Here is a 57505-nt window from a genome sequence, read left to right as displayed (position 1 = left end):
GGCGGTGGCCGCGGAAGGTCGGGTCGGTGGTGACCTGGGCGATGTGGGCGCAGCCGTCGAGGATCTTGGCGAGCAGGTAGGCCGCCGCCACGCCATCCCGATCATGCACCCACGCCCGCCCCTGCCGCGTGAAGTGCGCCAGCACCTCCACCGACGGCGGATCGTGGTCGGCGATCTCCGGCAGGCCGACGTCGCGGAACGCCTGGCCCGCGGCCACCTCGATCTCCTGGAGGCGGGGGAAGTCGGCTGGGGTCGCGGGGCGGATCATCGGGCCAGTCTCGTCCATCCGTGGATGATGCCCACGGCGCTCTGCAGGGCCAGGAAGCCCCGCCGGGTCGGTTCCAGGGCGTGGCGCATGGGGACGCTGGTGGTTTCGGCGGGGCGGAGGAGGTCGAGGAAGTCGCCGCACAGCTCGGACATGTCCTGGAGGGGTTGGGCGCCCGAGCTGAGCTTGGACAGGTCCGCGACCAGCCGGGCGCGCTCGTCGCGCGAGCCCTCCGTCATCACCAGGTCGTAGTACGCCCGCAGGCTGCCGTCCAGCTCCACCGCGGCCTTCTCCAGCGCCGTGCCGTGCCGCTCCAGCTCGGCGCCGCCCGGGAGCAGGACCGCGGCGACGCGCGGGGCCCGCTCCCGGCGCAGCGCCGGGTCGGCGACCAGCTCGGCGGCCCGCTCCAGCTCCGGCAGGTACGCATGCAGCGCCGCGACCAGCTCGACCAGGACGTCGACCAGCGCCTTCCCGCCCGCCGCCATCCGCTCGCCCAGCTGTGCGCGGTCGAGGCCGGGGGCGGGAGCGAGCCGCTGCTCGGCCCGGTTGACCGCCGCGACCAGCTCGCCTGCCAGGCGGGTCATCGTGCCGCGCCACTGCGCGGTGCCCGGGCCCTCGATCGCGGCGGCGCGGAAGTCGAACTGCTGGCGGTCGGCGATGATGCGCACCGCAATGTCCTCGCTGTCGCCGCGGATCTGGCTGTGGCCGAGCACCACCACCGGCAGCAGCAGGTCGACCACGCCGCGGGTGTTGGCCGAGCTGTAGAACTGCAGCAGCTCCTCCCGGCACCACGGCCGCTGGAAGTAGGTCAGCGTGACCAGCGGCAGGAACACCAGCGCGCCCTCGATCGCGGTGCTGATGCCGGTGCGCCACTCGTCGCCCCAGCCCAGCGAGGTGCGGTCGTAGAAGACCTCGACCCGCCTGCCGTGGTCGGCCGAGCAGTAGAACTCCAGGTCCTTGCGGAACGCCTTGACGAACCCCAGGCCCTCGTCGTCGATCTGCGCGTAGCTGAGGAACACGGTGATGGGCGTGGCCATGTCGTTCATCACAGCCCCAGCATCAACCACGGATCGGGCGCCGCGGCAAGTCGGAAACGCGGAGGGGTTCGTTGCAGGGTTAGCAGTCGCCTGGGTAGAGTGCCAGTGCACGGCACCGGACACCGCCCCGGCACCCGCGACGGCGGGGTGGCAGGAGCCGTTGACTACCTGCCAACGCTTTCAAGACGACCCGTGGAGGTCACAGCGGTGAGCGTCAACATCAAGCCGCTCGAGGACAAGATCGTCGTCCAGGCGAGCGAGGCCGAGGCCACGACGGCCTCCGGCCTGGTGATCCCGGACACCGCCAAGGAGAAGCCCCAGGAGGGCAAGGTCCTGGCGGTGGGCCCCGGCCGCATCGACGACAAGGGCAACCGGGTTCCGGTGGACGTCCAGGTCGGCGACGTCGTGATCTACTCCAAGTACGGCGGCACCGAGGTCAAGTACAACGGCGAGGAGTACCTGATCCTCTCCGCCCGCGACGTGCTGGCCGTCATCAACTAGGACCCAGCCGATCGAGCGCCCCGGGCTCCCCTGTGTCACACCGGGGACCGGGGCGCTTCGGCTTGTGAAGAGGGAATCCCATGCCCAAGCAGATTTCTTTCGACGAGGACGCTCGTCGGGCCCTGGAGCGCGGTGTCAACAAGCTCGCCGACGCCGTCAAGGTCACGCTGGGCCCACGCGGTCGGCACGTGGTCCTGGCCAAGAAGTTCGGCGGCCCCACCGTCACCAACGACGGCGTGACCATCGCGCGCGAGATCGAGCTGGAAGACCCGTACGAGAACCTGGGCGCCCAGCTGGCCAAGAACGTGGCCACCAAGACCAACGACGTCGCCGGTGACGGCACCACGACTGCGACCGTGCTGGCCCAGGCGCTGGTGCGCGTCGGCCTGCGCAACGTCGCCGCCGGCGCCAACCCGACCGCGCTCGGCCGGGGCATCCAGGCCGCGGCCGACGCCGTGGTCGAGGCGCTCAAGGCCAAGGCCACCCCGGTCAAGGGCCGCGACAACATCGCCCAGGTCGGCACCGTCGCCTCCCGCGACGCCTCGATCGGCGCGCTGCTCGGCGAGGCCATCGAGAAGGTCGGCGAGGACGGCGTGATCACCGTGGAGGAGTCCTCCACGCTGGCCACCGAGCTGGTCGTCACCGAGGGCGTGCAGTTCGACAAGGGCTTCGTCTCGGCGCACTTCGTCACCGACCCGGAGGCCCAGGAGGCCGTGCTGGAGGACGCCTACGTCCTGCTGCACCGGGAGAAGATCTCCGCGCTGGCCGACCTGCTGCCGATCCTGGAGAAGATCGCCCAGGCGGGCAAGCCCGTGCTGATCGTGGCCGAGGACGTCGAGGGCGAGGCGCTGTCCACCCTGGTGGTCAACGCCCTGCGCAAGACGATCAAGGCCGTCGCGGTCAAGGCGCCGTACTTCGGCGACCGCCGCAAGGCGTTCCTGGACGACCTCGCCGTGGTCACCGGCGGCCAGGTGGTCTCCGCCGAGATCGGCGTGAAGCTGTCGGAGTCGGGCCTCGACGTGCTGGGCACCGCCCGCCGCGTCGTCGTCGGCAAGGACGACACGGTCATCGTCGACGGCGGTGGCACCAAGGAGGCCGTCGCCGGTCGGGCCGAGCAGATCCGCAAGGAGATCGAGGCCACCGACTCCGACTGGGACCGGGAGAAGCTGCAGGAGCGCCTCGCCAAGCTCTCCGGCGGCATCGCCGTGGTCAAGGTCGGCGCGGCCACCGAGACCGAGCTGTCCGAGCGCAAGCACCGCATCGAGGACGCGGTCGCGGCCACCAAGGCCGCCGTCGAGGAGGGCATCGTGCCCGGCGGCGGGTCCGCCCTGGTGCACGTGGCCGCCGAGCTCGAGGGCGACCTGGGGCTGACCGGCGACGAGGCCACCGGCGTGGCCATCGTCCGCGAGGCCCTGGCGGCCCCGCTGACCTGGATCGCCATCAACGGCGGCCAGGAGGGTGCGGTCGTGGTGAGCAAGGTGCGCGAGCTGCCCTGGGGCCAGGGCTTCAACGCCGCCAAGCTGGCCTACGGCGACCTGCTCGCCGACGGCGTCATCGACCCGGTCAAGGTGACCCGCTCCGCGGTCGCCAACGCCGCGTCGATCGCCCGCATGGTGCTCACCACGGAGAGCGCCGTGGTGGAGAAGAAGGAAGACGAGCCCGCCGCCGGACACGGCCACGGGCATGGTCACGGCCACGGCCACTGACCGGTGCGACGAGCGAGGGCCTGTCCGGTGTGGACAGGCCCTCGGTCTACTTCGCCACGGCCAGCGAGCGCTTCTCGGCCTTGATGATGGCCTCCCGCTCGGATTCGGAGAGGCCGCCCCAGATGCCGTAGGGCTCGTGGACGGCCAGCGCGTGCTTGCGGCACAGCGACAGCACCGGGCACGACTGGCAGATCGCCTTGGCCTTGGCCTCGCGCCGGGCCCGGGCAGGCCCGCGCTCGCCGTCGGGGTGGAAGAAGAACGCGCTGTCCATGCCTCGGCATGAACCTTCGAGCTGCCAGTCCCACACATCGGCGTTGGGGCCGGGAAGCCTGCGAGTGTCCGCCATGGTGGCCGCCTCCACGTAGGTAGGACGTTCGGCTGGAGAGTCAATACTCCATTTGGTGCAGTGGATTACACGCTAGAAGCGCGCCAATGCTTGTTCAAGGGAGATCGACTCTTTTGTTGCCCGATTCAGCCGATCGGCATCACCCGGACGACGCAGCGTCATCGCCAGGCCCGGGTTGCCGCCCAACCCGTGTCACCCGACGATGTTGTCGTGGTGACCGAATCCGATGCGGGCGGTGGCGATGAACCCCGGCTCACCGTGGCCGCGGTCGCCCGCAGGCTCGGCATCGCGCCCGCAACCCTGCGCACCTGGGACCGCCGCTACGGCGTCGGGCCGACCGACCACACCACCGGCCGCCACCGCCGGTACGCCCCCGCTGACGTGCGCCGCCTTGAGCTGATGCAGCGCGCCCTCCTGCAAGGCGCATCCCCCGCCGAGGCCGCCGAGTACGCCCTGCGCACCGCCGCCGACCGCCCGGCCCCGTCGATCCCGGCCGCGCGCCAGCGCCCGGGCGGGCGCCAGCTGCTCATGCCCGGCGCGGCCCGCCCGGCCCGCGGCCTCGGCCGGGCGGCGATGGCGATGGACGAGGTGTCGGTGCAGCGGATGCTGGTCGACGCGATCGAGGCCGACGGGGTGGCCGCGGTCTGGGACGACGTCATCCGGCCCGTGCTGGCGGCCATCGGCGGCCGCTCGCTGTACGCGGCGGACTGCGTGGAGGTCGAGCACCTGGTCACCGAGTGCGCGATGGCCGCCATGATCAGGGCGACGCCGCTGGTCACCGCCCCGCGCAACCCGCGCCCGGTGCTGCTGGGCTGCACCCCCGACGAACTGCACAGCCTGCCGCTGTACGTGCTGCGGGCCGCCCTGGCCCGCCGCGGCATCGGCACCCGGATGCTCGGCTCCGCGGTCCCGCTGCCCGCGCTGATCGCCGCCGTGCGCCGCACGGCCCCGGCCGCGGTCGCCCTCTACGCCCAGGTCCCCGCGCACGCCGACGCCACGACCCTGGTGCACCTGCCGCGCACCCGGCAGCGGGTGCACCTGTTCGCCTGCGGACCCGGCTGGCACGGCATCGACCTGCCCGCCCGCGTCGACCGCCTCGACGACCTGGCCTGCGCGGTCGACCACATCGAGTCCTTCGTCGTCGGCAGCCGCCAGGACCGCTGCGGCTCCTAGCGCGCCGCCCCGCCGGGGCAGACTCGTCCAGGTGAGCGATGTTCCTTTCACCTTCGATGAACACCTGCGGGCGGCCGCCTTCGGGACCGCGCCCGATTCGCCCGTTCCGGTGGTCGGGGAAGGCAGTCCGGACGCCTGGCTCGCGGGTGTCGTCCTCGGGGCGCGGGGCTTCTACGCGGCCGCTGCCGCCCACCTGGAACCGCTCATCCGCTCACCCCACCCCGTCCTCGCCGCCCTGGCCGCCGCCACCCGCGCCTCCCACCTCCGCCAGCTGGGCGGCCACGCCGCCGCCCGCCCGCTCGACGCCTACGGCCTCAACCGCATCGCAGGCGCCGATGCCCCCGACGCCGCCTCCGACGTCCTCCTCGGCCTGGCCGCCGATGCCGTCGGGCTCGGCCGGGTCGAGGAGGCGCGCAGGCTGGTCGGCCGGGACACCGGGGCCGTCGGCCCGCGGGCGCTGGTCCGGCGGTGCTGGCTGCGGGCCGAGATCGAGCTGGCCGCGGGGAACGCGGCCGGGGCGATCGCACCCGCCAGGGAAGCGCTCGCCATCGGCTTCCCGTCCGTCCGGCACGGGGTCAAGAGCGCCGTCGTGCTCGCCGCCGCGCTCGCGGCGGCCGGGGAGCGGGACGAGGCGGAGGAACTGCTGATCCGCAACTTGCAGATCGCCGTTCGCCACGGGCTCCGGCCGCTCGTCTGGCCCGCCGCCCTGGTCCTCACCCAACTCGGACATACCGACCGTAAGGAACAAGCGTCCGTTACGTTGCGCTGTGTGCTACGACACTCCGACCCGATCGCCCGAGCCTGCGCCGAGGCGTCCCCCTGGGTCCCCACCTGGCTCTTCTCGTCTGCTCCGAACAGGTGACCCGGGCCTGCCCGCCGATCGGCATCTTTGTTGACAGATTTACCACCGGATCGGGTCAAGGTTCGGCGCGCAGCGTCCGATAGGGGAAATGGAACGTCACTCGGCTGCAGGAAGGAGTCCCCGTGACGACGGTCTTGATCTGCGACGACCGACGCAGCGTCCGGGAGGGCTTGACCCGCGTCATGTCCGCGGTACCAGGGGTCAGTCGCATCGACTGCGTAGCGCACGGTGACGAGTTGCTCGCCCGTTTCTCCCGTCAGCCGGTGGACGTCGTTCTGGTTGGGACCCAGCGCGCCGTGCCGACCGGGGTGGAGGCGACGCGCAGGCTCGTCTCGGCCAATCCGCAGGCCAACGTCATCGTCTTCGGCGCGCCGGACGACGCGGGCAGCATCGCCGCGGCGATCGCGGGCGGGGCCCGCGGCTACCTGCGGTGGGACGCGAGCAGGCCCGAGCTCGTCGCCGCGCTGGCGCACACGCTGGCCAGCACGTCGGTCCCCGCGCCCCGCCAGCCCAGCGACCCCGGGGTCCAGCTCACCGACCGCGAGCTGCAGGTCCTGCGCGGGATGAGCCAGGGCAAGAGCAACGGGCAGATCGGCCGCGAGCTGTACCTGTCGGAGGACACGGTCAAGACGCACGCGCGCAGGCTCTTCCGCAAGCTCGGCGTCCGCGACCGCGCCCAAGCGGTCGCCCACGGCTTCCGGCGCGGCCTGGTCTCCTGACCACCGCGTCGGCGGCGAGCCGTGGGTGCCCGGGTGGGAGCGGGCGCCCACGGCTCGTCGTCTTGTCACCGGCAGTTTCCGCAACCCGAAACTTGCGGACGGCAAGCAGGGCGATAGGGTGTGTCGCTAGTCACGCCACACCCGCGTGTCGCTCCGCCCGCCATCACAGCTGTCCTCCCGGCAACCCGCGAAAGACCGGTACGGTGGGCGGCGACAGTCGAGCGACACGCACGTGCGGTGTCTTCGAGTTGGCCACCTTCGTAACGCCAGGGCTGCATTCTGCGATGACCACAACGGGGGACGGACTGGACACCTGGGTAGGTGCCGCCGTCGAGGGCGACCCTCGCGCGGTCGAGCACGTGCTCGCCTCGGTCCGCCCCCTGGTCGTGCGCTATTGCCGGGCCCGGGTGGGCAGGCAGGAACGCTCGTTCGCCTCGGCGGACGACGTGGCCCAGGAGGTGTGTCTCGCGGTGTTGACGGCCTTGCCGGGGTACCGCGACCAGGGACGCCCCTTCCTCGCCTTCGTCTACGGCATCGCCGCGCACAAGGTCGCCGACGCGCACCGCGCCGCCAAGCGCAACCGCTCCGAGCCGGTCGCCGAGGTGCCCGACGAGGCCGAGACCGACGCCGGGCCCGAGCAGATCGCCATGCAGGTGGAGCTCAGCAGGCGCATGGAGGACCTCCTGCAGATCTTGCCGGACAAGCAGCGTGAGATCGTTGTGCTGCGCGTGGTCGTGGGCCTGTCGGCGGAGGAGACCGCCGAGGCGGTGGGCTCGACGCCGGGGGCGGTGCGGGTGGCCCAGCACCGGGCCCTGGCAAGGTTGCGCAAGACGCTGTCCGCGGAGGAGGTGGTCTGACGGTGTCCGACAGGGGCTTCGACGACGGCCGTGATCCCTTTGACGACCTGCACGTCCTCGACGACCTCGAGGCCGACGGCGAGCTCATCGACTTCGCCAGGGTGCACGCGGACGACGCCTTCCTCGACGCCTTGGGCGCCTCCCTGCGCGGCGACGGCCCCCCGGCCGACACCGACGACCTGGCCGATGCCGAGCTGGCCCTGCTGCTGACCTCCTGGCGCGACGACGTCGACTCCGAGCCCATCGGCGAGCTGGTCGACCCGCGGCTGGCCGCGCACACCGTCGTCCACGCCGCGCGGACCCGCAAGCAGCGCAGACCCAGGCTGCTGGTGCCCGTCGCGGCAGCGGCAGCCGTCTTCGCCATCGCCATCACCGGCGCGGGCCTGGCCGCCCGCAACGCCCAGCCCGGCGACACGCTCTGGGGCCTGACCCAGGTCCTCTACTCCGACCACGCCCGCTCCGTCGAGGCCGCCGCCGCCGTGCGGGAGGACCTCGCGGGCGCGCAGACCGCGCTGGCCAAGGGCGACCTGACCGAGGCGCGCACCAAGCTCATGGAGGCGGGCGCGACCCTGTCCTCCGTCGCCGACGAGGAAGGCCGCGAGGAGCTGGCCGCCCAGCACGCCGACCTGGAGTCGCAGCTGCCCGGCGCCCCCGCGGACGGCGTGCTCCCGCCGCCGTCGGCCAACCCGACCACCGCGGCCCCGACCACCACGCCGCAGTCCTCGGACCCCAGCACGCCCAGCAGCACCACCGCGCCGACGACGCAGCCGACCACGACCTCGCCGAGCAGCCCGCCGACCACGACCACCGACCAGCCGACGTCCACCACCTCGGCCACTTCGGGCGAGCCCAAGGGCGACCCGGGCGACGCGGGCAACGGCAGCTCGGGCACGGGCTCGGCCCCCGCGGGCAGCGAGTCGACCGCGCCCTAGCGCCCCTGCCCCAGCTCTAGCGCGCGTTCTCGCTCGCGGTGACCCCGTCGGCGTAGCCGCGGCAGTACTCCCAGCTCACGTAGGACGCCGGGTCCGGGTCGTAGGCGGGCTCGTGCGGGCGCATCCGGCCGTCGTGCAGCAGCTGCTCCAGGCTGGCCGCCAGCAGCGCCCAGTCGTGGTAGTGCGGCTCCTGGCAGTCCCCGCAGTCCACCACGATGCCGCGCACCCCGCGCGGCTCCAGCAGCGCCTGGTACACCGCGAGGTCCGACAGGTCGCCCAGCAGCTCGGCGCGCTCGGCGGCGCTCATCGGCTCGTCGTCGACCGGGTCCGGCTCGTCGAGGGCGCGCGCGGGGTCGTCCGGGTCGCCTGCGAAGGGGTCCGGCGGGAGCGCGCCGCCGTGGCCCCGCCCGGCCGGGCGGTCCCACGGGCCGTCGTCGAACGGGTTCGGGGGAACTGCGTCATGGGCCACGTCCACGCACGCTACCGGCTGCCCCGCCGCGGTCCCAGATACGATGGGGGAACGTGCCACCCGCGTGACCTCGACGTCCCGCCGCCACACCCCGCAGGAAGGTCGCCCACCCCCCATGACCAGCGAGCTCAACGCCGACGGTGTCCCGTTCAAGTTCGCCCAGCTGGGCCTCACCTTCGACGACGTGCTGCTGCAGCCCGCCCAGTCGGATGTGATCCCGAGCACTGTCGACACCTCGACGCGGTTCTCGCGCAACGTGACCCTGCGCATCCCCCTCGCCTCGGCCGCGATGGACACCGTCACCGAGGCGCGCATGGCCATCGCGATGGCCCGCCAGGGCGGCATCGGCATCCTGCAGCGCAACCTGTCCATCGAGGAGCAGGCGCGCCAGGCCGAGACGGTCAAGCGCTCCGAGGCGGGCATGGTGACCGACCCGGTGACCTGCTCGCCGGAGGACACGCTGGCCGACGTGGACCGCATGTGCGCGCGCTACCGCATCTCCGGCCTCCCGGTCACCGACGCCGACGGCAAGCTCGTGGGCATCATCACCAACCGCGACATGCGCTTCGAGGTCGACCACTCGCGCCCGGTCAGCGAGGTGATGACCAAGGGCCCGCTGATCACCGCCCAGGTCGGGGTGTCGGCCGAGGCCGCGCTGGGCCTGCTGCGCAGGCACAAGGTGGAGAAGCTGCCGATCGTCGACGGCGACGGGCGGCTGCGCGGGCTGATCACCGTCAAGGACTTCGTCAAGACCGAGCAGTTCCCCAACGCCACCAAGGACCCCGACGGCAGGCTGATCTGCGGCGCGGGCATCGGCGTCGGCGACCAGGGCTGGCAGCGCGCCATGACGCTGGTCGACGCCGGGGTGGACGTCGTGGTGGTGGACACCGCGCACGGCCACGCCCGCGACGTGCTCGACATCGTGGCCAAGCTCAAGCGCGAGGTCGGCGACGCCGTGGACGTCGTCGGCGGCAACGTCGCCACCCGCGCGGGCGCGCAGGCGATGGTCGACGCGGGCGCCGACGGGGTGAAGGTCGGCGTCGGCCCGGGCTCCATCTGCACCACGCGCGTGGTCGCGGGCGTCGGCGTCCCGCAGATCACCGCGATCTACGAGGCCGCCCAGGCGTGCCTGGCCGCCAACGTGCCGGTGATCGGCGACGGCGGCATCCAGTACTCCGGCGACATCGCCAAGGCCATCGCCGCGGGCGCCAGCACCGTCATGCTCGGCAGCCTGCTCGCGGGCACCGAGGAGGCGCCCGGCGACGTCGTGCTGGTCAACGGCAAGCAGTTCAAGGGCTACCGCGGCATGGGCTCCCTCGGCGCGATGCGCTCGCGCGGGATGGCCAAGTCCTACGCGCGCGACCGCTACGCCCAGGACGACGTGCTCGCCGACGACAAGCTGGTGCCCGAGGGCATCGAGGGCCGGGTGCCCTACCGCGGCCCGCTGTCGCAGGTGGTGTTCCAGCTGGTGGGCGGCCTGCGCGCGGGCATGGGCTTCACCGGGTCGCGGACCATCGCCGAGCTGCAGCAGGCGCAGCTGATGCGGATCACCTCGGCCGGGCTCAAGGAGAGCCACCCGCACGACATCACCATGACCGTCGAAGCGCCGAACTACACGACTCGCTGACGGCCCTTCCCCGAGAGGAACAATCGCAGTGCGGGATCTCGTCGACATCGGCATGGGCCGAACGGCCCGGCGCGCCTTCGGCCTGGACGAAATCGAGATCGTCCCGTCCCGGCGGACGCGCTCGTCGAAGGACGTCTCCACGGCGTGGCAGATCGACGCCTACCGCTTCGACATCCCGCTGATCACCCACCCCAGCGACGCGATCGTCTCGCCGCGGACGGCGGTGGCCGTCGGCGAGCTCGGCGGCCTCGGCGTGCTCAACGCCGAAGGCCTGTGGGCCCGCCACACCGACCCAGAGGAGGTGCTGTTCCGGCTGGCCACGGCCGCCGAGGACGGCGCTGAGCCGATGGAGCTGGTGCGGATGCTGCAGGAGGCGCACGCCGCGCCGCTGCGGGTCGACCTGCTCACCGAGGCGATCAAGCAGGTCCGCGAGTCCGGGGTCACGGTGGCCGTGCGGGTCAGCCCGCAGCACGCCGCCGAGCTCACCCCCGACCTGCTGGCCGCGGGCGTGGAGGTGCTGGTCGTGCAGGGCACGATCATCTCCGCCGAGCACGTGGCCCGCGAGGCCGACGCCGAGCCGCTGAACCTCAAGCAGTTCATCGCCGACCTCGACGTCCCGGTGATCGCGGGCGGCGTGCACGACTACCGCACGGCCATGCACCTGATGCGCACGGGCGCGGCGGGCGTGATCGTCGGCTACGGGCACTGCGCCGGGGTGACCACGACGGACGCCTCGCTGGGCATCGGGGTGCCGATGGCCACCGCGATCGTCGACGCCGCCGCGGCCCGGCGGGACTACCTGGACGAGACCGGCGGGCGCTACGTGCACGTCATCGCCGACGGCGGGGTGCACACCAGCGGCGACATCGCCAAGTCGATCGCCTGCGGGGCGGACGCGGTCATGTTGGGCGCGCCGCTGGCCGTCGCAGGCGAGGCGCCGGGGCAGGGCCTGTACTGGACGACCTCGGCGGCGCACCCGTCGCTGCCGCGCAGCCGGGTGCTGCCGGTGGCCGACGACGTCGAGGTGGACCTGCGCACGCTGCTGTTCGGGCCGTCGACCGACCCGGACGGCCTGGTCAACCTGTTCGGCGCGCTGCGCAGGGCGATGGCGAAGACGGGCTACAGCGACGTCAAGGAGTTCCAGAAGGTCGGCCTGACGGTCCGCGGATAAGAACCTGTTACTCAAAGTTCGGGAAACTCCCCCGTTGGGCCTAGCTCCGGGCGGGGCGGGCGCTTAACCTCAGGCGCATGGCAACCGAACTCGCCGGTAACAAGGCGGACTACGACGTCGTGGTGGTCGGCTCGGGCTTCGGCGGCAGCGTCGCCGCGCTGCGGCTGACCGAGAAGGGCTACCGGGTCGCGGTCGTCGAGGCGGGCAGGCGCTTCGCCGACGACGAGTTCGCCAAGACGTCCTGGGAGCTGCGGAAGTACCTGTGGGCGCCCGCGCTGGGCTGCTTCGGCATCCAGCGCATCCACCTGCTCAAGGACGTCGTCGTGCTCGCGGGCGCGGGTGTCGGCGGTGGGTCGCTGGTGTACGCGAACACGCTCTACCGGCCGCTGAAGGGCTTCTACGCGGACAAGCAGTGGGCGCACATCACCGACTGGGAGGCCGAGCTCGCCCCGCACTACGACCAGGCGTCGCGGATGCTGGGCGTGGTGACCAACCCGTCGACGACCCCGTCCGACGAGGTCATGCTCAAGGTCGCCGCGGACATGGGCATCGCCGACACCTACCACCCGACGCCGGTCGGGGTGCTGTTCGACAAGCCCGGCGCGCCGGTCGCCGACCCGTACTTCGGCGGTGAGGGCCCGGCCCGCACCGGCTGCACCGAGTGCGGCTCGTGCATGACCGGCTGCCGGGTGGGGGCGAAGAACACGCTGGTCAAGAACTACCTGTACCTGGCGGAGAAGAAGGGGGCCGAGGTCATCCCGTTGACCACGGTCACCGACGTGCGGCCGGTGGACGGGGGCTTCGAGATCCTGGCGCACCGGACCGGGCGCAAGCGGCTGCGTCGGCGGATCACCGCGACGCAGGTCGTGATCGCGGCGGGCACCTGGGGCACGCAGAACCTGCTGCACCGCATGAAGGACTCCGGCGCGCTGCCCGCGCTCTCGCCCCGGCTCGGCGAGCTGACCAGGACGAACTCCGAGTCGATCATCGGCGCGGCGCGGACGATGGTCGACCCGGCGCGGGACTACTCGACCGGGGTGGCGATCACCTCGTCCATCCACCCCGACGAGAACACCCACATCGAGCCGGTGCGCTACGGCAAGGGCAGCAACGCGATGAGCCTGCTGCAGACGATCGCCACCGACGGCGGCTCCCGGGTGCCGCGGATTCTCCAGGCGCTGCGGTTCATGGTGCGGCACCCCCTGAAGACGCTGGCGCTGCTTCAGGGATACCGGTGGAGCGAGCGCACGGTGATCCTGCTGGTGATGCAGTGCCTGGACAACTCCATCACGACCTACCTGAAGCGCGGGCTGTTCGGGCGGCGCAAGTACACGTCCCGGCAGGGGCACGGCGTGCCGAACCCGACGTACATCCCCGCTGGTCAGACGGCCAACGAGCTGACGGCCAAGCACATCGGCGGGACCGCGGGCGGGACCTGGGGGGAGATCTTCAACATCCCCATGACGGCGCACTTCCTCGGCGGCTGCCCGATCGGCTCCTCACCCGCGGAGGGCGTGATCGACCCGTACCACCGGGTGTACGGGTACCCGGGCATCTCGGTGGTGGACGGGGCCGCGATCAGCGCGAACCTGGGCGTGAACCCGTCGCTGACGATCACCGCGCAGGCCGAGCGGGCGTTCTCGCTCTGGCCGAACAAGGGCGAGGCCGATCCCCGGCCCCCGCAGGGCGCGGAGTACCGCAGGATCCAGCCGGTCGCCCCGGCCAACCCGGCGGTGCCGCCCTCGGCCCCGGCGGCGCTGCGGCTGCCCGTGGTGGAGGTCAACGGGCGCTGACCAGCGCGTCCGCCGAGTTGTCCACAGGCGGGGGAGCGGCCCTGGCGGGTGCCGGGCCGCAGCCGGCACGGTGGACCTGTGACCCACTTCGCATCCAGCGGCGACCTCAGCCGCAAGGAGGAGACCTTCGTCGACCTCGGCGGCGGCGTGTACGCGCTGACCGCCGAGGGCGACCCGAACGTCGGCGCCATCGAGGGTGAGGACTTCCTGGTCTGCGTCGAGGCCAGGGCCACCCCGGTGGCGGCCCGGCGCTGGCTGGACGTGCTGCGGCAGCGCACGGCCAAGCCGGTCCGCCACCTGGTGCTGACCCACTACCACGCCGTGCGCGTGCTGGGGGCCAGCGCGTTCGACGCCGCCGAGGTGGTCACCCACACCGCGACCCGGGCGCTGATCGAGGAGCGCGGCGAGGCGGACTGGGCCAGCGAGCTGGGCCGGATGCCCCGGCTGTTCGAGGAGCCGTCATCGATCCCCGGCCTGACCAGGCCGACGCTGACCTTCACCGACCGCATGGTCATCCCGCTCGGCGGCGACCGGGGCGATTTGGTGCTGGCCCACTGCGGCCGCGGCCACACCGCGGGCGACATCGTCGCCTGGCTGCCCGACCGCGGCATCCTCTTCGCGGGCGACCTGGTGGAGTCCGCCGCCGCCCTCTACACCGGCGACGCCTTCCACGCGGAATGGGCGACGACCACTTTGGACACCGTGGCGTCCTTCGGCGCGACCACCCTGATCGGCGGCCGCGGCCCGGTCGTCACCGGAGCCCCCGCCGTCGCCGACGCAATCGCCCAAAGCAGGCACTTCCTCAACGAACTGCGCCGCACAGTCGGCGAGGTCCACCGCACCGGCGGCACCCCAGCCGCCGCCTTCCAGGCAGCCCACGCCGCCCTATCCCCCCGCTACGGCCACTGGCCCATCTTCGAGCACTGCCTCCCCTTCAACGTCCAACGCCTCTGGGACGAACTCTCCGGCACCGACTGGCCCCACATCTGGACCGCCACCCGAGACCGAGAAGTCTGGTCAACCCTCCGAGCCGAATCATGACCCCCACCCCGCGCCCTCACCACCCCACCCAACCCCGCAACCACCCCACCCAACCCCGCAACCACCCCGCCCAACCCCGCAACCACCCCGCGCCCCCATCTGCCCACCCCACACCGCAGTCACCCCGCCCCACGTCGCAACCACTCCGCGCCCCACTGCAACCAGCCCGCCCCACGTCGCAACCACTCCGCGCCCCACTGCAACCAGCCCGCCCCACGCCGCAACCACTCCGCGCCCCACTGCAACCAGCCCGCGCCACACCGCAGCCAGCCCGCGCCACACCGCAGCCACCCCGCCCCCCACTGCAACCTCCCCGCCCGACCCCACAACCACCCTGCCCAACACGGCAACCACCCTGCCCGCCCCCTCCACCCACCCACCACCTCGACGACCCCGCCCACCTCTCCACCCGCACCATCCTGTGCGTCGGTCGCTTCGGCTTCCGCTCTGCCCGCCCCGTCCTGCACCTCAACCGCCTCGGCTCCCACTTCTGCCGCTGTGCCTGCGCCCCAGCCGCCTCGAGCCGTCGCACCCCAATCGCCCACCTCACCCCACTGCCCTGCGCACCCGCCCAATCGCCCCGCCCGCTCCCCGAGCGCCCGGTCCTGCAGCCCGGCTGCTCTACCCAACACCCCGGCCGCAGGCTGCACCCGCCAGCCCAGCGGGCGGGCGCTGCTCCAGCTCCTTCCCCCCCACCCCGGGCCGCCAAGCCCGATTGTGCTGTTCTCTGGCGACTGCCAACGCCACTTTGGTCCACAAGAGACTGTCCTCTTTGCTGGCGAGGTCCGAGTCGACTGCTCCCGTGGTGAAGCGGGAGTGGGGTTGGGAGGTGGAGCGTGACTGAGCCGGTTCTTGTTGCGGGTGCGGGTCCGGTTGGGATGGTGGCTGCGCTTTATCTGGCGCGGCACGGGGTGCCGTCGGTGCTGCTGGAGGCGGCGCGCAGTCGGTCTGCGGTGGGGAGTCGGTCGATCTGCGTGCAGGGGGACATCCTCGACGTCCTCGATCGGGTGGGGGCGGGGTGGCCGGTCGTGCGGGCTGGGGTGACGTGGTACTCGGGGCGGATCTACTACCGGGAGCACGAGGTCGTCCACCTCGAACTGCCGCAGACGCCGCCGGACCGGTTTCCGGCGTTCGTCAACACCCCGCAGACCGTCGTCGAGCGGATACTCGCCGAGCTGGTCGACGCGGAGCCGCTGATCGACCTGCGCATGAGTCATCCGGTCACCGGTCTCACCCAGGACGACGAGGGCGTCACCATCACCACCGAACGCGGCGTTTTCCGGGGGACGCACTGCATTGCCGCCGACGGCGTCCACTCCACGGTCCGCGGCCTGCTCGGCCTGCCCTTCGAGGGCACCTCCTACGACGACAAGTTCCTCATCACCGACATCCGCGCCGACCTCGACACCGCCCCCGAGCGCCGCTTCTACTTCGACCCGGAGTGGAACCCCGGCCGCCAGGTCCTCCTGCACCCGCAGCCGGACTCGGTGTGGCGGATCGACTGGCAGGTCCCCACGGACTTCGACCTCGACGCCGACCGCGCCACCGGCGGCCTCGACCGCCGCGTCCGCCACATCGTCGGCGACGTCGACTACGAGATCGTCTGGGCCTCCGTCTACCGCTTCCACCAACGCCGCGTGCCCCACATGGCCGTCGGCCGCGTCCTCATCGCAGGCGACGCCGCCCACGTCATGAGCCCCTTCGGCGCCCGCGGCATGAACTCCGGCATCGCCGACGCCGAGAACGCCGCCTGGAAGATCGCCGCCACCCGCCAATCCTGGGGCGGCCCCCACCTCCTGCCCACCTACGACCTCGAACGCGGCGCGGCCGCCGCCGAGAACCTCCGCGTCACCGCCGAAACCATGCGCTTCCTGGTCCCCGCCACCCCCGAAGAGCACGCCCACCGCCACACCACCCTCACCCGCAGCCTCCACGACCCCACCCTCCGCCCCCACATCAACTCCGGCCGCCTCGCCGAGCCCTACTGGTACCTCGATTCCCCACTCACCACCCCACCCCAACCCCGCCCGACAACACTCGCTGCCCCACCTGCTGGTGGACTCCAGCACGACCAGCGTCCCCGGCCGCAGGTGCCGGGCGACCGCGCGGGCCGCCGACAGCAGCGGCCCGAGGTCGGGCTCGCCGTCGACCAGCCAGCGATGACCTCCCGATCGCCCGCTGCTCCGCCAACCACCTCCACCGCCCCTGCTGGCTCGACCGCCCCTACCGGCTCCGTGGTCGGTACCGGTTCCACCGCTGATGTCGCCTTCACCGGCTCCGCCGCCGATGCCGACTCCGCAGCTCACGCCGACTCCACTGCCCCTACCGGCTCCGCCGCCGATCCCTTCCCCACGGCCCCAGGCGTTCCGCGGCCACCCGTCCCCGGTGTCCTCTGCCCGGACCTTCCCCTCGCCGACGGCCGCCGCCTGCGTCCAGCCCTGTCCCCGCGATTAACCCTCCTGACCGGACCGGATGCCGCGCAGCACGGCATCCCGAGCCTGGAGTTGGCGCCAGCGGCCCTGGAGGCGCTCGGGCTGGGGCCGGAGGGGGTGGCGGTCGTCCGCCCGGACGGCTACCTCGCGGCTGTGCTGCCCGACGGGAAGGGGGTGGCGGAGGCGGTCGCTCGCGCAACGGGGCAGGACTGACGACACCCAACCCCACACCCCGCAGGAAGCGCTGCCAGATTGCGCAGGGGAGCGGGGCACACGCGCCTGACATCGGATACCAGCGGTTCGTCAAGCAGGTGTTCACCGGGCGGGGGCGCGGAGTGCGAGCAATCCTGGTTAACGCGGGCTACCGAGCAGCCGCCGCCGCGCAAGCGCCCAAGGATGCCCTGCCGCGCTATCTGACCGCCGCGCAGTGGGCGCGGCTGTGGCGAGCTACGTCGTAGAACTGGCAACAGTGGTGGGTGGCCGCTGGGGCGTGGCGGTGGTGGAATCGCCGCGTGGGAGTCAACAGGCGGACATTTCTGCACGTGACGGGGGTCGCGGGGCTTGCGGTGGCGGTCTCGGCGTGTTCGGGTGACACGGTGCCGAAGCCCACGTCCACCCCGGCGCCGACCACCACGACCAGGCCCACCACCACCCCGCCCGACTTCGACGGCCTGCGCCGCGCGCTCGGCGGGGCGCTCGCCCAGCCCGGCGACCCCGACTACGACCGGGCCCGCCGGTCCTTCAACCCGCTGATCGACGAGCGCGCCCCGCTGGCGGTGGCCACGGCCTCCTCGGCCGACCACGTGAAGGCCTGCGTCGAGGTGGCCCGCACCTCCGGGCTGACCATCGCCGCCCGCAGCGGTGGGCACAGCTACGCCGGGTACTCCACCCCCGACGGCGGCCTCGTCGTGGACCTCGCCGGGATGAAGCGGGTGCAGGTGCGCGACGACGGCACCGCGGTCGTCGGCGCGGGCGCGCGGCTGATCGACGTCTACGCCGGGCTCGCCGCGGCGGGGCGGGCGCTGCCCGCTGGCACCTGCCCGACGGTCGGCATCGCCGGGCTCACCCTCGGCGGCGGGCTCGGCGTCCTCACCCGCAAGTACGGCCTGACCTGCGACAAGCTCGTCGCGGCCACGGTCGTCACCGCCGACTCGCGCGCCCTGCGGGCCAGCGCCGAAACCGAGCCCGACCTGTTCTGGGGGCTGCGCGGCGGCGGGGGCGGCAACTTCGGCATCGTCACCGAGTTCACCTTCGCCACCGAGCCCGCCCCCGAGCTGACCATCTTCGAGCTGGAGTTCGCCGCGGGCTCGATGGCCGACGTGCTGGGCGCGTGGCAGGAGTGGATGCCGCAGACCCCGCCGGAGCTGTGGACGAACCTGATCGTCGTCGGCGGCTCGCCCCCGCGCGGGCGGCTCAACGGCTGCTACGTCGGCCCCCGCTACCAGCTCAACGCCCTGCTCGACGACTTCGCCGCCCGCCCGGTCGACCGGATGGTCCGCACGACCGACTACCTGGACGCCATGCTGCACTTCGCGGGCTGCCCGAGCGTGGCGCGCTGCGCGCCCGACCGCTTCCCCCGCCAGGGCTTCGCGGCGGGCTCGCGCATCCTCGCCGAGCCGCTGGCCGACCCCGGCGAGCTGGTCGGCATGGTCGACGGCCGCGAGGGGATGAACCTGCTGGTCGACGCCCTCGGCGGGGCCGTGGCCGAGCTCGCCCCCGACGCCACCGCCTTCCCGCACCGGGAGGCGCTGGCCACGGTGCAGATCTACCAGGAGGCCACCGCCGACACCGCGGCCGCCGCCAGCCGCGCCGTCGCCGAGGTGCGCAACGGCATGGTCGGCATCGGCCTGCGCGGCGGGTACGTCAACTACATCGAGGCCGCCATGCCCGACTGGAGCGTCATGTACTACGGCCGCAACGTCAACCGCCTCCGCGACACCGCCCGCCGCTACGACCCGGACGCCGTCTTCGCCTTCCCGCAGGGCGTCGCCAGCGCCTAGAGCACCAGCCCGGTGAGCACCACCGTCTGCTCCTCGGTGAAGTCGGCCATCGCCGACTTCACTCCTTCACGGCCGGTCCCGGAGCCCTTCACCCCGCCGTAGGGCATCTGGTCGGCCCGGTAGCTGGGCACGTCGCCGACCACCAGCCCGCCCACCTCCAGCTCGGCCGCCGCGCGGAAGGCCAGCTGCACGTCGCGGGTGAACACGCCCGCCTGCAGTCCGTAGTCGGTGTCGTTGGCCTGCGCGAACGCCTCGTCGACGCTGTCTACCACCGACAGCACCAGCACCGGCCCGAACACCTCCTCCCGGCACACCGAGGCCGTCGAGGGCACGTCGGCCAGCACGCACGGGCTGATCGAGTTGCCCGAGCGCCGCCCGCCGGTGAGCACCCGCGCCCCCGCCTCCACCGCCTCGGCGATCCACGACTCCACCCGGTCGGCGTTGTCTGCGTCGATCAGCGGCCCCACGTCCACGGCGGGGTCGTGCGGGTCGCCGGTGGTCAGCGCCTCGACCGCCGACACCAGCTCCGGGGTGAACGCCTCGGCGACGTCGCGGTGCACGATCACCCGCTGCACGGCGATGCAGGACTGCCCGGCCTGGTAGTTGCCGAAGGTGGCGATCCGCCGCGCCGCGAAGGCCAGGTCCGTCCAGTCGGGACACACGATCGCCGCGCTGTTGCTGCCCAGCTCCATGACCACGTGCTTGCGCGGCGCGGCGTCCATCAGCCCCCAGCCCACCGAGGTGGACCCGGTGAACGAGATCACCGGCAGCCGCGGGTCCTCGACCAGGGCGGACATGTCGCGCCCGCGCACCGGCAGCACCGAGAACGCGCCCGCGGGCAGGTCGGCCTCGGCCAGGATCTCGCCGAGCAGCAGCGACGACAGCGGGGTGGCCGACGCGGGCTTGACGACCACCGGCGCGCCCACCGCCAGCGCGGGGGCCACCTTGTGCGCGACCAGGTTCAGCGGGAAGTTGAACGGCGCCACCGCCAGCACCGGCCCGCGCGGGCGGCGCAGGATCACCCCGAGCCTGCCGTCGCCGTTGGGGTCGGTGTCCAGGCGCTGGAGCTCGCCGACGAACCGGCGGGCCTCCTCGGCGGCGAAGCGGAACGTCGAGACCGCGCGCTTGACCTCCACCTCGGCCCACTTCAGCGGCTTGCCGTTCTCGGCGGTGATCGTCTCGGCGATCTCCTCGGCCCGCTCGGCCAGCCGCGCGGCGACGTGCGCCAGGGCCGCCGCGCGCACGTGCGCGGGGCTGGAGCGGAACTCCCGGGCGACGGCCGCGGCCGCGGCGACGGCCTCCTCGACGTCCTCGGGACCGGGCACGCAGACGGTGGCCACGTCGGTGCCGTCGTAGGGGTGGTGCACGTCGAGGGTCGACTCGCTGGTGCGCGCGGAGCCCGCGACCCAGAACGGGCGCGGCTTGGTCTCGAACGTCATGCCCCCAACCGTAGGCCGACCGGCGGGGAAGGGCCGCACGGAGCCGACCGGTTAGGATGGATGCGGTCGACCGACGATGGTGGCTAGGGTTCCGCCGCATCTTCGCGGGTCTGGTTCGAGCGCCACGGAAAACCCGCGTGACCGGCACGCGGGCAGGCATCTCCGGGAGAGAAACCCAGGGAGGGACCGGTCGGCACGCAGCAGGCCGCTGCGTGCCGATTCGCGCACGCCCGGCCCGTACCGGAAGGTTGTGACCGTGGACCGTCCAGTCCTGGTTGTCGACTTCGGGGCGCAGTACGCCCAGCTCATCGCGCGCCGCGTCCGCGAGGCGCAGGTGTACTCCGAGGTCGTCCCGCACACCACGCCCGTGACCGAGCTGCTGGCCCGCGACCCCGCCGCGATCGTGCTCTCCGGCGGCCCGGCCAGCGTCTACGCCCCCGACGCCCCCGGGGTCGACCCGGCCCTGTTCGACGCGGGCGTGCCGGTGTTCGGCATCTGCTACGGCTTCCAGGCGATGGCCCAGGCCCTCGGCGGGGTCGTGGAGCGCACCGGCACCCGCGAGTACGGCCGCACCGACCTGGCCCCCGACGGCGGCGTGCTGCACGACGCGCTGCCCGGCCGCCACCCGGTGTGGATGAGCCACGGCGACGCGGTGACCAAGGCCCCGGACGGGTTCACCGTCACCGCGACCAGCCAGGGCGCGCCGGTCGCCGCGTTCGAGGACACCGCCCGCCGGTTCGCGGGCGTGCAGTACCACCCCGAGGTGGGGCACTCCCCGCACGGGCAGGAGGTGCTGCGCCGGTTCCTGCACGACGTGGCCGGGATCCGTCCGCAGTGGACCACCGCATCGATCGTCGACGAGCAGGTCGCCCGGATCAAGGCGCAGGTCGGCGACGGCAAGGCGATCTGCGGGCTCTCCGGCGGGGTGGACTCCGCGGTCGCGGCCGCGCTGGTCCAGCGCGCCATCGGCGACCGGCTGACCTGCGTGTTCGTCGACCACGGCCTGCTGCGCGCGGGCGAGCGCGCCCAGGTCGAGCGCGACTACGTCTCCGCGACCGGGGTCAAGCTGGTTACCGTCGACGCCCGCGAGCGGTTCCTGTCGGCGCTGGCCGGGGTGACCGACCCCGAGCAGAAGCGCAAGATCATCGGCCGGGAGTTCATCCGGGTCTTCGAGCAGGCCGAGCTGGACCTGCAGGCGCAGGCGGGCGGGGAGAAGTTCCGCTTCCTGGTGCAGGGCACCCTCTACCCCGACGTGGTGGAGTCCGGCGGCGGCGCGGGCACGGCCAACATCAAGAGCCACCACAACGTCGGCGGGCTGCCCGAGGACCTGGAGTTCGAGCTGGTCGAGCCGCTGCGCGCGCTGTTCAAGGACGAGGTGCGCCGGGTCGGGCTGGAGCTGGGCCTGCCGGAGACGATCGTGCACCGCCAGCCCTTCCCCGGCCCCGGCCTGGGCATCCGCATCGTCGGCGAGGTGACCGCCGAGCGGCTGGACACCCTGCGCGCCGCCGACGCCATCGTGCGCGAGGAGCTGACCGCCGCGGGCCTGGACCGCGACATCTGGCAGTGCCCGGTGGTGCTGCTGGCCGACGTCCGCAGCGTCGGGGTGCAGGGCGACGGGCGCACCTACGGCCACCCCGTCGTGCTGCGGCCGGTGTCCAGCGAGGACGCCATGACCGCCGACTGGACCCGGCTGCCCTACGACGTGCTGGAGCGCGTCTCCACCCGGATCACCAACGAGGTGGCGGAGGTCAACCGGGTCGTGCTGGACGTGACCAGCAAGCCGCCGGGCACGATCGAGTGGGAGTAGGCGAACGAAGCGGCGGCCGCCCAGCTCGGGCGGCCGCCGCTTCGCGGTGAGGGAGCGCGGGTCGTTCAGTCCCGCTTGCGGCGCGTGGACGCCGCCAGGAAGAGCAGCCCGGCCAGCACGGCGCCACCGGCGACGAGCCAGCGCAGGTCCAGCTCCGGCAGCCACATCTGGCCGTCGGTCAGCACGAAGGCCGAGGCGCCCATGGTGGCCAGGCCGCAGAGCATCGTCAGGAAATCGGGACGGCGGTGCTTGGTGCACTCAGCCACGGGTCACCTCCACGCTGCCCGGGCCGGTCGCCTCGGCGTGCAGCTCGATCTTGAGTCCACCCGGGCCGTCCGGGCCGTAGTCGGTCACGTCCAGCAGCGGGCCGGACCCGCCGCGGCTCTCGTGCAGGCAGCGCACGTCGCCGATGCCCGCCTCGCAGCGCACGGTCACGTCGGCGGTCTCGGGCACGATGACGGTGACGTCGCCCACGTCGACGGCGGCGCGCGTGGTCAGCGAGCCGGTCTGCTCGGCCAGCCCGGACAGGTCCACCTCGACCGAGCCGACGTTGCGCACGTACTCGGGCTGGACCTGGGCCAGCGAGGTCGGCCGCGCGGTCAGGTCGCCCATGCCGCCGCCCGCGAAGCCGTCCGGCCAGACCACGGTCATGGCGACGCCGATCGCCACCAGCGGCGCGGCCAGGCCGATCAGCCCGCGGCCGCCGCGGGTGAACGAGCCGAGGAACATGCCGAAGCCGAGGATGCCCAGCACCACGCCGATGACGTGCGGGGCGTTCACCCAGTCGCCGAGCGCGGGCTCGGCCAGCACCAGCCCGCCGACGGCCAGCAGCGCGACGCCGACGGTGACCAGGCCCGCCTTGGAGCGCTTGCCGGGCGCGGGCGGCTCGGCCGCGGGCTCGGGGTGGCTGGGTTCGGGCAGGTCCCAGGCGAAGGGGGCCGCGCCGAGCGGGTCCCACTCCGGCGGGGTCGTGCGCTGGTGCTGGTCCCCCAGCTCCGGCTGGGCGGCGGGCATGGGCGTCTCCGGGACGTAGGCGGGGTAGGCGGTCGTGGCAGTGGTGGCGGCGGTGTCCACCGGGGTCGGCTCGACGGGCTCGGGCACCTTGCCCAGGTGGGCGCGGCCGCGGTGCAGCGCGTACAGCAGCGCCGCGCAGGCCGCCAGGCCGAAGAAGCCGCCGAAGTCCTTGTCGAGGAACCAGAAGAACAGCCCGAGCAGCGCGATGCCGAGGCCGACGGTGAACGCCGCCGACGTGGCGCTGCGGCCCTTGCCCGCCAGCGCCTCCACCGGGGAGACCTCGTCGTCCTCCTCGGGCAGCAGCAGCCAGCCGAGCACGTAGAACACCAGCCCGGCGCCGCCGTAGAAGGTCAGGATGGCGAACAGCACGCGGGGGATCACCGGGTCGATGCCGTAGCGCTCGCCGATGCCCGCCGCGACGCCCGCGACCTTGCGGCCGCGCCGGGGACGCCGCGGGCGGGTCGCCCACATGTCCTTGACGGTGTCCTCCACCTGGGAGGACTTGGATGCTCCGCTCACGATGACGAGCATCGCCTGCCGGGCGGGCCCGGCGCATCGGGGAACGACCCTGACTTCGGGTTCAGGGTCGTTCCCCGATGTTGTGGCCACGCGCGCGTGTGAGCATGCTGGGGTGCAGACAGCCACGACCGAGCCGGAGGCCGAGATCGACCGCAGTTCGCCCACGTCGGTGGCGCTGCCCGGCGAGCACCGGTTGCAGCGGCGCCGGACCGGGCGCGCCCTGGGCGGGGTGGCGGGCGGGCTGTCCGACCACCTCGGCATGCCCGTGCTGTGGGTGCGCATGGCGTTCACCCTGGGCGCGGCGCTGGGCGGGGCCGGGGTGGTGGCCTACGGCCTGTTCTGGATCTTCGCCCCGCAGCAGCCAGCCGAGACCCCCACGCGCGAGGTCAGCGGCCGCGAGCGCCAGCAGGCGATCGGCCTGCTCGCCCTCGGCCTGGGCCTGACCATCGGCGCCTGGGGGCTCTCCAGCGCGGTCAACGGCTGGGTGGCGGGCGGCATCGGCGTCACCCTGGTCGGCGCGGCCCTGGTCTGGCGCGAGGCCGACCAGTCGCAGCGGCGCCGGGCCAAGGGCGCGGTGCTCGGCGGCGGCGGGCCGGCCGCGGTCATCCGGGTGCTCTCCGGCGCGGCGCTGGTCGCCGCGGGCATCGTGATCTTCCTGCTCACCAGCGTCGCGCTCGACCAGGTGCAGTTCACCCTGCTCGCGGTCGTCGCCGCGCTGGTCGGGGTGGCGCTGCTCACCGTGCCGTGGTGGCTGCGCCTGGTCCGCGACCTCGGCGAGGAGCGGCGGGCCCGCATCCGCACCGAGGAGCGCGCCGAGATCGCCGCGCACCTGCACGACTCGGTGCTGCAGACGCTGGCGCTGATCCAGAAGCAGGCCGAGTCCCCGCGCGAGGTGCTGCGGCTGGCCCGCGGCCAGGAGCGGCAGCTGCGGACCTGGCTCTACAGCCCGTCGGGCTACGGCAAGGTCGCCCAGGCCGAGGCGCTCTCGGAGGTGCTGGCCAGGGCGGCGGGGGAGGTGGAGGACACCTTCGCCATCAGCGTGCAGAGCGTCGTCGTGGGCGACTGCCAGCTCGACGAGGGCCTGCACTCGGTGGTGGCCGCGGCCCGGGAGGCGATGGTCAACGCGGCCAAGCACGCGGGCGTCGGCGAGGTGTCGGTGTACGCGGAGGTCGAGCCCGAGCAGGTCACGGTGTTCGTCCGCGACCGGGGCAAGGGCTTCGACCCGGACGCGGTCCCGGAGGATCGGCATGGCCTGGCGGACTCCATCCACGGCAGGATGGAGCGCAACGGCGGCCGAGTCCGGCTGCGCACCACGCCGGGCGAGGGCACCGAGGTCGAACTCCAGATGCCGCGTGCGAAGGTGACCACATGAGCGTTCGCGTGTTCCTCGTCGACGACCACAGCATGTTCCGCGCAGGCGTGCGCGCCGAACTCGACACCGTCGACGGCGAGATCGAGGTGGTCGGCGAGGCCGGGTCGGTGGGGGAGGCGGTCGCGGGCATCGGCCACCTCAAGCCCGACGTCGTGCTGCTGGACGTGCACATGCCCGACGGCGGCGGGGCCGAGGTCCTGCGCCAGGCGCGCACCAAGTTCCCCGAGGTGGTGTTCCTGGCCCTGTCGGTGTCCGACGCGGCCGAGGACGTCATCGCCGTCATCCGCGCGGGCGCCCGCGGCTACGTCACCAAGACGATCTCGGCGGCCGAGCTCGCCAAGGCCATCCTCCGCGTCGCCGAGGGCGACGCCGTCTTCTCCCCCCGCCTGGCGGGCTTCGTCCTCGACGCCTTCGCCGACCGCCCCGGCGCCGCCCCCATCAGCGACCCCGAGCTGGACCTGCTCACCCCGCGCGAACGCGACGTCCTGCGGCTGCTGGCCCGCGGGTACGCCTACAAGGAGATCGCCTCGGAGCTGTTCATCTCGGTCAAGACCGTGGAGACCCACGTCTCCAGCGTCCTTCGCAAGACCCAGCTCTCTAACCGGTACGAACTGTCCCGCTGGGCATCGGACCGACGGCTGGTGTGACCGGCGCCCGCCGCGGGATGCGGGTCATGGCGACGCCTGCGAGGACGACGAGCATGCCGATGATGATGCGGATGTTGAGGTCCTCGCCGAGGAAGGTCGCGCCCAGCAGGACGGAGACGACCGGGAGCAGGTAGCCCACGACGGAGGCGTTGGTGGGGCCCTCGTCGGCCAGCAGGCGGTAGAAGAGGGCGAAGGCGAAGCCGGTGCCGAAGACCCCGAGCATGGTGATGGCCAGGACCACCTGCCAGGTCAGCGCCACTGGGGTCAGCCCGCCCACGGGCAGGGCCAAGGCGACCAGCCAGGTCGCCGACAGCAGCTGGGTGGCCGACATGGCGATCGGGGCGACGCCGCGGTGCTTCATCGTGCGGTCGATGTAGGCGTAGGCGACCGCGTAGCTGATCGCGGCGGCGAGGATGACCAGGGCGCCCCAGCCCATCAGGGCGGCGTCCCACGGGGCGAAGATCAGCATGGTGCCGCCGAAGCCGAGCAGCAGGCCGACCACGCGCAGCCCGCCGAGTCCGCGGTCGGTTCCCAGCGCGAGCCCGATCACCAGCTGCCACAGCGGCGTGGTGGCGTTGATGACGCCCGCGACGCCGGAGTCGACCGTCTGCTGCCCGATGGCGAACAGCGTGAACGGCAGGGCGTTGGCGAACACCGCGGCCACCGTCATGTGCCCCCACGCCCGCCAGTCCTTCGGCAGCCGCTTGCGGGCGGCGTAGCACAGCCCGACGAGCACCGTCGCGCCCAGCGCGCAGCGCGCCACCGAGATCTGCACCGGGCTCAGCCCGGTCAGCGCGATCTCGATCCACAGAAAGCTCGATCCCCACATCAGGGCCAGCAGGCCCATCCGGATGAGGGTTCCCCGTCCGCCAACCATCGTTCCTCCCGGCGCACACGCTGCCCCCGCAGTCCGCTCAGGACAAGTGAAAAGTGCTGGAGCGACGCTTAAGCTGGGCTACATGCTCGACGTCCGCCGCCTGCAGGTCCTGCGCGCCGTGGTGACCAGCGGGTCGGTGACCGCGGCCGCGACCAACCTCGGGTACACGCCGTCGGCGATCAGCCAGCAGATCGCCGCGCTGGAGAAGGAGGCGGGCATCGCCCTGCTGGAGCGGGTGGGCCGCGGGGTCCGGCCGACCCCGGCGGGGCTGCTGCTGACCGAGCACGCCGCGGTGATCGGCACCCGGCTGGCCGAGGCCGAGACCGCCTTGGCCGACCTGCGCGCTGGCGTCACCGGGCGCGTGGTCGTGCGGTACTTCACCACGGCCGGGGCGTCGCTGGTGCCGCCCGCGCTGGCCCGGCTGCGCCGCGAGCACCCGGGCGTGCGGGTGGACCTGAAGCTGATCGACCCGGAGGACCCGCTGATCGAGGTCGAGCGGGGCAACGCCGACGTGGCGATCTTCATCCACCGCTCCAGCAGGCTGGTCTCCCCGGGCGTGCACACCGAGCACCTGCTCGACGACCCGTACCAGGCCGTGCTGCCGCGCGGGCACCGGCTGGCGGGCAAGCGGGTGCTGGACCTGGCCGACCTCGCCGAGGAGCCGTGGGTGGGCAGCGAGTGGCCGCCCGGCCCGTGCCTGCGCATCCTGCTCGACGCCTGCGCCGCCGCGGGCTTCAGCCCCGACGTCGTGGTGGAGAGCGAGGACTACACCTCCGCGCAGGGCTTCGTCGCCGCCGGGCTCGGCGTCACCGTGATCCCGCGGATGGGCCTGGGCAGCAGGCACCCGGGGGTCGTCGTGCGCAGGCTGCGCAAGCCCGAGCCGGTGCGGGTGATCCACGCCGCCGTCCGGGAGTCCGCTTTGGACCGACCCGCGGTGCAGGGTCTGCTGCGGGCGCTGCGCGAGGCCGCCGCGGTCTAGCCGTCGCGGCCGAGGCTGCGGAAGCTGTCGATGCGCAGGACGCCGTTCTCGTCGGCGACGACGAGGAACTCGTAGTTCTCCGTCGAGTCGTCGCCTTCCTTGGGCTTGAACTTGATGCGCGCGGTGACCGTGCCCCTGGCGTTGGCGTTGATCCGGCTGATGTCGACCTCCTCGATCCGCTCGTAGAACGACCGGTACGCCTCGTACTCCCCGGAGAGCTGCCGGGCGTTGGGCGTGAGCAGGTTCCACGCCGCGTCGATGTTGTCCGGCAGCAGCGAGTAGTAGTCGCGGAGGAACTTCTCGTAGTCGCGCGGGGTCGGCTTCGGCTTGGTCGTCGTGGGCGGGGTGGTCGTGGTCGACGTGCGGGGCGGGGTGGTGGTGGTCGTGGTCGTCGCGGGGGGCTGCGCGCTGGTCGTGCTCACCGCGGCGGGCGGGTCGCTCGGCGAGCCCGCGGTCCCGTCGGCGCGCTTGTCGCTGTTCTTCACGATGAGGCTGGCGACCAGGATGCCGACCAGGGCCGCGGCCACGATGGCCAGGACGGTCAGCACGATCGAGCGCACGTCCCGCTCCGGCTTGCGCTGCGGGGGCGGCGGCGCGGTGCGGACGCCGCCCGGGGGCGTGCGCGGGCCCATCTGCCGCTGCGGCGGCCGCGGCGGCTCGCTGAACGGGTGCATGTCCAGCCGGGTGCCCGGCGGCGGGGTGGACGGCGGCGGCACCGGGGCGCCCAGCGGCCGGGCAGGCGGCTTCGGGTAGGGGTCGGTGAGCTGGTTGGCGACCGTCGCGGGGGGCAGCGCCTTGCCTGCGGCCACGGCGGCCAGCGCGTCGCGGGCGGCGCTCATGCTGGGCCGCTCGGCCGGGTTGGTGCGCAGCAGCTGCATGAGCAGCGCGGTCAGCGGCCCGGCCTGCTTCGGCGGGGTGATCTTGCCTGCGGCCACGGCGTAGAGCAGGGCCAGGGTGTTCTCGCTGAGCCCGAACGGCGAGTGCCCCTCGACGGCGGTGTAGAGGGTCGAGCCGAGGGAGAACACGTCCGACGAGGGCGCGGGCGTCTCGCCCTTGGCCACCTCCGGCGCCAGGTAGGCCGGGGTGCCCGCGAGCATGCCGGTGGCGGTGACGGTGATGTCGCCGGTCGCCCGGGAGATGCCGAAGTCGGTGATCTTGACCGTGCCGTCCTCGCCGAGCAGGACGTTGGCGGGCTTGATGTCGCGGTGCACGATCCCGGCGGCGTGCGCGGCGACCAGGGCCGCGGCCACCTGCGACCCGATGCGCGCGGCCTCGGCAGGCGGGATCGTCTCCCGCTCGGAGAGCACCGCGGCCAGGCTCCGCGACGGCAGGTACTCCATGATCAGCCACGGCTGGCCGTCGTGCTCGGCCACGTCGTAGACGGTGATCGCGTTGGGGTGGGAGAGGCGGGCGGCGATGCGGCCCTCGCGCATCGCGCGCTGCCTGGCCTCCTCGGCCTGCTCGGCGCTCAGCCCGGGCTGGGACAGCAGCTGCTTGACCGCGACCGTGCGGTGCAGGCGCTCGTCGTGGGCCTGCCAGACCACGCCCATCGCCCCGCTGCCGATCTTGCTCAGCAGCCGGTAGCGGCCCGCGACCAGGGTCTGCTCGCTCGACATCGACGCTCCGTTAGTTGGTGCCGGGCTTCTGTGGGACCGCGGAAGAGGTGGCCGGGGCCTGCGACGTCGGCGTGGTCGGGTCGGTCGGCTCGGGCTCGGTGGTCGTCGGCTCGGTGTCGCTGGTGGTCGGATCGGTGGTCGTGGTGGGCTCCGTGGTCGGGGGAGCCGTCGTGGTCGTGGTCGTCGGCTCCGGCGTGGTGGTCCGGGCGACCGTAGTGGGTGGCGCGCCGGCCTCCGACGTCACCTCCGTGGTCGTCACGGCCTCGCTGGTCGTGGCCACGGGCTCGGTCGGCTTGTCGTTGGTGCCGTTGGCGGGCTCGTGCTCGTTGCCCAGCAGCAGCCACGCGCCGATCGCGATGACGACCGCGACGCCCGCGCTGGCGAACATCAGCGGCCGGTGCGACTTGGTGGGCGGCGGTGCGACGGGGCGGCCCCGCCCGGTGGTGCCCAGCGCGCGCACGCTCGTCCCGGTGCCCGCGGGGGCGGCCACCAGCCGGGTCGCCTCGTCGGCGGGGGCGACCGGGGCCACCAGCGCCGTGGGGGGCAGCTCGGGCTCCTCGCCGCGGGCCACCGCGGCCAGCATCTCCCGCACCCGCACCGCGCTCGGCCGGGCCTCGGGCTCGGCGGCCAGCAGCGCGGTCAGCACCGGGGTCAGCGCCCCGGACCGCTGCGGCGGGTTGATCTTCCCGGCGGCCACGGCGTGCAGCAGGCCCAGGGTGTTCTCGGTCAGCCCGAACGGCGGCTCGCCCTCGATCGCGGCGTAGAGCGTCGAGCCGAGGGAGTAGACGTCGGAGGCGGGCGAGGGGTCGCGCCCGACCGCGACCTCCGGCGACAGGTACGCGGGCGTGCCCGCGATCAGGCCGGTCTTGGTGACCGTCACGTCGTCGGTGGCCCGGGAGATGCCGAAGTCGGTGATCTTCACCGAGCCGTCGTGGCCGAGCAGGATGTTGCCGGGCTTGACGTCGCGGTGCACGATGCCCGCGGCGTGCGCGGCGGCCAGGGCGGCGGCGATCTGCTGGCCGATGCGGGCCACCTCGGCCACCGGCAGCGTCCCGCGCTCGGCCAGCTCGGCGGCCAGGCTGACCGAGGGCAGGTACTCCATCACCAGCCACGGGGTGCCGTCGGCGTCGACGACGTCGAAGACCCCGATGGCGTTCGGGTGGTGCAGCTTGGCGGCGATGCGGCCCTCGCGCAGGCAGCGCGCCACCGCCTCCTCGGCCTCGTCGGCGGGCAGCAGCGGGGACAGGATGAGCTGCTTGATGGCGACCTCGCGGTTGAGGCGCTCGTCCACGCCCCGCCAGACCACGCCCATCGCGCCGTTGCCGATGCGCTCAGCCAGCCGGTAGCGCCCGGCGACCAGCCGGCCCTCGTCGCTCATCCGACCGGAACCTCCCTCGCCCGCGTGCTCCGTGCACGGGCTGCTCGTTCGTGGCGTCCTGGATCCGCTGGGCGCGTGGTCGGCGCCCCTCATCGGCGACATGGGGCCCAGGCCGACCTATCCAGGCTAGGCGTTCACGCAGCGCTGTTGAACGCAGTCCCAGATCGCCGAGGCCGCTTCCGTGGCCGTCACATGCTGTCACAATCCGGTCGGATGGGTCGCCCGATCGCGTGATTGCCTGGTCAGCCGACCTGCGCGGACAGGAGCGTGACGCCCGCGATCCGGCGCGGTGTGCTTTCGGTCACTCGGAACAGCTGGCGCACCCACAGGGTCTGCCCGGTGGCCAAGAGCATCCGCACGTCGGCGAGCACGCCCTCGCCGGTGGACTCGATGTCGACCACCCGCACGTCGGTGACCGCGGACCAGGCGTTGAGGAACTGGCCGAGGTCGGCGCCGAACTCCGCGGCGGAGAGCAGGCCGAAGGCGTTGCCCGGGTCGCTGCGCACCAGCCGGTAGTACTCGGCGACGAGCTCGTCGTCGGACATGCCCGCGGTGGAGACCGGGCGGCTGCTCCCGTCGGCCGGGGTGGTGCCCTGGTCGCCGGTCGGTTCGGGCGGCCCGGCGACGATCGCGGTGGAGGCCGCCGTGGTGGGCGGGGCGGCCGGGGCGGGCGGCAGCGCGGACCCGGCCGCGGTGAGGTCGTCGGGCAGCAGCGCCCGGCGGCCGGTGATCGGCCCGGCCGCGTCCGCGCCGACGGCGCCGCCGCGCTCGCGGGCGACCATCGCCGCGGTGCCGACCGTGCCGCACAGCGTCATCGCGGCCAGGGCGAGGCCGACCAGCTTGGCCGCGCGCATCCCGCGCGACGGCGGGTCGGCCGCGGGCACGGCGGACAGCTCGGCGGTGGGCGCGTCGGCGTGCCGCGGCTGGGCGCGCGGGAAGCGCCTGCCCGCCCGGTCGATGATCTCGGTGGCGCGGACGGCCCCCGAGCGCACCCGGCGCCTGCCGGAACCCGGTCGTTCCACTGCCTTCGTCCTTCGTCCGCCGTCCACTACGGGGCCACTCGTACCGTGCTCCGCGCCCTCACACCACCCTTTCTCGGCTCTTCACCCGATAGAGGCGAGAGGGTGCGCACAAATATCACACGAATGGAGTAATAGTGACACAGGGCACATCACTTTCCCGGGGCCGACCAGACGATCGGGGTAGGTGAAACCCCGTAGCCGGTTGACCCGCTCTACCCGGACGGCGCAGCGGCTCATGCGGCCGCGCTGTCCGCGCTGATCTTGGGATCGGCGCCGTAGGTGAAGGTCAGCTCGCGCTCCATCGTGGAGACCGTGCCGTCCTCGTGGACCACCACCAGCTCCGATCGGGTCGTCGCCCGGTTCGCGTCGATGGTCATGCTCTTGACCTCCACCCGCTCGATGCCCGCGTACCGGCGCTCGATCGACTCCGGCCCCTCCTGGTGCAGCGGTCCCGCCGTCATCGCGTACGCCGCCCCCGGGTCCTCGGTGACCTGCCGGTAGTACGCCTCGGTCTGGTCGCCCAGCGCCTCGACGTCGGTGGTCGGGCCGACCAGCACCGGGGTGGACAGCGTGATCCGGATCGGCCGGGTCGGCGCGGGGGCGGGCGCGGTGCTCGGGACCGGGGCGGGCTCGGCCAGCGTCGTGGGGTGGGGCGCGGGCCGGGCGGTGGTGGTCGTCGTCCGCCGCGGGGTCGTGGTCGGCGGCGCGGACCGCGGCGTCGGGTCGGCCGCGGTGGTGGCGGTCGGCCCGGCCTCCAGGTACGGCTGCGGCACCGTCGGCAGGCCCGGCAGGGCGTCCACCACGTCCGGCCGCCGCGGGGCGGTGACCAGGGACGCAGCGGCGTACATCAGCCCGAGCAGGACCAGCGCCGAGGAGGTCACCGCGAACCAGGCCGCCCGCCGGGTGCTGCGCGGCGGGGTCACCGAGGCCGGGATGCTGCCCAGGTTGAACTTGGCCAACCCGGCGACGGGCAGCTCGGGGAACTGGTCGACCACCGGGATGAGGTCGGTGTCGGCGTCGGCGAAGCCGTGCGCGGCCCGGGCGCGGCGCTGCCGCGGGCTCGGCGTCCAGGCCAGGGGGCTGCGCCCCCGTCGGTGCCTGCCGGTGTCGTGCCCCCCTGCCATGCGTTGCGACTCCCTCATCTCAGCTGGTGTCGACTACCTGGAACTCCTCGGCCTGCCCCGCGATGCCGTGGCGGGCGGCGACCGCGGAGAAGTGCGCGCGGAGCTGGTCGGCGAACGCGGGGTCGCCGCCGGTCTGGCTGGCGTGGCTGCGCAGGGCGGCGAGCTTGCGGTCGAAGTGCGCGGTGACGTCCACGGCGCGGTTGCGCAGCCGGGCGGGCGCGTCGGCCAGCCACAGCTCGCGCACGGTCCACGGCTGCAGGCCCTCGGCCAGCAGCTCGGGGTGGGCGTGCGGGTTGCGCGCGTCGGGGTAGACCGCGGCGAAGGCGGCCTCGCCCATCGCCCGGTGGTCGGGGTGGGCGGTGACGACCTGGTCCCAGTTGATCTCCGGGCTCCAGGTGAGCACCCGGTCCGGCCGGAACCGGCGGATGACCCGGGTGATGTCGCGGCGCAGGTCCAGCGACGCGGTCAGCCGCCCGTCCGGGTAGCCGAGGAAGACGACCTCGGCCACCCCGACCTCGGCGGCGGCGGCGCGCTGCTCGGCCTCGCGGACCGCGGCCGGGTGCGCCCCCGCCTCGCCGGAGGTGCCGACGCAGTAGGCCACCTCGACGCCCGCGGACGTCCAGGCCGCGATGGTCCCCGCGGCGCCGAAGTCGACGTCGTCGGGGTGGGCGAAGACCGCGAGAGCCCGGCTCATTCCGGAAAGCCTAGGTCGTCGCGCAGAGTTCCGGCGGCGGCCTCGGCGTCACCTGGACGGGTGTCAGCGGCCGATCTGGTAGCGCTGCTGGGCCGCGACCTGCGCCGATCCGGCGATCGCCGCCGACCCGGCGGCCAGCAGGATCGCCAGGACGTCGGCGAAGCCCGCGCCCGAGGAGATCAGCCCGGCCAGCAGCGCGCCCGCCGCGGTGGCGCCCGCCACCGGCAGCCGGGCCCGCACGTCGCGGGCGACCTGCTCGCCCGCGGCGCCCTTCTTCTTCGCCGCCGCGTGCAGCAGCCCCAGGTATGCCGCGTGGCCGACGGTCACGACCAGCGCCACGATGACCACGATCAGCGCGATGAGTCCCATGATCCCAGTGTGCCCCACGTGCGCCGATCCGGTATGCGGGGAATTCCCTGATTCCGCGCGCCCGACCACCGCGGACGCCGGGCGCGCCCGCCGCGGTCGGGAAGGGGCGCTAGCGGCCGAGCTTGCCCCGGCCCAGGTCGAGCAGGGCCATGGCCAGCGTCCGGCCCGCCGGGCCGAGCTCGCGGTAGCGGGCCAGCACGTCCATCTCCCGGTTGACCACGATCCGCGGGCCACCGGCGGCCATCCGGGCCGCGCCGATGCGCTGGGAGACCTCCGCCCGGCGCTTCACCAGGCGCAGGATCTCCCGGTCCAGCTCGTCGATCTCCTTGCGCAGCTCGGCGACCTCGGCGGGTTGCGGCAGCTCGACGCTCTTCTCCGGCGACTTCGGTTCCTGGGACACGGTGCTCATCATCGTCCTCTGCGGGGTGTCTGTGGAGACCCGGCCCCGGCGCGAACGAAGCCCCGGGGTCCGAGGACTCCGGGGCTTCGTCGGGTTCGCGGTGCCTACGCCAACACGGGAGCCGGAGTCCGGATCCCGTAGAAAAACTCGAAGTGGCGCGACACGCCGCCGATTCTGGCACACCGACCGCCGCCGGGTCGAGCCGGGATCTTCGCGATCGTCGCCGGGCCCGGGTACCGTGACCGGCAAATGGAAGCGCTATTCGACCTCCCCGGATCCTCGCCTGCGCCGCGCCCGGGCGCGCACGGCCTCGACGACCTCAACCCCCAGCAGCGCAGGGCCGTCGAGCACGCAGGCACCCCGCTGCTGGTGGTGGCGGGCGCGGGCTCGGGCAAGACCAGGGTGCTCACCCGCCGCATCGCCCACCTGCTGGCCGAGCGGCACGTGCACCCCGGCGAGATCATGGCGATCACGTTCACCAACAAGGCCGCCGCGGAGATGAAGGAGCGCGTGGTCGACCTGGTGGGCAGGCGCGCCAACGCGATGTGGGTCTCCACGTTCCACTCCATGTGCGTGCGCATCCTGCGCCGCGAGGCCAAGACGCTGGGCCTGACCTCGGGCTTCTCCATCTACGACGCCGACGACTCCCGGCGGCTGATCACCCTGGTCGCCCGCGACCTGGACCTCGACCCGAAGCGCTACTCGGCGCGGTCGCTGTCGGTGCACCTGTCGAACCTCAAGAACGAGCTGGTCGACGCCGAGACCGCCACCGCGAACGCCGCCAACGACCTGGAGCGGCGCGTCGCCGAGGTCTACACCGAGTACCAGCGGCGGCTGGCGCAGGCCAACGCGATGGACTTCGACGACCTGATCATGCGCACGGTCGAGATGCTCCAGCTGTTCCCGGACGTCGCCGAGTACTACCACCGCCGCTTCCGGCACATCCTGGTCGACGAGTACCAGGACACCAACCACGCCCAGTACGTGCTGGTGCGCGAGCTGGTCGGCAAGGGCACCGGCGACCTGCCGCCAGCGGAGCTGTGCGTCGTCGGCGACGCCGACCAGTCCATCTACGCCTTCCGCGGCGCGACGATCCGCAACATCGTCGAGTTCGAGCGGGACTATCCCAACGCGACGACGGTGATGCTGGAGCAGAACTACCGCTCCACCCAGACCATCCTCGACGCGGCCAACGCCGTCATCTCCCGCAACCCCAACCGCCGCGACAAGCGCCTGTGGACCGCGCTGGGCAAGGGCGACAAGATCGTCGGCTACGTCGGCGACAACGAGCACGACGAGGCCGCGTTCGTCGCCCACGAGATCGACCGGCTGGTCGACGCGGGCGAGGCGAACAACAACGACATCGCGGTCTTCTACCGCACCAACAACCAGTCCCGGGTGTTCGAGGAGATCTTCATCCGGCTGGGCCTGCCCTACCGGGTGGTCGGCGGCGTGCGGTTCTACGAGCGCCGCGAGGTCCGCGACATGCTGGCCTACCTGCGCGTGCTGGCCAACCCCGAGGACACCGTCTCGCTGCGGCGCATCCTCAACGTCCCCAAGCGGGGGATCGGCGACCGCGCCGAGGCGTGCGTGTCCACCCACGCCGAGCGCGAGCGCATCTCCTTCGCCGCGGCCCTGCGCGACGCGGCCGAGGGGAAGGTGGCCCTGCTCAACCCGCGCTCGCAGCGGGCCATCGCCGGGTTCGTCGAGATGGTCGACGGCCTGCGCCGCTTCGTCGACGACGGCCAGGACGTCGCCGAGGTCCTGGACGCGGTGCTGGAGCAGACCGGCTACCGGGCCGAGCTGGAGGCCAGCGACGACCCGCAGGACGGCACCCGGCTGGAGAACCTGACCGAGCTGGTGACCGTGGCCCGGGAGTTCGCCGAGGGCCCCGGGGTCGTCCCCGACGACGCCCCGCCGGACACCGCCCCGGTCGCGCTGCCGGAGCCCGGCTCGCTCGCGGCGTTCCTGGAGCGGGTGTCCCTGGTCGCCGACGCCGACTCCATCCCCGACGGGGACGAGGAGTCCAGCGGCGTGGTCACGCTGATGACCCTGCACACCGCCAAGGGCCTGGAGTACCCGGTCGTGTTCTGCACCGGCTGGGAGGACGGGGTCTTCCCGCACCTGCGCGCCCTCAGCGACCCGGTCGAGCTGGCCGAGGAGCGGCGGCTGGCGTACGTGGGCATCACCCGCGCGCGGCAGAAGCTGTACCTGTCCAGGGCGATCGTGCGCGCGGCCTGGGGCCAGCCGATGAGCAACCCCGCGTCGCGGTTCTTCGCCGAGATCCCGGCCGAGCTGATCGACTGGCGCCGCACCGGCCCCGAGCGCGCCGCCCCGACCCGCGCGACGACCTGGGCGGGCCGCTCCGGCGGCGGTCTGGGGGCGACGAGCAGGCCCGCGCCCACGGCCCGCTGGAAGGACACCCCGGCGCTGTCGCTGGACGTCGGCGACCGGGTGAACCACGACAAGTACGGATTGGGCACGGTGGTCGCCACCGACGGCGCCGGTCCACGCGCGACGGCCACAATCGACTTCGGCTCGGCGGGCACGATCCGGCTCATGCTGATCGGCAGCGTGCCGCTGGTGAAGCTCTAGAACGCACGTTCGAGAATTGTCGGTCCCCTGCGGTTGACTCCCTGTCGTCCGTCGACAAGGGGGTAACCGTGGACCGAGACGACCGCGAATGGGCGGCAGGCGATCGCGAGTGGGGCGATCGGGAATGGGCCTAGTAGCCGATGCCGTGGCGGTTCAACCAGGACGACGGGTTCATCTTGTAGCCGCCGTCCCAGATCTCGAAGTGCAGGTGCGGTCCGGTGGACTGGCCGCGGTTGCCCATGTGGGCGATCAGCTCGCCCGCCTTGACCCGCTGGCCTTCCTGGACGACGTAGTCGTTGATGTGCCCGTAGACGCCGATCGTGCCGTCGTCGTGCTGCACGCGCAGCCACAGGCCGAACCCGCTGGCCGGGCCCGCCTCGATGACCCGCCCGTCGGCCACCGACACGATCGGGGTGCCGACGCGGTTGGCGATGTCGATGCCGTAGTGGGTGCGGCCCCAGCGGGCGCCGAACCCGGAGGTGAAGGTGCCGGTCGTCGGCCGGACGTACTTGGGCCGCGCGGCCTCGCGCTTGCGCGCCTCCTCGGCGGCGAGCCGCTCCTCCTTCTCCTGCACGACGCGCTCGGTCGCGGCCATCTTCTCGGCCTCGATGGCGCCGTCGGAGCTCGCGGCCAGGGCCAGCAGCTCGGGGGACCCGACGTTGTCCCCGCCCATGCCCATCGCGGCGGCAGCGCCACCGGGGTTGGCCAGCGGCATGATCTCGTCGGCGCCTGCGGCGTGCTCGCCCACCGCCCCTTGCAGCGTCTGGCCTGCCGCCGCGGCGGCGAAGGCCCCGACGGCAACCGCCGCGACCACCACCCGCCCACGCAACGCCGACGACGGCGGAGCGATCCGGTGGACCCCGCGACCGCGGGTACTCCTCGTGCGTTCCAGCGCCTGTTCGTCGACAGCGAACTCGAGTTCACCGCCGGACGAGCGATGTCGGGACAAAACCTGGCCTTCCGCCTTCGGGGAGCCAGATCGCGTCCGCCGAGACCCGCGGGGGACGGGCCTAGCTTCGGCGGGGGCTTTCCCGGGCGGGGGACCCGGTGCGGACGGCCTCCCGGGGGAGGGTTGCCGTCCAGCCCTAACCGTGATCTGACCGTGACAACGGACGCGGGGACAGTAACGGGGAGATACCGAGCGGGGCAACAGCTCCCACCTGAATCCCTCCAGCCCCACCTGACCCCCAAGGTCATGTCCAGCGAGAACTACACAAAGTTAAGGTGAACTCACGTCTTTAGTGTGACGTGCCTCTCGTTTCAAGCGGCCATTCGAGTGGCACCACACCCCCTTGCTCAACCCTCCCCAGCACCCCCCAAGCAGGACTTGCCTGCCATCCCGTCGACCTGGCGCAGCCTTACCACACCCCAGGTGGGGGTGCGGCCCTCAACGAACCAGGAACTTGCAGGTCAGGGTCCGCCAAGGACCCTGACCGCGAAAACGCAAGCTCCGCACCCCCACCTGGGGTGTGGTAACCCTCCGGGAGGTCGACGGGATGGCAGGCAAGTCCGGCCACCATCCCGGAGACCTGCCCGCCCGGCGAGGGCGCTTTTCACCCAGAGCAACGCCGCGCAGCGGCGAGCCGCCCGCGCCCACCCCCCGCGGGGTGGCCGGGCCAGCCGGAGCTGGCGCGAGCCAATCGAGCCGATCGCGCCGACCGAGGCAATCGAGCCAACCGCGCCCCAAAGCGTGGCAAACCCTCCATCACCCCACCCCCCTTGCTAGCGTTGCCCGCGATGACTGCCCGGACCCGACCCCAGCTGGACCGCCACCCCAGCCCCCACCCAGTCGAGCAGATCACCTGGGCAGACGTCCCCACCCGCCTCAAAGCCGCCCTCGTGACGGCCGCCGCGGCCGCCCTCCTCTCCGCGGCCGCCCCCGTGGTCGGCATCCTCACCCCGCCGCCCGGCTTCTCCGCGACCCCGCTGCTGGTCCTCCTGGCCCTCCTCCCCGCCGCCGCGGCGGTCGCGTTCACCGCTGCCCGCAAGCCGGTCACCGCCGCCGCGGTCCTCACCGCAGCGGCCCTGCTGGCTCCCGGGCGCGCCCTCGTGGACCTCCAGCTGGCCGTGGACGCCCTGCGCGCCGCCCGCCCGGAGATCTTCGTCCCGACCTCGCTGGCCCCCCTCCAGCCGCAGCCCGGCCTCTGGCTGCTCATCGCGGGCCACGTCCTCGCCGCCGCGGCCGGGGTGCTCGCGGCCGCCAGGGCGGGGGCCGAGCCGGGCTCCCCCTACGCCGCGGAGCTGGACGACCCCGACCGCACGACCCGGGCGCGGGCGGTCTTCACCCGCGTCGCCCTCCTCGCGGGCACCGCGACCGCCGTGGGTCTGCTGCTGGTCCCGTTCACCTCCGATGACGCCTTCGTGCTGGCGCTGGGCATGGTCGACGCGCCCGCCCCGGCGCGGTTCGGGCTGCTGGCCCTGGCCGTGGGCGCCGCGGGGGCGGCCGTGGTCGCGGGCAACGCGGCGAGCCTGCCCGTCGCGCGCGGGATGGCCGTCGGGCTGCTCGCCGCCGTCGCCGGGGTCACCGTGCCGCAGATCGCGGCCGGGCTGCTCGTCGACCGCCTGCACCCGGCCTCCGGCCCGTACCTGGCCCTCGCCGCGGCGGCCGCCCTCGCCGCGGCGATCTGGACGGTCGACCCGGCGGCCAGCGCCAAGGACGCCGACGTCCGGCTCGACCTGCGCGCACTGCACCGGGTCGCGGGCGGACTGGGCGTGCTGACCGCGGCCGCCGCGCTGCTCGCGGGCACCAGCGACCTGATCGTCGCCCACGGCATCGACACCCCGCCCGCCTACGCGAGCAGGCTGTTCGTCCCCGTCGCCATCGCCGTGCTGCTGCTGTCGCTGCCGATGTTCGCGCCCGGCCCGGCCGCGGCGACCCGGCCCGCCTTCATCGTCGTGCTCGCGGGCGTCGCGCTCGCCGGGGCGGGCAGCCTGGACGCGGCCTTCACCGCGACCGGGGCCAGCGGCGCGGTCGCCATCGGCCCGGGCGTCTGGTTCGCCGGGGCGGCGCTGCTGCTCGGCTGCGCCGCGGCGACCACCGCGGCCATCGCGGGCGGGGCCGAGCGCGACGACGTCGACCTCACCGAGCGCGGCTACCACCTCCCGCTGGCCGCTCCGGCCGCCGTCGGCGCGCTGCTGGCCGTCGGCGCGTTCGGCCTGCCCGTCCTCACCGCCCCGGACCTGGTCGCCCCCGGCATCTGGACGCAGTTCCGGTTCGCGTCCTGGGGCCTGCTGATCGCCCTGCTGGCCGTGCTCGCCGCCGCCGCGCTGGCCCCGGCCGCGCGCCCGCCGCGGGCCGCGGCCCTGCTGCTCGGCGCGGCCGCCCTGGTCGGCGTCCGGGCGCTGGAGTACCCGCTGACCGCCGCCCGCGCCGCCGACGGCCGCCCCGGCCAGGGCCTGTGGCTGGCGCTCGCGGCGACCCTCGCGCTGGTCGTGGCCGCCGCCGCGGCCGTGGGCGGTCGCCGGTGATCAGGGTCGTGCTCGTCGGGGACCTGCCCGCGCTGGCCAGGCAGCTGCGGGACCGCGGCGTCGAAGTCGTCTACACAGGACCGCTGGACCCGGGGACCGCCGCCGCCGTCGCCGTCCAGGAGGACCCCGACGCGGTGGCCGTGGACGGTTCCCCCGAAGCGGTGAAAGCCTTGGTCGACGACCTCCCCGTGGTGGCCGCCGCGGACGTCCTGGCCTGGGTGGACACGGCCGGTGACCGATCTCACCACGGCAGGTGAGCTACCTCACCGGGTGCGAAGTGTCAACCGAAAACGCTGGTCGCTAGGGTCTTGACGTCCGACAGCAATCGTGTCGACACCGTAGTCAGGAGACTGTCGCGTGGACCTGTACGAGTACCAGGCGAAGGACCTCTTCGCCGCCCACGACGTCCCGGTCCTGCCGGGCGACGTGGCCGACACCCCCGAGAAAGCCCGCGAGATCGCGGCGCGGCTCGGCCAGACCGTCGTCGTCAAGGCGCAGGTCAAGACCGGTGGCCGCGGCAAGGCCGGCGGCGTGAAGCTGGCCGACACCCCCGACGACGCGCAGACCAAGGCCGAGGCCATCCTCGGCCTGGACATCAAGGGCCACGTCACGCGGCGCGTGCTGGTGACCCCAGCCTCCGACATCGCCGAGGAGTACTACTTCTCGTTCCTGCTCGACCGGGCCAACCGCACCTTCCTGGCGATGGCCTCCGCCGAGGGCGGCATGGACATCGAGCAGCTGGCCGTGGAGCGCCCCGAGGCGCTGGCCAAGGTCCCGGTGGACGCGATCGCCGGTGTCGACATCGAGAAGGCGCGCGAGATCGCCGCCGCCGCCAAGATCCCCGCCGCGGTCGCCGAGAAGGCCGCCGAGGTCATCGTCAAGCTGTGGGACACCTTCGTCGGCGAGGACGCGACGCTGGTCGAGGTGAACCCGCTGGTCCGCGACCCGCAGGACAACATCATCGCCCTGGACGGCAAGGTCACCCTCGACGGCAACGCCGACTTCCGCCACCCCGGCCACGCCGCCCTGGTGGACAAGGACGCGGAGAACCCGCTGGAGGCCGCCGCCAAGGAGAAGGACCTCAACTACGTCAAGCTCGACGGCGAGGTCGGCATCATCGGCAACGGCGCTGGCCTGGTCATGTCCACCCTGGACGTGGTCGCCTACGCCGGGGAGAAGCACGGCGGGGTCAAGCCCGCCAACTTCCTCGACATCGGCGGCGGCGCGTCGGCCGAGGTCATGGCCAACGGCCTGCACATCATCCTGGGCGACGCCGACGTCAAGTCGGTCTTCGTCAACGTCTTCGGCGGCATCACCGCCTGCGACGCGGTCGCCACCGGCATCGTCAAGGCGCTGGAGATCCTCGGCGACGAGGCCACCAAGCCGCTGGTCGTGCGGCTGGACGGCAACAACGTCGACGAGGGTCGGCGCATCCTGGCCGAGGCCAACCACCCGCTGGTGACCGTGGTCGACACGATGGACAACGCGGCCGACAAGGCCGCCGAGCTCGCGGCCGCGGGGGTCTGACAATGGCTATCTTCCTCACCGAGACCAGCAAGGTCATCGTCCAGGGCATGACCGGCTCCGAGGGCACCAAGCACACCTCGCGGATGCTCAAGTCCGGCACCCAGATCGTCGGCGGCGTGAACCCGCGCAAGGCGGGCACCACCGCCGACATCGACGGCACCTCGCTGCCGGTGTTCGGCAGCGTCGCCGAGGCGATGGCCGAGACCGGCGCGGACGTGACCGTGATCTTCGTGCCGCCGAAGTTCGCCAAGGACGCCGTCATCGAGGCGATCGACGCGGGCATCGGCCTGGCCGTGGTCATCACCGAGGGCATCCCGGTGCACGACACCGCCTACTTCTGGGCGCACGCGGTCGCCACCGGCAACAAGACCCGGATCATCGGCCCCAACTGCCCCGGCCTGATCAGCCCCGGCAAGTCGAACGCGGGCATCATCCCCGCCGACATCACCGGCCCCGGCAAGATCGGCCTGGTGTCGAAGTCCGGCACGCTGACCTACCAGATGATGTACGAGCTGCGCGACATCGGCTTCTCCTCCGCGGTCGGCATCGGCGGTGACCCGATCATCGGGACGACCCACATCGACGCGCTCGCCGCGTTCGAGGCCGACCCGGAGACCGAGCTGATCGTGATGATCGGCGAGATCGGCGGCGACGCCGAGGAGCGGGCCGCGGCCTACATCAAGGAGAACGTGACCAAGCCGGTCGTCGGCTACGTCGCGGGCTTCACCGCCCCCGAGGGCAAGACGATGGGCCACGCGGGCGCCATCGTCTCCGGCTCGGCGGGCACCGCCCAGGCCAAGAAGGAGGCCCTGGAGGCCGCCGGGGTCCGGGTCGGCAAGACGCCGTCGGAGACCGCGGCCATCGCCCGCGAGCTGTTCGCGGCCAAGTAGTGCGAAGACCAGGTGAAAGGCCCGCTGCCCGGGTGGTGGCGGGCCTTTCCCGTCGTATGCTGCTGGGAACCAGCGCGTGCCGGTGACCATCGAACCGGCCGGATGAGCTAGCGTTCGCGCGAGGCTCGGCGTAACTGAAGGCCCAAGCGAGGAGAGCACGCGATGTCCTACCCAGGCGGAGCACCGGGCGGCTACCCGGGCCCCGGGCAGCAGCCCACCCCGGCCTACGGCCCGCCCCCCTCGGCAGGCCCGAAGTTCACCGTCGCGCAGATGCTGCATCTGGGCGTCGCCGGTCTCGGCGCGCTGAACTTCTTCCTCGGCTTCGCCCCGGCCGGTCCGGGCGCGAACTACTTCGAGATCGCCTCGGTGCTGCCCGCGCTGTTCCTGATCGCGGGCGTGCTCTCCCTGCAGGTCGTCCTGCCGGGCGACGCGAAGAAGCCCGGGCTGCTGCCGCCCGCGGCCGCCGTCGCCGCCGCGCTGACGGTCCTGTTCGGCCTCTTCGGCGGCCTCGACGGCACCGGCGCGATCCTGCTGCTGATCTTCGGCCTGGTCCAGGCCGCGGCCGCGGTGGCCGCCTTCCTCATGGACCAGGGCATCGTCAAGCCCCCGGCGCCGCAGCACCACGTGCCCTACGCCCAGCCCGGCGGCTACAACCCCCCGTCCGGGCAGTTCGGCCAGCAGCCGATGCCCGGCCAGCCGCAGCCGCAGCAGCCCGGCCAGTTCGGCCAGCCGCCGGTGTCCAACCAGCAGACCACCTTCGCGCCGCAGCAGGGCCAGTTCGGCCAGCAGGCCCCCGGCACGCCGCCGGGCGGGTACCCGCAGCAGCAGCCGTAGACCACCGCAGCGAATGGGCGGCGCCGGGCTCCGGCGCCGCCCATTCGCGCGTCGGCGCGCCTGCCCCGTTCGGAGCAACCCGGGTGCCACAGTGGACGCATGGCGCTGCTGGATGAGGCCCGCCCGCAGGCCGTGCGGGCCCGGACGCTGCTGATCGCGGCCGCGGCGCCGCTGCTCGCCGGGTACACCGCGATAGCCGCGCTGTTCGCCGTGGTCACCGCGGTGGCGCCGCGGGCGTCGCTGAGCGTCGACGGCGTGCTGGCCGCGGCCCTGCCCGGCTGGCTGGCCGCCCACCAGGTGCCGCTGGTCATCGCCGACCGGGCGCTGGGCGCGCTGCCGCTGCTGCCCTCGCTGCTGCTGGCGCTGCTCGTCGGGCGCACCACCGCGGCCGTGGCCCGGCGCGTAGACGCCCGGGGTCCGCGCGAGACGGGCTGGATCGCGGGCGCGGTGGTGCTCGCGCACGCCGTGGCCGGGCTGCTGGCCGCGCTGCTGGTCGCCGACCCGCTGCGGGTCGACCCGCTGGCGGGCTTCTACTACCCGGCCCTGCTCAGCGGCGCCGCGTGCGTGGTCGCGCTGGCCCGGCGCTCGGACCTGATCACCGGCCTGGGCGCGCGGGTCGACCCGCTGGCCGTGCGCGGGCTGCGGGCGGGCCTGCTCGCCTGCGCCGCGCTGGCCGCCGTCGGGGCCGCGGTGGTCGTGCTGGGGCTGGTGACGGGCTTCGACCGGGTCGCATCGCAGTTCACCGGCGGGTTCGGGGCGGCGCTCGGGCAGTTCCTGCTGTCGCTGGGGTACCTGCCGAACGCCGTGCTGGCCGGGCTCGGGTTCGCCGCAGGCCCGGGGTTCGGGATCGGGTCGGTGTCGGTGGGCCCCCTGGGCTTCCACGGCGGCGCGGTCCCCGGGGTGCCGCTGCTGGGCGCGCTGCCCGCCGGGCCGCAGGTGTGGTGGCCCGCGCTGCTCGCCCTCCCGCTGGCGGTCGGGCTGCTGGTGGGCTGGGTGCTGCGCGCGGCCGACGAGTCGGCGGTGGCGCGGTTGCGGGCGGTGGCCGTGGCCGCGGTCGTGGCCGCCGCGGCGACCGCCGTGCTCGCGGGCTCGGCGGGCGGGGCCCTCGGCGGCGGGCCGTTCGACCCGCTGGACCTGCGCGCGGCGGCGCTGTCGCTGGCCGTGGTCGCCTGGGTCGGGGTCCCCGCCGCGCTGGTGGCCTGGTTCGCCGGGCCGCACCCGGCCGCCGCCGGGCTCATCGGCCCGGACGACGACGGCGACGAGACCCCGGAGGGCGACCAGCCCGAAGCCGCCGATGACGAGCCCGGCGACGACCAGCCGGACGGCGACCAGCGGAACGATGACCAGCCGGACGATGACCAGCCGGACGGCGACGAACCTAACGGCGACGAACCGGACGGTGACGAGCCCTCGGCCGCGGAGCAGGCCGACGAGTCTGAAGAGGACGATGGCGGGGACGGGCAGCCTGCTGTGGCGGCGGACACCGACGCCGCCGACCAAGATCATTAACGGACGCCTTACGCTGGACGCACCCCGTTCCGGCGTCCGCAGGAGACCACGCTGAGCGTCCACCGCCCGCCCATGCCCGATGCCCGGGTCGTCGTCCTGGTGTCGGGGTCGGGCACCCTCCTGCAGGCCCTGCTCGACGCCGACCTGCCCGCCCGGATCGTGGCCGTGGGGGCCGACCGCACGGGCATCGCGGGCCTGGAGCGCGCCGCGGCGGCGGGCGTGCCGACCTTCGCCGTGCGGCTGCGCGACCACCCCGACCGCGACGCCTGGGACGCCGCGCTGGCCGACGCCGTCGCCGCGCACGAGCCCGACCTGGTCGTCTCCGCGGGCTTCATGAAGATCCTCGGCCCGGCCTTCCTGGCCCGCTTCGGCGGGCGGATCGTCAACACCCACCCGGCGCTGCTGCCCGCGTTCCCGGGCGCGCACGCGGTCGCCGACGCGCTGGCCCACGGGGTCCGGGTCACCGGCAGCACGGTGCACCTGGTCGACGGCGGCGTCGACACCGGCCCGATCATCGCCCAGGAGGCCGTCCCGGTCGGCCCCGACGACGACGAGGCCGCGCTGCACGAACGCATCAAGGTGGTGGAGCGGCGGCTCCTGGTCGACGTGGTGGCCAGGATGGCCCGCGACGGCTACACCGTGGACGGACGAAAGGTGAGCATCCCGTGACCGAGCCCCGCAAGGCCGTGCGCCGCGCGCTGATCGGCGTGTCCGACAAGTCCGGCGTCCTGGAGCTGGCGACCGGCCTGCACGCGGCGGGCGTGGAGATCGTCTCGACCGGCGGCACCGCGCGGACGCTGGCCGACGCCGGGGTCCCGGTGACCCCGGTCGAGCAGGTCACCGGCTTCCCGGAGTCCTTCGACGGCCGGGTGAAGACCCTGCACCCGCGGGTGCACGCGGGCCTGCTCGCCGACACCACCAACCCCGCGCACGTCGCCCAGCTCGCCGAGCTGGACATCGCGCCGTTCGACCTGCTGGTGGTCAACCTCTACCCGTTCGTGAAGACGGTCGCGTCGGGGGCGTCGGCGCAGGAGTGCGTCGAGCAGATCGACATCGGCGGGCCCGCGATGGTGCGCGCCGCGGCGAAGAACCACGCCAGCGTGGCCGTGGTGGTCGATCCGCAGCGCTACTCCTGGGTGCTGGCCGAGATCGCCGCGGGTGGGTTCACCCTGGCCGGCCGGCGCGCGCTGGCCGTGGCCGCCTACCGGCACACCGCCGCCTACGACGTCGCGGTGGCCTCCTGGATGGGCGCGGAGTTCGGGGCCGAGGAGTTCCCGGAGTGGACCGGGGCGTCGTGGAGCCGCCGGTCGGTGCTGCGGTACGGGGAGAACCCGCACCAGCGGGCAGCGCTGTACGCGCGCAACGACGGCGCGGCCGGGCTGGCGACGGCCACCCAGCTGCACGGCAAGGAGATGTCGTACAACAACTACATCGACGCCGACGCCGCGTGGCGCGCCGCCTTCGACCATGCCGACCCGTGCGTGGCGATCATCAAGCACGCCAACCCGTGCGGCATCGCGGTGTCCGCTGTGGACATCGCCGACGCCCACCGCAAGGCCAACGCCTGCGACCCGACCAGCGCCTTCGGCGGGATCGTCGCGGCCAACCGCGAGGTGAGCCTGGCGATGGCCGAGCAGGTGGCCGACATCTTCACCGAGGTCGTGGTGGCCCCGGCGTACGCCGACGGCGCGGTCGAGGTGCTGTCGCGGAAGAAGAACCTGCGCATCCTGCTCGCCGAGCCGCCCGTGCGCGGCGGGGTGGAGATGCGCCCGGTGTCCGGCGGGCTGCTCGTGCAGACCGCCGACACCATCGCCGCCGACGGCGACGACCCGGCGAAGTGGACGCTGGCCACCGGCGCCCCGCTGGACGCCGACGGCCTGGCCGACCTGGCCTTCGCCTGGCGCGCCTGCCGCGCGGTGAAGTCCAACGCGATCCTGCTGGCCTCCGGCGGCGCGACCGTCGGCGTCGGCATGGGCCAGGTCAACCGGGTCGACGCGGCCCGGCTGGCGGTGTCCAGGGCGGGCGAGCGGGCCGCGGGCTCGGTGGCGGCCTCGGATGCGTTCTTCCCGTTCCCGGACGGCCTCGAGGTGCTGCTGGAGGCGGGCGTGCGCGCCGTCGTCCAGCCCGGCGGCTCGGTCCGCGACGCCGAGGTGATCGCCGCGGCCGAGGCGGCAGGCGTGACGATGTACCTCACCGGGACGCGCCACTTCGCCCACTGATTTCCGGGTTGACACCGGTCCGGGGCCGGGTAGTCTCAGTGGTGTCGAACAGGTGTTCGACCCAGCGGGGCCGACGGAGTCGAGGCCGGACGCCCCGGACGCCTGAACTCGGCGGCGTCCCGCGTATGAGCGGTACGCGGGCCGCCGCCGCCCAAGGTGTCGCCGTGGGGCAAGCCGATCGCCTTCGAGCGCGGGGAAGTATTCGAGGGCGATCGGCGCCTCTTCGGCTCCCAGAAACTGAGTGATACTCACTGATGTTCGCTGGACTGGGGTGTTCCAGCACGCGGGTGGTGCTCGACGCGGGGTAGGTGATCGCCATGTCCGAACGACGGCGCGTCGGCAGCCCCCCGCCGCCCCCGGACATGGCCACCTTGCGCGCCATCGCCGCAGGCCACCTGACGAAACGCGGCGGAAACCCCGCTCTCGCCGAGCCGACAAGCGCGAACTCCGCACCCGCGATCGAACCCCCCACCGACCCGAGCGGACGCCCTGCGTGTGGGGCTGAGGCGCCCGCGGGTAATGGCCGCTCCGGGGGCACGACTGAGCGGCCTACGGCTGCGCCTGGACGGTCCACCGGTGATCCGTCTGCGGGTGCCTCGGTGGACGTGAGTGGCCGCTCCGCGGGCATGGCTGGCCAGTCCGCCGAGGTGCGTGATCCGTCTTCGGGTGTGACTGGCAGGTCGGCGGGGTTAACTGGTCGCTCTGCGGGCGTGAGTGGGCGGACCGCGGGCGGTTCTGCGGGCGCGGCTGGGTGGTCTGCCGGGGCAAGTGGGCCGTCTTCGGGTGTGCCGGCGGAGGTGAGTGGCCGGTCTGCGGGGGAACCGTCGGGGGGAAGCGGTCGACCTGCGGGCGTGCGTGGCGGGCCTGTTGGTGTGGTTGGGCGGTCCGCCGAGGTGGGTGGGCCGGCTGCGGCTCCCTCGGCGGGGGTGAGTGGGCGGTCTGCGGGCGTCCCTGGGCGTCCGACCGGGATGGGTGGCCCGTCTGCGGGTGTGTCAGCGGGCGTGAATGGCCCGTCTGCGGGGGAGTCGGCGAGGGCGGGTGGTCGGCCTGCGGGGATGGTCGGGCGGCCTGCCGCGGTGAGTGATTCGTCTGCCGATGTGTCGTCGGCTGTGGGTGGCGGGTCTGTTGGGGAATCGGCGGGGGGCCGCTCTGCGGGCGTGAGTGGGCGGTTTGCAGGCGTGGCTGGGCGTCCGGCCAGGGTGGGTGGGTCGTCTGCGGGTGGTTCGGCTGGCGCGGTGGCGGGGGTGCGTGGGTCGACTGCGGGCGCCTCGGCTGGCGCGGTGGCTGGGGTGGGTGGGCAGGCTGCGGGTGGTTCGGCGGGCGTGGCGGTTGGGGGGAGTGGGTCGGCTGCGGGTGGGAGTGGTCGGGTTGCTGGCGTCGCTGGGCGGGCTGCCGGGGGGAGTGGGCGGGCTGTGGAGTTGGGCGTGTGGCGGGGTGGGCGGGGGGAGGGGGGAGTGCTCCGGGCTGTGGTCGGGGGCGGGGTGCCGGTGGGTGGTGCCGAGCCCATCGCGGTGCCTGGGGGGCTTCCTCAGGCGCCGGAGGTGTTGCCGGTGCCGGAGGAGTTGGCGCCCTTGTTCCCCTGGGGCGGGTTGCGCCGCGGGGCGACGGTCGGGGTTCGGGGGTCGCGGGCGTTGTTGGTGGCGTTGTTGGGTGGGGCGGTGGCTGAGGGGGCTTGGGCGGCGGTGGTCGGGTTGCCTGATCTGGGGGTGGTGGCGGCCACCGAGAGCGGGGTGCCCGTGGAGCGGTTGGCGCTGGTGCCGCGGCCGGGGATGGATCTGGTGCGGGTCGTGGCGGCGTTGTTGGACGGGTTCGAGGTGGTGGCCGTGGCAGGGGAGGTGCGGGAGGCGGATGCGCGGCGGCTGTCGGCGCGGGCGCGGAGCCGGGGGTCGGTGCTGCTGGCCTTCGGCCGGTGGCCGGGGGTCGAGGTGGAGCTGACCTGCACCCGCGGCCGCTGGTACGGGCTGGGCCACGGCGACGGCGCGCTCCGCGAGCGGGAGGTCGAGATCCACGCCCGGGGCCGGGGCGCGGCCACCCGGCCCGTCCGCCTCGGCGTCACCCTGCCCCGGGCGGTGACCGGCGGGCCCGCTACACATGCCCCATGACCTATTCGATCCTGGCCAGGGACGAGGCGACCGGCTGCCTCGGGGTGGCGGTGCAGAGCGGGGTGCTGGCGGTGGGCACCCGGGTCATCGCCGGGCGGTCCGGGGTCGGGGTGGTGGCGGTGCAGGCGGGCTCGGAGCTGACCTGGCGGACGATGCTGCTGGACCTGCTGGCCTCCGGGATGACCGCCGCCCAGGCCGTCGCCGCCCTCGCCACGCTGCCGGGCGCCGCGGAGGCCCAGTTCGCCGCCGTGGGCGTCGACGGGGACGCCGCCGCCCACACCGGTCCCGACTGCATCCCCCACGCCGGGCACGCCTGCCGCGGCCCGATGAGCGCCCAGGGCAACATGCTGGCCTCCCCGACCACGTGGACCGCCATGCTCGACGCCGCCGCGGGCCCGCTCGCCGAGCGCCTGGTGGCGGGCCTGGCCGCGGCCGAGGCCGAGGGCGGCGACATCCGCGGGCCGCAGTCGGCCGCCCTCCTCGTCGTGGGGCCGCAGCCGGGCGCCCAGTCGACCGGCTACGCCGACGATCCGGTCATCGACCTGAGGGTGGACGACTCGCGCGACCCGGTCGGCGAGCTCGCCCGGCTGCTGCGCGTCGCGCGGGCCCACCGCCACCTCATCGCCGCGCACACCACCGGCGACCCCGACGAGCTGCGCGCCGCCGTCGCCCTGGCCCCCGACGACCCGTCCGCGCTGCGCTCGGCGGGCATCACCCTGGCCCTGCGCGGCTTCGCCGACGAGGCGCGGCCGCTGCTCGCGCGGGCCTTCGAGCTGGAACCGCTGGCCCGCCGCTGGGCCAGGGCCGCCGCCGAGCGCGCCCGCGCCGAGGGCAACCCGCACGGGGACACCCTGCTCGGGTGGTTGTGAGCACCTGAGCTTGACTCCGGTTCGCCGTCGAACGTATGTTCGGCTGGCGTTGTCCGGCGGCTCCCCACGGCGGACCCGGCCCGAGCTGGGGAGATGTCGTGCTGCTCGTCGTGTGGTGTCCTGATTGGCCGGTCGTGGCGGGCAGCGCCGCGGCCGGGGTGGGCATCGACGCGCCTGCCGCCGTCGTGGCCGCCAACCGGGTCGTCGCCTGCAACGGGGCCGCGCGGGCCGAGGGGATCGAGGTCGGGCTGCGGCGGCGGGAGGCGCAGGGCCGCTGCCCCGAGCTGGTCGTGCTGCCCGACGACCCCGACCGCGACGCGCGGCGCTTCGAGCCGGTCGTCGCGGCCGTCGAGGAGCTGGCGGTCGGGGTCGAGGTGGTGCGCCCGGGCGTGGTCGCCGTGCCCGCCAAGGGGCCGGTGGGCTACTTCGGCTCCGCCGAGGCCGCCGCCGAGCGGCTGATCGACCACGTCGCCGCCCGCGCCGACGCCGAGTGCCTGGTCGGCATGGCCGACGGGCTCTTCGCCGCCACGCTGGCCGCCCGGCGCGGCCTGCTGGTCACCGACACCCCCGCCTTCCTGGCGCCCATGAGCATCCGCGAGCTGGACTCGCCCGACCTGGTCGACCTGCTGCGCCGCATGGGCATCCGCACCCTCGGCGCGTTCGCCAAGCTGGACGCGCGCGACGTGGCCACCCGCTTCGGCGCGGCGGCCGTCCACGCCCACCAGCTCGCCGCGGGCCGCGAGCAGCGCCCCCTGGCCCGCCGCACCCCGCCAGCCGACCTGGCCGTCACCGCCCACCCCGACCCGCCGGTCGACCGGGTGGACGCGGCGGCCTTCCTCGCCCGCACCCTCGCCGAACGCCTGCACACCGGCCTGGCCGCGCACGGTCTGGCCTGCACGCGCCTGGGCATCCACGCCGCCACCGCCACCGGGGCCGAGCTGGCCAGGGTCTGGCGCTGCGCCGAGCCGCTGACCCCCGCGGGCATCGCCGACCGGCTGCGCTGGCAGCTCGACGGCTGGCTCAGCGGCCCGAGCAGGCCCGACGCCCCGATCACCGCGCTGCGCCTGGACCCGGTCGAGGTGGTCGACGGCCGCGCGCTGCAGCTGGGCCTGTGGCAGGGCGCCCACGACGAGCACGCCGAGCGCGCGGCCCGGGCGATGGTGCACGTGCAGGGCCTGCTGGGCCCCGACGGCGTGCTCGTCCCGGTGCCCTCCGGCGGACGAGGCCCCGCCGACCGCGTCCACCTGGTGCCCTGGGGCGACGACCGCACCCCGCCCGCCCCGCCGGACCGGCCCTGGCCCGGCGCGCTGCCCGCCCCGTCGCCCACCACCGTGCCGGTGCGCCCGCTGCCCGTCGTGCTCCGCGACGCCGAGGGGGCCGAGGTCGCGGTGACCGGCCGGTTCCGGCTCACCGCCGACCCGGCCGAGCTGGTCGTCGGGCGCCACCCGCCGCGCCGGGTGCTGGCCTGGTCGGGGCCGTGGCCGGTCGACGAGCGCTGGTGGGACCCGCAGGGCAGGCGGCGCGCCCGGCTGCAGGTCGTGCTCGCCGAGGGCGCCGAGGCCGACAACCAGGCCGCGCTGCTGCTGAGCCGGGAGGACGAGGAATGGACCGTGGAGGGGATTTACGGGTGACGGACGACGACGACTGGATCGACCTGCTCGACCTCGCCGAGCTGATCCCGCAGCCGCGCGGGCCGCTGCCGGAATCCTGATCGCGCCCGGGGTGGCCCGCCCCACGGGCCACCCCGGGCCGACTCCCGAGAAGGACACCCCAGATGGGCTGGAACAACCCGCCGGTGCGGTGGTCGGAGCTGGAGCGCATCCTCTCCGGCCGCCCGCCGGAGACCGGCGACGGCGGCGACAGCCCGGCGTGGACCCGCAAGCGCGAGCGCTACCTGCCCACCGGCGGCGCCGGGCACCCCGGCCCGACCGACCAGCCCGACGGCGACGCCCGCGTCCCCTACGCCGAGCTGCACTGCCACTCCAACTTCAGCTTCCTCGACGGCGCCAGCCACCCCGAGGAGCTGGTCGAGGCCGCCGCCCTGCTCGGCCTCGACGCCATCGCCATCACCGACCACGACGGCCTCTACGGCGTGGTGCGCTTCGCCGAGGCCGCGCGCGAGCTGGGCGTGCGCACGGTGTTCGGCGCGGAGCTGAGCCTGGGCCTGACCGAGCCGCAGGCGGGCAAGGCCGACCCCGGCGGCGAGCACCTGCTGCTGCTCGCCGACGGCCAGGACGGCTACCACCGGCTCTCCCGCGTCCTCACCACCGCCCACCTGGCGGGCGGGGAGAAGGGCAAGCCCAGCTACGACCTGGCCGACGTCGTCGAGCAGACCCGCGACCACTGCGTCGTGCTCACCGGCTGCCGCAAGGGCGCGGTCCGGCAAGCGCTTGCGCAGGCGGGTCCGCAGGCCGCTTTCGAGGCGCTGGGCCACCTCGTGGCCGCCTACGGCAAGGACCGCGTCTTCGTCGAGCTGACCGACCACGGCTACCCCGGCGACTCCGCCCGCAACGACCTGCTCGCCGGGATGGCCGCCGACCTCGGCCTGCCCACGGTGGCCACCAACGCCGTGCACTACGCCCACCCGCAGCGCGGCCGCCTCGCCGCCGCGGTCGCCGCCGTGCGCGCCCGGCGCAGCCTCGACGACCTCGCGGGCTGGCTGCCGCCCGCGCCCACCGCGCACCTGCGCACCGGCGAGGAGATGCTGGCCCGCTTCGCCCGCTACCCCGGCGCGGTGCAGCGCGCGGCCGTGATCGGCGTGCAGTTGTCCTTCGACCTGAAGCTGCTGGCCCCCAAGCTGCCCCCGTTCGACGTCCCCGCCGGGCACACCGAGGCCAGCTACCTGGCCGAGCTGACCTACCGCGGCGCCGCCCGCGTCTACGGCTCGGCCGCCGAGCGCCCGCGCGCCTACGCCCAGCTCGCCCACGAGCTGCGCGTGATCACCGAGCTGGGCTTCCCCGGCTACTTCCTGGTCGTGCACGACATCGTGCGGTTCTGCCGGGACAACGACATCCTCTGCCAGGGCCGCGGCTCGGCGGCCAACTCCGCGGTGTGCTTCGCCCTGGGCATCACCCGGGTCGACGCGGTGCGCTGGGAGCTGCTGTTCGAGCGGTTCCTCGCCCCCGCCCGCGACGGGCCGCCGGACATCGACATCGACATCGAGTCCGACCGGCGCGAGGAGGTCATCCAGTACGTCTACCGCAAGCACGGGAGGCGCCACGCCGCCCAGGTCGCCAACGTCATCACCTACCGCGCCAAGTCCGCGGTGCGGGACATGGCCAAGGCGCTGGGCTACTCCCCGGGCCAGCAGGACGCCTGGAGCAAGCAGATCGACCGGTGGGGCCCGCTGACCGAGAGCGCGGGCGACACCCACCACGACATCCCGCAGCCGGTGCTGGAGCTGGCCGGGCAGCTGGAGGACTTCCCCCGGCACCTGGGCATCCACTCCGGCGGCATGGTGATCTGCGACCGCCCGGTCAGCGAGGTCTGCCCGGTCGAGCCCGCTCGCATGAAGGACCGCACGGTCCTGCAGTGGGACAAGGACGACTGCGCCGCCATCGACCTGGTGAAGTTCGACCTGCTGGGCCTGGGCATGCTCTCCGCGCTGCACTACGCCATCGACCTGGTCGCCGAGCACCACGGCGTGCGCGTCGACATGGGCGAGCTGGACCTGGCCGACCCGGCCGTCTACGACATGCTCTGCCGCGCCGACTCCGTCGGGGTGTTCCAGGTGGAGAGCCGCGCGCAGATGGCCACGCTGCCCCGGCTGCGCCCGCGGGAGTTCTACGACCTGGTGGTCGAGGTCGCGCTGATCCGGCCCGGCCCCATCCAAGGCGGGTCCGTGCACCCCTACATCCGGCGCAAGAACGGCAAGGAGCCGGTCACCTACGACCACCCGCTGCTGGAGAGGTCGCTGAGCAAGACCCTCGGCGTGCCGCTGTTCCAGGAGCAGCTCATGCAGATCGCCGTCGACGTCGCGGGCTTCACCCCCGCCGAGGCCGACGAGCTGCGCCGGGCGATGGGCGCCAAGCGCTCCACCGCGCGGATGGAGCGGCTGCGCGAGCGCTTCCACACCGGCGCAGCCCGCCGCGGCGTCGCCCCCGAGCTGGCCGCCCGGATCTACGAGAAGCTGCTGGCCTTCGCCAACTTCGGCTTCCCGGAGAGCCACGCGCTCAGCTTCGCCTACCTGGTCTTCGCCAGCGCGTGGTTCAAGCTGTACTACCCGGCCGCGTTCTGCGCCGCGCTGCTGCGCGCCCAGCCGATGGGCTTCTACTCGCCGCAGTCGCTGGTCGCCGACGCGCGCAGGCACGGGGTGCAGGTGCGCGGGCCGGACATCAACGCCAGCACCGCGCACGCCACCCTGGAGGACGGCGGCGCGGCCGTGCGGCTGGGACTGGGCTCGGTGCGCGGCATCGGCGTCGAGCTGGCCGAGCGGATCGCGGCCGGGCGCCCGTACGCCGACATGGTCGACCTGGCCCGGCGCGTGCAGCTGACCCGCCCGCAGATGGAGGCGCTGGCCACCGCGGGCGCCTTCGGCTGCTTCGGCCTGTCCCGGCGGGCGGCGCTGTGGGCGGCCGGGGCGGCGGCCGCCGAGCGCCCGGAGTTCCTGCCCGGCACCGCGGTCGGCGTGGCCGCGCCCGCCCTGCCCGGCATGGACGCCGTCGAGCTGGCCGTGGCCGACGTGTGGGCGACCGGGCTGTCCCCGGACAGCTTCCCCACCGAGTTCCTGCGCGCCCGGCTGGACCGCCTCGGCGCGCTGCGGGTCACCGCGGTGTCCGAAGTGGAGAGTGGAACCCGGGTGCTGGTCGGCGGCGCGGTCACCCACCGGCAGCGCCCGCAGACCGCGGGCGGGGTCACCTTCCTCAACCTGGAGGACGAAACGGGCATGATCAACGTGGTGTGCACCCCGGGTCTGTGGGCTCGGTATCGTCGGGTCGCGCGCACCAGCCCCGCGCTGCTGGTGCGCGGGGTGGTGACCAACGTCGACGGGGTGGTCAGCCTCACCGCCGACCGGTTGCAGCACCTGGACCTGCGCATCCCGGCCACGTCCCGGGATTTCCGCTGAGGGGGAGTGGATGGACGGCGTGATCTTCGACTGGCGCGGCACCCTGGCGACCACCCTGGACGGGGTCGACTGGGTGCGCGCCGCGCTGCGCCTGCTCGCCCGCGACGCATCGGCCGAGGAGATCTGGCAGCGCATCTCCGTCTTCGCCGACCTGCTCGACGGGCCCGGCGTCGACACCTCCCGGGCCGTGCACCACGCCGCCTACCACCGGGTGTTCGCCCAGGCGGGGCTGGACGGCGAGCTGGCCGAGGCGCTGTACGCGGTGGAGTCCGACCCGGCGCACAACCCCTTCGCCGTCGACGCCGCGCAGACGCTGCGCGCGGTCTCCGCGGCGGGCTGCCGGATCGCCGTGCTCAGCGACATCCACTTCGACCTGCGGCCGGTGTTCGCCGCCGCGGGCCTGGCCGACGTCGTCGACGCCTACGCCCTGTCCTACGAGCTGGGCGTGCAGAAGCCCGCGCCGGAGATCTTCCGGCACGCGCTCGCCGCGCTGGGCACCGCGCCGTCGGCGACGCTGATGGTCGGCGACCGGGCCCGGCCCGACGGCGGCGCGGTCGAGCTCGGCCTGCCGGTGCTGCTGCTGCCGCCGCTGCGGTCGGTGCAGGAGCGGCGGTTGCACCTGGTGGCGGCGCTTGTCGGGGCCGCGTGACAGGGTGGGGGCGTGGACGAGGACACCGACTACACCGACGCCGACTTCCACGGCCAGACCTGGACCGGTCGCCACTTCACCCGCTGCGACTTCACCGAGGCCGACCTGCGCGGGCTGGTCACCGAGAAGTGCGTGTTCACCGCGTGCGTTTTCACCCGCGTCGACCTGGGCGAGTCCACCCACCGCGGCTCGGCGTTCCGGTCGTGCTCCTTCGACCGCGCGACGCTGACCGACAGCTCGTTCACCGGGTGCAGCCTGATGGGCTCGACCTTCCTGGACTGCCGCTTCCGGCCCGTCACCATCCGCGACAGCGACCTGACCCTGGTGAGCCTGGCGGGCGCGGCCCTGCGCAAGACCGACCTGTCGGGCCTGCGGCTGCGCGAGGCCAACCTCATCGAGGCCGACCTGCGGGAGACCGACCTGCGCGGGGCCGACCTGACCGGCGCCCGGCTGCTCGGGACCGACCTCACCGACGCCGACCTGCGCGGGACCAGGCTCGACGCCGACGGCTGGGTCCAGGCGAAGCTGCGCGGCGCCCGCATCGACCTCGACGCCGCGGTCGTGTTCGCCGCCGCGCACGGGCTGCGGATCGGCTAGACGGGCGGGACGATGCCCGCCAGCGTGCCCTGCTCGCAGAACGGGCACGGGCGCGAGGTCTGCACGGTCCGGCCGACCCCGTTGACGACCGCGTGGACCGTCTGGACGGTGTAGCGGGCGCCGTGGCAGTTGTGGCAGAGGGTCTGGACGAGGGGTGGTACGTCTTCGGCGGGTTCGTCGGTCATCGGCGCCTCCCGAGCCCCCACCGTACGCCCCTCCCGCCGCGCCGGAAACGGCCGATCACCCGACGGGTACCGTGGGGGACCAGGTGCTTTCGCGCGGATAGGTCGGTGATGAAGGAAGAAGAGTTCGGCACGGTGCCCTCCGAGCTGCAGACGATCTGCCCGCTCTGCGGCGGCTCGGGCATGGTCGCCGACCCCAAGCTGGCCATCATCGGCGGCGTCCCCCGCACGGTGGACAACGGCCGCCCCTGCCCCACGTGCCGCAAGGACGGCCACTTCCCCGGCTTGATCCCGCCCGTCTGACCTCAGGTCCGCGCGGGCGGCTTGCGGTCGGGGATCTCCTCCAGCACCCCGCTGCTGATCAACTCGGCCACCGACTGCGGAAGCACGTACGCCGTCCCCCCACCCGGCTGGTCAAACCACGGAATCGCCGACCCGGTCAACGCCTCCGTCGGCCGAACGACCCGGTATGCCCGGTATGGCCGGTTTATCCAGTCAGGCACGAGCGACCGCCGATCGAACGGCGTGCCGACGGCGTAGGTGAGGTTGCCGGAGGGGTCGCCGAAGCGGTCCAACTCGGTGCCCTCGGGAAGCTGCGTGAGCTGCTTGCCACGGAACAAGGTCAAGGGCGGCTCGCCACGCAAGGGCTGGATCGGCCAGTCCTGCGGCCGTCGCTGCTGCCCCTCCGCCTGCTGTCCCTCTGCCTGCCGCCCGTCTGCCTGCCGCCCGTCTGCCTGCCGCCCGTCTGCCTGCCGCCCGTCTGCCTGCCGCCCGTCTGCCTGCCGCCCGTCTGCCTGCCGCCCGTCTGCCT

At 73.8% G+C, this 57505-nt stretch carries 52 protein-coding genes (1 of these 52 cut by a window edge); 33 read left to right on the top strand and 19 right to left on the bottom strand.

The genetic code is table 11. From position 1 onward, the window contains the following. Together ACWEPX_RS18885 and ACWEPX_RS18880 are read right to left on the bottom strand one after the other, a co-directional pair. Positions 1 to 286 carry the 5' portion of a GNAT family N-acetyltransferase gene (locus ACWEPX_RS18885; protein WP_451898490.1) on the bottom strand. The gene continues 227 nt to the left of window position 1, outside the view, so only the first 286 of its 513 coding nucleotides appear in the window; its start codon is at positions 284 to 286; its stop codon lies off the left edge, out of view. Next, the gene (locus ACWEPX_RS18880; RefSeq protein WP_451898489.1) at positions 265 to 1302 is read right to left on the bottom strand and encodes a toll/interleukin-1 receptor domain-containing protein; all 1038 of its coding nucleotides are present in this window, start codon (positions 1300 to 1302) and stop codon (positions 265 to 267) included. Before ACWEPX_RS18880 ends, ACWEPX_RS18885 begins: the two co-directional genes overlap by 22 nt. Positions 1303 to 1509: 207 nt before the next feature. Here ACWEPX_RS18880 and groES point away from each other — a divergent pair, with 207 nt between their 5' ends. Further along, a complete protein-coding gene (gene groES, locus ACWEPX_RS18875; protein WP_189209554.1) occupies positions 1510 to 1803 on the top strand; it encodes a co-chaperone GroES in 294 nt (97 codons plus the stop codon). An 80-nt stretch (positions 1804 to 1883) separates the two neighbouring features. Continuing rightward, positions 1884 to 3509 carry a chaperonin GroEL gene (gene groL / locus ACWEPX_RS18870; RefSeq protein WP_451898488.1) on the top strand — a complete coding sequence of 542 codons (1626 nt, stop codon included), beginning with the start codon at positions 1884 to 1886 and terminating at the stop codon, positions 3507 to 3509. A gap of 46 nt (positions 3510 to 3555) precedes the next feature. Here the strand turns inward: groL and ACWEPX_RS18865 are convergent, their stop codons facing one another. Further along, a complete protein-coding gene (locus ACWEPX_RS18865) occupies positions 3556 to 3855 on the bottom strand; it encodes a WhiB family transcriptional regulator (protein WP_451898487.1) in 300 nt (99 codons plus the stop codon). A gap of 213 nt (positions 3856 to 4068) precedes the next feature. Between ACWEPX_RS18865 and ACWEPX_RS18860 the strand changes: the two genes are divergently transcribed. The 5 genes from ACWEPX_RS18860 to ACWEPX_RS18840 all read left to right on the top strand — a co-directional run bounded on the left by ACWEPX_RS18860 (position 4069) and on the right by ACWEPX_RS18840 (position 8398). Further along, positions 4069 to 5028, top strand: a complete 960-nt coding sequence (locus ACWEPX_RS18860) for a MerR family transcriptional regulator (RefSeq protein WP_451898486.1) — start codon at positions 4069 to 4071, stop codon at positions 5026 to 5028. Between the two features lie 31 nt (positions 5029 to 5059). Continuing rightward, positions 5060 to 5890 (top strand): hypothetical protein, encoded by an 831-nt coding sequence (locus ACWEPX_RS18855; RefSeq protein ID WP_451898485.1) that lies wholly within the window; start codon positions 5060 to 5062, stop codon positions 5888 to 5890. A 122-nt stretch (positions 5891 to 6012) separates the two neighbouring features. Further along, positions 6013 to 6609, top strand: a complete 597-nt coding sequence (locus ACWEPX_RS18850; RefSeq protein WP_018682728.1) for a response regulator transcription factor — start codon at positions 6013 to 6015, stop codon at positions 6607 to 6609. A gap of 284 nt (positions 6610 to 6893) precedes the next feature. Further along, entirely contained in the window at positions 6894 to 7466 is a 573-nt protein-coding gene (locus tag ACWEPX_RS18845; protein WP_451898484.1) for a sigma-70 family RNA polymerase sigma factor, read from the top strand. A 2-nt stretch (positions 7467 to 7468) separates the two neighbouring features. After that, positions 7469 to 8398 (top strand): anti-sigma-D factor RsdA, encoded by a 930-nt coding sequence (locus ACWEPX_RS18840; protein WP_451898483.1) that lies wholly within the window; start codon positions 7469 to 7471, stop codon positions 8396 to 8398. Between the two features lie 16 nt (positions 8399 to 8414). Here the strand turns inward: ACWEPX_RS18840 and ACWEPX_RS18835 are convergent, their stop codons facing one another. Further along, positions 8415 to 8867: a DUF5319 domain-containing protein gene (locus ACWEPX_RS18835; RefSeq protein ID WP_451898482.1), complete on the bottom strand. Its 453-nt coding sequence runs from the start codon at positions 8865 to 8867 to the stop codon at positions 8415 to 8417. 115 nt (positions 8868 to 8982) lie between these two features. Between ACWEPX_RS18835 and guaB the strand changes: the two genes are divergently transcribed. The 6 genes from guaB (at position 8983) to ACWEPX_RS18805 (ending at position 18931) form a co-directional block, all read left to right on the top strand. Further along, positions 8983 to 10494 (top strand): IMP dehydrogenase, encoded by a 1512-nt coding sequence (gene guaB, locus ACWEPX_RS18830; protein WP_451898481.1) that lies wholly within the window; start codon positions 8983 to 8985, stop codon positions 10492 to 10494. A gap of 28 nt (positions 10495 to 10522) precedes the next feature. Beyond that, positions 10523 to 11665, top strand: a complete 1143-nt coding sequence (locus ACWEPX_RS18825; protein ID WP_451898480.1) for a GuaB3 family IMP dehydrogenase-related protein — start codon at positions 10523 to 10525, stop codon at positions 11663 to 11665. A 77-nt stretch (positions 11666 to 11742) separates the two neighbouring features. Further along, on the top strand, positions 11743 to 13458 hold the full coding sequence (locus ACWEPX_RS18820; protein WP_451898479.1) for an FAD-dependent oxidoreductase: 1716 nt from the start codon (positions 11743 to 11745) through the stop codon (positions 13456 to 13458). A gap of 78 nt (positions 13459 to 13536) precedes the next feature. After that, positions 13537 to 14499, top strand: a complete 963-nt coding sequence (locus ACWEPX_RS18815; protein WP_451898478.1) for an MBL fold metallo-hydrolase — start codon at positions 13537 to 13539, stop codon at positions 14497 to 14499. A gap of 836 nt (positions 14500 to 15335) precedes the next feature. Then, positions 15336 to 17144 (top strand): FAD-dependent monooxygenase, encoded by a 1809-nt coding sequence (locus ACWEPX_RS18810; protein WP_451898477.1) that lies wholly within the window; start codon positions 15336 to 15338, stop codon positions 17142 to 17144. A 383-nt stretch (positions 17145 to 17527) separates the two neighbouring features. Beyond that, entirely contained in the window at positions 17528 to 18931 is a 1404-nt protein-coding gene (locus ACWEPX_RS18805) for an FAD-binding oxidoreductase (protein ID WP_451898476.1), read from the top strand. Here ACWEPX_RS18805 and ACWEPX_RS18800 read toward each other — a convergent pair. Continuing rightward, positions 18928 to 20370 (bottom strand): aldehyde dehydrogenase family protein, encoded by a 1443-nt coding sequence (locus ACWEPX_RS18800; protein ID WP_451898475.1) that lies wholly within the window; start codon positions 20368 to 20370, stop codon positions 18928 to 18930. The two genes, ACWEPX_RS18805 and ACWEPX_RS18800, sit on opposite strands and share 4 nt — an antisense overlap. 256 nt (positions 20371 to 20626) lie before the next feature. Here ACWEPX_RS18800 and guaA point away from each other — a divergent pair, with 256 nt between their 5' ends. Next, the gene (guaA, locus tag ACWEPX_RS18795; RefSeq protein ID WP_451898474.1) at positions 20627 to 22177 is read left to right on the top strand and encodes a glutamine-hydrolyzing GMP synthase; all 1551 of its coding nucleotides are present in this window, start codon (positions 20627 to 20629) and stop codon (positions 22175 to 22177) included. Between the two features lie 65 nt (positions 22178 to 22242). On the opposite strand, the gene ACWEPX_RS18790 is transcribed toward guaA, so the two are convergent. Both ACWEPX_RS18790 and ACWEPX_RS18785 read right to left on the bottom strand, forming a co-directional pair. Then, positions 22243 to 22443, bottom strand: coding sequence for a hypothetical protein (locus ACWEPX_RS18790; protein WP_451898473.1), 201 nt, complete (start codon positions 22441 to 22443; stop codon positions 22243 to 22245). Further along, complete coding sequence (locus ACWEPX_RS18785) at positions 22436 to 23710, bottom strand: PspC domain-containing protein (protein WP_451898472.1); 1275 nt, start codon at positions 23708 to 23710, stop codon at positions 22436 to 22438. The genes ACWEPX_RS18790 and ACWEPX_RS18785 overlap by 8 nt, the downstream gene beginning before the upstream one ends. 1 nt (position 23711) lies before the next feature. On the opposite strand from ACWEPX_RS18785, the gene ACWEPX_RS18780 reads away from it, so the two are divergent. After that, positions 23712 to 25082 carry an ATP-binding protein gene (locus tag ACWEPX_RS18780; RefSeq protein ID WP_451898471.1) on the top strand — a complete coding sequence of 457 codons (1371 nt, stop codon included), beginning with the start codon at positions 23712 to 23714 and terminating at the stop codon, positions 25080 to 25082. Continuing rightward, on the top strand, positions 25079 to 25729 hold the full coding sequence (locus tag ACWEPX_RS18775; RefSeq protein WP_451898470.1) for a response regulator: 651 nt from the start codon (positions 25079 to 25081) through the stop codon (positions 25727 to 25729). Before ACWEPX_RS18780 ends, ACWEPX_RS18775 begins: the two co-directional genes overlap by 4 nt. On the opposite strand, the gene ACWEPX_RS18770 is transcribed toward ACWEPX_RS18775, so the two are convergent. Then, entirely contained in the window at positions 25680 to 26576 is an 897-nt protein-coding gene (locus tag ACWEPX_RS18770; protein WP_451898469.1) for a DMT family transporter, read from the bottom strand. The two genes, ACWEPX_RS18775 and ACWEPX_RS18770, sit on opposite strands and share 50 nt — an antisense overlap. Before the next feature lie 112 nt (positions 26577 to 26688). Between ACWEPX_RS18770 and ACWEPX_RS18765 the strand changes: the two genes are divergently transcribed. Further along, a complete protein-coding gene (locus tag ACWEPX_RS18765) occupies positions 26689 to 27585 on the top strand; it encodes a LysR family transcriptional regulator (protein WP_451898468.1) in 897 nt (298 codons plus the stop codon). On the opposite strand, the gene ACWEPX_RS18760 is transcribed toward ACWEPX_RS18765, so the two are convergent. The 7 genes from ACWEPX_RS18760 to ACWEPX_RS18730 all read right to left on the bottom strand — a co-directional run bounded on the left by ACWEPX_RS18760 (position 27582) and on the right by ACWEPX_RS18730 (position 34197). Then, positions 27582 to 29201, bottom strand: a complete 1620-nt coding sequence (locus ACWEPX_RS18760) for a serine/threonine-protein kinase (protein ID WP_451898467.1) — start codon at positions 29199 to 29201, stop codon at positions 27582 to 27584. The two genes, ACWEPX_RS18765 and ACWEPX_RS18760, sit on opposite strands and share 4 nt — an antisense overlap. Positions 29202 to 29211: 10 nt before the next feature. Further along, the gene (locus ACWEPX_RS18755; protein WP_451898466.1) at positions 29212 to 30579 is read right to left on the bottom strand and encodes a serine/threonine-protein kinase; all 1368 of its coding nucleotides are present in this window, start codon (positions 30577 to 30579) and stop codon (positions 29212 to 29214) included. Positions 30580 to 30821: 242 nt separating this feature from the next. Further along, on the bottom strand, positions 30822 to 31601 hold the full coding sequence (locus ACWEPX_RS18750) for a hypothetical protein (RefSeq protein WP_451898465.1): 780 nt from the start codon (positions 31599 to 31601) through the stop codon (positions 30822 to 30824). A 233-nt stretch (positions 31602 to 31834) separates the two neighbouring features. Then, positions 31835 to 32725, bottom strand: coding sequence for a hypothetical protein (locus ACWEPX_RS18745; RefSeq protein ID WP_451898464.1), 891 nt, complete (start codon positions 32723 to 32725; stop codon positions 31835 to 31837). A gap of 19 nt (positions 32726 to 32744) precedes the next feature. After that, positions 32745 to 33419, bottom strand: a complete 675-nt coding sequence (locus tag ACWEPX_RS18740) for a PIG-L deacetylase family protein (RefSeq protein ID WP_451898463.1) — start codon at positions 33417 to 33419, stop codon at positions 32745 to 32747. A gap of 63 nt (positions 33420 to 33482) precedes the next feature. Next, on the bottom strand, positions 33483 to 33788 hold the full coding sequence (locus ACWEPX_RS18735; protein ID WP_451898462.1) for a hypothetical protein: 306 nt from the start codon (positions 33786 to 33788) through the stop codon (positions 33483 to 33485). 109 nt (positions 33789 to 33897) lie between these two features. Beyond that, entirely contained in the window at positions 33898 to 34197 is a 300-nt protein-coding gene (locus tag ACWEPX_RS18730; protein ID WP_451898461.1) for a chorismate mutase, read from the bottom strand. 240 nt (positions 34198 to 34437) lie between these two features. Here ACWEPX_RS18730 and pcrA point away from each other — a divergent pair, with 240 nt between their 5' ends. Beyond that, a complete protein-coding gene (pcrA, locus tag ACWEPX_RS18725; protein WP_451898460.1) occupies positions 34438 to 36783 on the top strand; it encodes a DNA helicase PcrA in 2346 nt (781 codons plus the stop codon). Between the two features lie 130 nt (positions 36784 to 36913). Here the strand turns inward: pcrA and ACWEPX_RS18720 are convergent, their stop codons facing one another. Beyond that, positions 36914 to 37597 carry a M23 family metallopeptidase gene (locus ACWEPX_RS18720; RefSeq protein ID WP_451898459.1) on the bottom strand — a complete coding sequence of 228 codons (684 nt, stop codon included), beginning with the start codon at positions 37595 to 37597 and terminating at the stop codon, positions 36914 to 36916. 923 nt (positions 37598 to 38520) lie between these two features. Between ACWEPX_RS18720 and ACWEPX_RS18715 the strand changes: the two genes are divergently transcribed. From ACWEPX_RS18715 to purH, 8 genes are all read left to right on the top strand, one after another. Next, the gene (locus tag ACWEPX_RS18715) at positions 38521 to 40251 is read left to right on the top strand and encodes a hypothetical protein (RefSeq protein ID WP_451898458.1); all 1731 of its coding nucleotides are present in this window, start codon (positions 38521 to 38523) and stop codon (positions 40249 to 40251) included. Then, on the top strand, positions 40248 to 40508 hold the full coding sequence (locus tag ACWEPX_RS18710) for a hypothetical protein (protein WP_451898457.1): 261 nt from the start codon (positions 40248 to 40250) through the stop codon (positions 40506 to 40508). Before ACWEPX_RS18715 ends, ACWEPX_RS18710 begins: the two co-directional genes overlap by 4 nt. 100 nt (positions 40509 to 40608) lie before the next feature. Then, entirely contained in the window at positions 40609 to 41778 is a 1170-nt protein-coding gene (gene sucC, locus ACWEPX_RS18705; RefSeq protein ID WP_451898456.1) for an ADP-forming succinate--CoA ligase subunit beta, read from the top strand. Positions 41779 to 41780: 2 nt separating this feature from the next. Next, complete coding sequence (sucD, locus tag ACWEPX_RS18700; protein ID WP_451898455.1) at positions 41781 to 42668, top strand: succinate--CoA ligase subunit alpha; 888 nt, start codon at positions 41781 to 41783, stop codon at positions 42666 to 42668. A gap of 162 nt (positions 42669 to 42830) precedes the next feature. Continuing rightward, positions 42831 to 43502, top strand: a complete 672-nt coding sequence (locus tag ACWEPX_RS18695; RefSeq protein WP_451898454.1) for a DUF5336 domain-containing protein — start codon at positions 42831 to 42833, stop codon at positions 43500 to 43502. Between the two features lie 99 nt (positions 43503 to 43601). Continuing rightward, positions 43602 to 45011, top strand: coding sequence for a cell division protein PerM (locus tag ACWEPX_RS18690; RefSeq protein ID WP_451898453.1), 1410 nt, complete (start codon positions 43602 to 43604; stop codon positions 45009 to 45011). Between the two features lie 72 nt (positions 45012 to 45083). Next, positions 45084 to 45680: a phosphoribosylglycinamide formyltransferase gene (gene purN / locus ACWEPX_RS18685; RefSeq protein WP_451898452.1), complete on the top strand. Its 597-nt coding sequence runs from the start codon at positions 45084 to 45086 to the stop codon at positions 45678 to 45680. After that, positions 45677 to 47230 carry a bifunctional phosphoribosylaminoimidazolecarboxamide formyltransferase/IMP cyclohydrolase gene (purH, locus tag ACWEPX_RS18680; protein ID WP_451898451.1) on the top strand — a complete coding sequence of 518 codons (1554 nt, stop codon included), beginning with the start codon at positions 45677 to 45679 and terminating at the stop codon, positions 47228 to 47230. The genes purN and purH overlap by 4 nt, the downstream gene beginning before the upstream one ends. A gap of 1528 nt (positions 47231 to 48758) precedes the next feature. On the opposite strand, the gene ACWEPX_RS18675 is transcribed toward purH, so the two are convergent. Further along, positions 48759 to 48950 (bottom strand): hypothetical protein, encoded by a 192-nt coding sequence (locus ACWEPX_RS18675; protein WP_451898450.1) that lies wholly within the window; start codon positions 48948 to 48950, stop codon positions 48759 to 48761. On the opposite strand from ACWEPX_RS18675, the gene ACWEPX_RS18670 reads away from it, so the two are divergent. The 6 genes from ACWEPX_RS18670 (at position 48940) to ACWEPX_RS18645 (ending at position 56512) form a co-directional block, all read left to right on the top strand. Beyond that, the gene (locus ACWEPX_RS18670) at positions 48940 to 49332 is read left to right on the top strand and encodes a hypothetical protein (protein ID WP_451898449.1); all 393 of its coding nucleotides are present in this window, start codon (positions 48940 to 48942) and stop codon (positions 49330 to 49332) included. The two genes, ACWEPX_RS18675 and ACWEPX_RS18670, sit on opposite strands and share 11 nt — an antisense overlap. Next, positions 49329 to 50201 carry a DUF1028 domain-containing protein gene (locus ACWEPX_RS18665; protein ID WP_451898448.1) on the top strand — a complete coding sequence of 291 codons (873 nt, stop codon included), beginning with the start codon at positions 49329 to 49331 and terminating at the stop codon, positions 50199 to 50201. Before ACWEPX_RS18670 ends, ACWEPX_RS18665 begins: the two co-directional genes overlap by 4 nt. Positions 50202 to 50302: 101 nt before the next feature. Then, positions 50303 to 51832, top strand: coding sequence for a DNA polymerase Y family protein (locus ACWEPX_RS18660; protein WP_451898593.1), 1530 nt, complete (start codon positions 50303 to 50305; stop codon positions 51830 to 51832). 143 nt (positions 51833 to 51975) lie between these two features. Then, positions 51976 to 55266, top strand: coding sequence for an error-prone DNA polymerase (locus ACWEPX_RS18655; protein ID WP_451898447.1), 3291 nt, complete (start codon positions 51976 to 51978; stop codon positions 55264 to 55266). Between the two features lie 10 nt (positions 55267 to 55276). After that, a complete protein-coding gene (locus ACWEPX_RS18650) occupies positions 55277 to 55915 on the top strand; it encodes an HAD family hydrolase (RefSeq protein ID WP_451898446.1) in 639 nt (212 codons plus the stop codon). Positions 55916 to 55927: 12 nt separating this feature from the next. Next, the gene (locus ACWEPX_RS18645; RefSeq protein WP_451898445.1) at positions 55928 to 56512 is read left to right on the top strand and encodes a pentapeptide repeat-containing protein; all 585 of its coding nucleotides are present in this window, start codon (positions 55928 to 55930) and stop codon (positions 56510 to 56512) included. Here the strand turns inward: ACWEPX_RS18645 and ACWEPX_RS18640 are convergent. Then, positions 56509 to 56697: a hypothetical protein gene (locus ACWEPX_RS18640; protein ID WP_451898444.1), complete on the bottom strand. Its 189-nt coding sequence runs from the start codon at positions 56695 to 56697 to the stop codon at positions 56509 to 56511. The genes ACWEPX_RS18645 and ACWEPX_RS18640 overlap by 4 nt on opposite strands. A gap of 108 nt (positions 56698 to 56805) precedes the next feature. Between ACWEPX_RS18640 and ACWEPX_RS18635 the strand changes: the two genes are divergently transcribed. Continuing rightward, positions 56806 to 56997 carry a hypothetical protein gene (locus ACWEPX_RS18635; protein WP_451898592.1) on the top strand — a complete coding sequence of 64 codons (192 nt, stop codon included), beginning with the start codon at positions 56806 to 56808 and terminating at the stop codon, positions 56995 to 56997. Between the two features lie 2 nt (positions 56998 to 56999). Here ACWEPX_RS18635 and ACWEPX_RS18630 read toward each other — a convergent pair. Then, positions 57000 to 57505: TNT domain-containing protein (locus ACWEPX_RS18630; protein ID WP_451898443.1), on the bottom strand; the 506-nt coding region annotated here is incomplete at its 5' end.

It is taken from the genome of Actinokineospora sp. NPDC004072, assembly GCF_053604195.1.
This window is presented reverse-complemented; position numbering and strand designations above follow the sequence as displayed.

Coding starts and splice junctions, on each gene's coding strand:
- ACWEPX_RS18880 (WP_451898489.1), bottom strand. CDS start 1,302: ATGGCCACGCCCATCACCGTGTTCCTCAGCTACGCGCAGATCGACGAC.
- groL (WP_451898488.1), top strand. CDS start 1,884: ATGCCCAAGCAGATTTCTTTCGACGAGGACGCTCGTCGGGCCCTGGAG.
- ACWEPX_RS18865 (WP_451898487.1), bottom strand. CDS start 3,855: ATGGCGGACACTCGCAGGCTTCCCGGCCCCAACGCCGATGTGTGGGAC.
- ACWEPX_RS18845 (WP_451898484.1), top strand. CDS start 6,894: ATGACCACAACGGGGGACGGACTGGACACCTGGGTAGGTGCCGCCGTC.
- guaB (WP_451898481.1), top strand. CDS start 8,983: ATGACCAGCGAGCTCAACGCCGACGGTGTCCCGTTCAAGTTCGCCCAG.
- ACWEPX_RS18820 (WP_451898479.1), top strand. CDS start 11,743: ATGGCAACCGAACTCGCCGGTAACAAGGCGGACTACGACGTCGTGGTG.
- ACWEPX_RS18800 (WP_451898475.1), bottom strand. CDS start 20,370: ATGACGTTCGAGACCAAGCCGCGCCCGTTCTGGGTCGCGGGCTCCGCG.
- ACWEPX_RS18780 (WP_451898471.1), top strand. CDS start 23,712: ATGACGAGCATCGCCTGCCGGGCGGGCCCGGCGCATCGGGGAACGACC.
- ACWEPX_RS18775 (WP_451898470.1), top strand. CDS start 25,079: ATGAGCGTTCGCGTGTTCCTCGTCGACGACCACAGCATGTTCCGCGCA.
- ACWEPX_RS18770 (WP_451898469.1), bottom strand. CDS start 26,576: ATGGGCCTGCTGGCCCTGATGTGGGGATCGAGCTTTCTGTGGATCGAG.
- ACWEPX_RS18765 (WP_451898468.1), top strand. CDS start 26,689: ATGCTCGACGTCCGCCGCCTGCAGGTCCTGCGCGCCGTGGTGACCAGC.
- ACWEPX_RS18760 (WP_451898467.1), bottom strand. CDS start 29,201: ATGTCGAGCGAGCAGACCCTGGTCGCGGGCCGCTACCGGCTGCTGAGC.
- ACWEPX_RS18755 (WP_451898466.1), bottom strand. CDS start 30,579: ATGAGCGACGAGGGCCGGCTGGTCGCCGGGCGCTACCGGCTGGCTGAG.
- ACWEPX_RS18745 (WP_451898464.1), bottom strand. CDS start 32,725: ATGGCAGGGGGGCACGACACCGGCAGGCACCGACGGGGGCGCAGCCCC.
- ACWEPX_RS18740 (WP_451898463.1), bottom strand. CDS start 33,419: ATGAGCCGGGCTCTCGCGGTCTTCGCCCACCCCGACGACGTCGACTTC.
- ACWEPX_RS18735 (WP_451898462.1), bottom strand. CDS start 33,788: ATGGGACTCATCGCGCTGATCGTGGTCATCGTGGCGCTGGTCGTGACC.
- ACWEPX_RS18730 (WP_451898461.1), bottom strand. CDS start 34,197: ATGAGCACCGTGTCCCAGGAACCGAAGTCGCCGGAGAAGAGCGTCGAG.
- pcrA (WP_451898460.1), top strand. CDS start 34,438: ATGGAAGCGCTATTCGACCTCCCCGGATCCTCGCCTGCGCCGCGCCCG.
- ACWEPX_RS18715 (WP_451898458.1), top strand. CDS start 38,521: ATGACTGCCCGGACCCGACCCCAGCTGGACCGCCACCCCAGCCCCCAC.
- sucD (WP_451898455.1), top strand. CDS start 41,781: ATGGCTATCTTCCTCACCGAGACCAGCAAGGTCATCGTCCAGGGCATG.
- ACWEPX_RS18695 (WP_451898454.1), top strand. CDS start 42,831: ATGTCCTACCCAGGCGGAGCACCGGGCGGCTACCCGGGCCCCGGGCAG.
- ACWEPX_RS18690 (WP_451898453.1), top strand. CDS start 43,602: ATGGCGCTGCTGGATGAGGCCCGCCCGCAGGCCGTGCGGGCCCGGACG.
- purN (WP_451898452.1), top strand. CDS start 45,084: ATGCCCGATGCCCGGGTCGTCGTCCTGGTGTCGGGGTCGGGCACCCTC.
- ACWEPX_RS18665 (WP_451898448.1), top strand. CDS start 49,329: ATGACCTATTCGATCCTGGCCAGGGACGAGGCGACCGGCTGCCTCGGG.
- ACWEPX_RS18655 (WP_451898447.1), top strand. CDS start 51,976: ATGGGCTGGAACAACCCGCCGGTGCGGTGGTCGGAGCTGGAGCGCATC.
- ACWEPX_RS18650 (WP_451898446.1), top strand. CDS start 55,277: ATGGACGGCGTGATCTTCGACTGGCGCGGCACCCTGGCGACCACCCTG.
- ACWEPX_RS18640 (WP_451898444.1), bottom strand. CDS start 56,697: ATGACCGACGAACCCGCCGAAGACGTACCACCCCTCGTCCAGACCCTC.
- ACWEPX_RS18635 (WP_451898592.1), top strand. CDS start 56,806: ATGAAGGAAGAAGAGTTCGGCACGGTGCCCTCCGAGCTGCAGACGATC.